This window comes from Candidatus Culexmicrobium sp. (assembly GCF_058356305.1).
Map to the genome: position 1 here is coordinate 57,672 of NZ_JBTVBB010000029.1, position 56,144 is coordinate 113,815.

Genomic DNA, 56,144 nt, shown 5'->3' on the forward strand with positions numbered 1-56,144 from the left:
TATTGAAGGTGATCCTAGATTTACTAGGGTTAAGCGTGATACTCGCTCAATTATATATGCTTGGGCTAGGAAGGAATTTAAGAATCTTCAGAGGGCTTTTAAGGCTGGTGTTAGAGTTCCCGAGCCATATGCTGTCAATAAGAATATTCTTGTTATGGAGTTTATTGGTGAGGATGGTGTTCCCGCTCCATTGTTGAAGGATTATCTTCCACCTAATCTTGAAGAATTCTTTTTAAGGGTTTTAACTTATATTAAGTTGCTTTATACTAGGGCTAACCTTGTTCATGCTGATTTAAGTGAGTATAACATCATGGTTTGGAATGATGAACCTGTTTTCATTGATATTGGTCAAGCTGTCCTTTTAAGTCATCCTATGGCTGAAGAATTTTTAGTTAGGGATTTAGGTAATATTTTGCGTTTCTTTTATAAGAATAATGTTGATGTTCCTGAATTGGAGGATGCTTTAAGATGGGTGAAGGAAGAGGGAAGCATATAGTTAGAGATTATGTGAATGTTTCTCCTGATAGGATTGGAGTTATAATTGGGAATAAAGGGAGAGTTAAGAGGGAGATTGAAGAGAGAACTGGTGTAAAACTTATTGTTGATTCTTCTTCTAGTTCTGTTATTCTTGAGTTGGATGCTTCTAGTTTTAGCTTCATAAACTTACTTAAGGCTAAGAATATTATCACAGCTATTTCTTATGGTTTTAGTCCTGAGAAGGCGTTTAGGCTTCTTGATGAAGATCAAATCTTAGATATTATTGACCTGACTCAGTATAGTGATTCGAAGAGTGATTTAGCTAGAATTAAGGGTAGAATTATTGGTGAGCGTGGTAAGACTAGGAGGATTATTGAGGAGTATACTGGTGTTTTTCTTTCAGTTTATGATCACTATGTTGCTATTATTGGTGATTATGAGCATGTAGTTGTTGCTAGGCATGCTGTTCAAATGTTAGCTAATGGGGCTCAACATAGGACTGTTTATAATTATCTTCAGAGGGAGAGAAGGCGATTGAAACGTATGGAGTTTGAATTGTGGAGGAAGCGTTGGTAAGCATTAAATTAAATAGGTTAATGTTCTTATATGATGATGGTGTTTAAAGGTGACTCAAGAGGTATATGAAGCAATTAGTCCAGCGGATTTTTTTATAGGAATCGGGACATAGCTGGATTTGATAATCCAGTTAGGGCTACATATACTATTGTTAGGGAATTAGTGGAGAATGCATTAGATGCATGTGAGACTCACGGTATTCTACCTGACATTTTCGTTAGGTTGACTCCTCAGGATAGAGTTAATGTTTATAGGATTAGAGTTGAGGATAATGGCTGTGGTGTTCCTAAGGAGTATATTGCCTCTGCTTTTGGTAGAGTTTTATTTGGCTCAAAGTATGTTTTAAGGCAGACTAGAGGTACTTTTGGCCTTGGAGGTAAGATGGCTATTCTTTATGGTCAAATTACTACTCATAGTCCAGTTAAAATTATTACTAGTACTGGTGGTCCAACTAAGTATTTCTGTGAGTTGATGATTGATATTCAGCATAATAAGCCTATTCTTCGAAGAGGTGGAATTAAATCTCTTCCTAATCCAACCTATTGGCATGGAACTATTATTGAATTTACCTTTGAAGGTGATTACTCTAGGGCTAAGCCTAGAATTTTAGAGTATTTTAGGCAGACTGCAATTATTCTTCCATATGCGAATATTAGCTTTATTGCACCTGACGGTATTTTCTATCGTTTCGAGAGGGCTACCACTGAAATGCCTAAACCTCCACAGGAAGTGCGCCCTCACCCTCATGGAGTGGACGTGGAGTTGTTTAAGAGGCTTATTAAGAGGACTAGAACAAAGAGGCTAGTTGATTTTATCGCTACAAGTTTCCATAGGGTTGGTAGGAGAACTGCTTATAAGTTTCTTAGATTTGCTAGGATTAATCCTAGGAAGGATCCTAAAAGTTTAAAGTCTGATGAAATTGTTAAGATTGTTAATGCTATGAGACGCTTCAACGATTTTCTTCCTCCTGATGCTTCATGTTTATCTCCAATTGGCCCTAACTTGCTTGAGAAGGGTATAATGAAGGAATTGAAGCCTGAATTTGTTGTTGCTGTTCAGCGTAAACCTTCAGCTTATTCTGGTCATCCATTTATTGTTGAGGCTGCTATTGCCTATGGTGGGAATGTCCCTTCTCCTAAGCCTGGTGAAATAAACTTGTATAGATATGCCAACAAGATTCCATTACTATATGACACTCATAGCGATGTTTCAATGAAGGTTATACGCTCTATTAAGTGGAATAGATATAAGATTGACATTAACTCTCAAGTTGCAATTTTTATTCATATTGTCTCAACTAAAGTTCCATATAAGACGGTTGGTAAAGAGTATATTGCTGATAGACCTGAAATTGCATATGAAATTGAATGGGCTTTAAAGATGTGTGCTAGAAAGCTCAGGTTATATTTGACGAAGAAGGAGAGGAGGGCTGCTATTAAGAAGAAAATTAACATCCTTGAGAGGTATCTCCCTAAGATCGCTGAATTTGCAACTCAGTTGGCTGGTAAGCCTTCCCCACCTGATGTATCGAGGTTGTTTAGGGGGTTTGCTAGAATTGAGAGAGAGGGCTAGGGAGCACATGGAGAATATACTGGCTAAGTTGAGGGAGTTTGGGTTAACTATTTATGATCAGTTGGCTCGTGGAGAGTTTCCTAGAATTAAAATTCCAAGTAGGACAACTAGTAATATTATTTATGACCCTGAGTTAAGGCAGTTTGTTTTAGGAGATCAATTTGTTACTCGTAGTGCAGCCAATATTAGGCAAGTTAGAGCTCTTACACAACTTGTTTGGGTGGCATTTTTCGCCTATAAGTCCATGTTAGCTAATCAGCCCACCACTCTTAGAGATCTATATTATAATGCAGAGGCCTTCGATATTAAGTTTAAGAGTCAACAGGAGTCTAATGATGTTGTTGCTGATTTAGAAACCATTCTCGGTGCTCCACGTGAAGATTTCATGATTTTCCCTGAAGAGAGAAGTGCTGTTTTCGGAGATTTAACCGTCGAATATACTTCACTTGACCCTGACTATTATGGTAAGCGTATTAACTTGGCTTCACATCCTGACGGATTAATGATTGGCCCCTCACTTTTAACTGCTGAGTTCGTTGAATGTAATGCTGACAAAGTTATTGCAATTGAGACTGGCGGTTTATTTACAAGGTTTATTGCTGAAAAGGTTCACAAAAAGTTTAATGCAATTCTAGTTCACACTGCTGGCCAGGCACCTAGAGCCACCAGACGCTTTTTAAGGAGGCTTAATGAAGAACTTGGACTACCAGTATACATTCTAACCGATGCCGACGTCTGGGGAATGCATATCGCCATGGTCATCATTTCTGGTTCAGCTAACGCAGCCCACTTAACCGAGCTAACCACCCCCGATGCAAAATGGCTTGGCGTCTGGGCCACCGATATTGTTCGATATAAATTACCTACAGATGCCATGACTGCAGAGGACTTAAATAGGCTACGTCTACTAATGAGGGACCCAAGATATCAAGATCCATTCTGGATGAGAGAGATAACTGAATTCTTAAAAATTAAACGTAAAGCAGAACAACAAAGCTTTAGCAGATACGGTTTATCATACATCGTCAAAAAATATCTACCAGACAAACTCAGAGAAGTTTCTGGTCGCTGATTATTAGACAGAGACGTTCCCATAAGCGCCCCCGGATAACATTAATGTGAATGCTTTCATATTGTTTTTATTGAATGGAATTTCTGAGCTAGACGAGGAGAGGAGGAACGAATAGGGAAGAGATGCAACGCCTAGTCAACGATTTCTTATTAAGATTAGGTAATAAAAGTGCCGCAGTGATTGTTAAAGTAATTAGTGATCCTCAAATAATTGCAGGTGCAAGAGGATTAAAATTGCCCATATTAAATGTTCCTGTAGGTGAAATATACATCAATGAGGGTCTAAACAATACACTGACAGATGAGGGGCTCAAATTTGTTTTAGCACATGAAGTTGTTCATATAGATCAGAACCATCTCCCACTTGCTGTGCTTCTTAAATTACCGAGAGAGCTCCTTAGAGAACTGGGAAAAGAAGATTTGGTTGCCTGCGGTCTTAGTTTTATGTGGGATCTTGTGAGACTATGGATATGTATGCAGGGGGAGCTTCTACTCGATGCGGCTATTACTAAACAACAAGAGTTGCAAGCTGATGTATGGGCAATATTCTTGACAGGCAATAAAAGTGCGGCGATAAGTTGTCTTAACAAATTGGTAGATTATGATTTGGATAAACCATCTCATCTTTGGGAAATACTGGATGTTAAATTACCCGTGATGACAATGCGTGAAAGAATGAATGAAATCCTTAGGATTATCTTACAATACGAGAAGCAGGGATATTAAGTTTAGATAGTGCTAAACTTGCTGGGTTATGAGCATGCCGCTTACAAGGAATTGGGTCGAAGAGCTGGTTCTAGAATGGTTGTTACTTAAAGGATATTTGGCTTTGTCGAATGTTAGACTGAACTCGGGGAAAGGAGGGGGAGTATAAGGAGGCGGATGTATTGGGGTTAAGGCTAGTAAAGGAGGCTAGGGAATTTAAGGGAGGTAAAAGAGCCATAGTGGAGGTGCTAGAGATAATTCATGTTGAGACGGGGAGCCTCACCGGGAATTTTGAAAATAATTTAGAGAATACTAGAAGGAAATCTACTTTAGAGCGCATTAGAACTATAAGGGAAATTTCCTTAGATGTTATTGAGCTTGAAAGCATAGTAGGCAAACTCAAGCTTGGTTATTCCAGACCCGGAATATCAGATGTCAAATACAAGCCTGTCTACGTGGCTAGTTATGTAGCTAAAAAACAGATTAAGGAGCTTAAGAGTGAACTTAAGAAAGATGGTATAAAATTCATGACCCTTGAGAGAAGTCTAAGGGAGAAGCTGAAAGACCTTGTAGGCATCCTAGGTAAGTCAAGTGAAGAGGAGCTGGAGAAATACCTAAAAGAGGCTTGGCAACCTTGACCTTGATCTGCTTGTATTCGTAGTTTCCATCTCGCCTGCTCATGTTCACTGGTACTATTTAGTACCGTTTAGTACTTGAAACTTTCTAGGGTACCAAACGGTACTAGATAGTACTAGTATTGAGCTTCAAGTACCAGGGCGAACCAATTAGTCCTAGTGCTTGTTTTAAAGCGGTTCATTCAGCGCGCCGATGCCCTGGAGATGCACTCGTATGTCTCGAGGGTACTGCTCCTGGTGCTCATCTATTCGTCCTAGATGTGATACTTCTCAGCCCTTATGCATTTCTACCCAAGAAACGAGGAGTTCGGCAAAGTGGTCACTCTCAGGATCGTAGCCAGCGGGTCGCCATAAGATTACTGAACCTATTGGGTATTTCCTTAAAAATCGAATTAAAGAAATTCCTGACATCATCTTCAACTCAGACAAAATCCCTTTGAAAGGTATTCATGTATAGCTTCTACTCACTACTTTTTATCTTCTCTATCTCTGTTATTCCATGAACGGTTTTCTTATCGGCTTTTATATCAATTCTCGAGCTTGTAAATAGAAAGTTCATGAAGCTACTCTGTGGGTAGAAATTATGATTTATAGTTTAGTTTTCTTCAATATAATGTAATATGTATGATGGTTAATAACATATTAAATTTAACAGTAAGTTGGTCTATTGTTGAAAAATACGCGGTATATGAGGCTGATACTCCTCAAATAGCCTAAGCTAGATATGTAGATGCGGAGAAATTATATACTGGAGATATAGGAGTGTATGAAATGGCGATTAAAGAGGGGATTAAAAGTATTTATCTTGGTTAGTTTTCAGAATCTTTGCTAAATAATAGCTGGATATTCAGTGTCAAATACTTAGAAATTTTTGAGTTAATGATTTGTAGGGGTGTTTTGCCCTTATCATTACTTTTTAGATAGTTGCTTTCTTATTTTGTTTTTGACTATTTCATTTACTTTTCTTCCATCTGCTTTTCCTCTTACTTTTCTCATTACTTCCCCCATTATTGGACCTATTGCCTTCATTCCTCTATTTTTGATTAGTTGGATGTTTTTGCTGATTATTTCATCTATTATTTTCTCCAATTTCTCATCTGAAATTAATTCTATACCTAGTGTCCTTATTGCATCGTCTACATTTTTCTCAGGGTTTTTAGCTAGCCATTTTAGTATTTCTGGTATTGCTTCCTTCACTATTTTGCCTTGCTCTATGTATTTGAAGATTGCCTTCAGATCTTTGTTGCTGATGTTATCTATTTCTACTCCTTCTCTCTTCAAGCTTTTCAGTGTGTATTCTAGGGTTGATGCTATTATTGTTGGTGGAATCTTTACTTCCCTTACTATTTCTTCGAATAATTCTACTTTTTCTGAGTTTGCTATTTCTCTTGCCAACTTTTCACTTAACCCATATTTCGTTATGTATCTTTCAATTTTCTTTTCATAGGTTTCTGGTAGTTTTTTCTTTAGTTTTTCAATGTATTCTTGTGTTATTGGTATTGGTCTTACATCTGTTTCTGGATACATTCTTGCTGCTCCTGGCATTGGTCTACTATATCTTGTTGTTCCATCATTGTTGGCTGCACGTGTTTCCTCTGGTACTCCCCTTAATGCTTCTATTGCTCTTTCTAGTACTGATTTTAATGCTTCAATACAGTTTTCTTTTTCCCCAGCAACCATTACTACTGCATCTTCCTCTCCAGCTTGTGTTGCTTTTTTAAGTTTTATTACTTCTTCAATTGTTATTCCATATTTTGGTAGCTCATCTGTATGAATAATTCCTCCAATTCCACTCCAGAATTTTGCTCTTTCAGCCATTTCTGTTGCTAGTCTGCGGTTTGGCTGTATTTCTCTTCCTAGTAGGTCTGCGAATTTGGGTAGTTTTAATGCTAATATTACTGCACCTTTTCTTATTAATCTTCTAATTAACTTTGAATTCGTATTCCTAAATATTTCTGTTACATCTTTGTAGTCTAGTTTTAATTCTTCTTCTTTTAATCCCCTTGATATTAGTTTATCCCTTATTTCTAGTAGGTTCACTTGTCTTTGTACTTCTAGTTCTATTATTTTTGGTATTAGGTTTAGTTCTTGAACGCCTTTTATTTCTATTCTTGCTCCTCCTTGGATTGAGATGTTTAGGTCTTGTCTTATGGTTCCTATTCCTCTTTTTACTTTTCCTGCTGCTCTCATTATCTGCCCTATTTTTAATGCTATTCTTCTTGCTTGTTCAGGGTTTTTGATTTCTGGTGCAGTTGCAATTTCTATTAATGGTATTCCTAGTCTGTCTAATCTATAGTATACTTTATTGTCTTCTTCCTTTATTTTTCTTGCAGCTTCTTCTTCTAGGCATATTGTTTTTATTCTTATTTTTCCTTCTTCATCTTCAATGTATCCTCCCATTGCTATTATTGCTGTTCTTTGGAAGCCAGTTGTGTTTGAGCCGTCTATTACTATTTTTCTCATTACATGTACTTCGTCTACTGGTTTTGCGTTTAGCATTAATGCTATTTGTAGTGCTATTTCTAGTGCCTCTGGGTTTAGGTCGTGTGGGGGTTCTTCATCATGCTCTACTAGGCATATGGTGTCGTCGTATGTTTCATACATGTATGTTCTGCCCTTCTTGAATTCGAAGAGGGCTGCAGGATCTATTTCTCCTAGTTCGCTTTGGGTTGGTCTAAGTTTTCTGATTATGATCCTATGAGGTGGATCATCTCTTAGTATGGTGGGGCAGTTGCAGAATAACTTATGTTTTGTGTCTAGTTGTTGGTGTATTTCTAATCCTACTTTTAAACCCACCTTGTTATAGTCTATTTCTCTCATTTTTTCACCCTTTATTGTTTGAAATAAAAGTACTTGTGTGATGATCTTGGATTTATTTCTCCAGCTATATTAGTTAACATTATTCTTCTTACTTCTTCTAGGTTTCTTGTTTGTGCTAGTGTCCACATTAATTTGACATATGCTGTTTCTGGTAGCATGTCATCTCCTGGTATTACCCCCATATTTAATAGTTCTACCCCTGTTCTATAGACGTTCATGTTTATTCTTCCCCATAGGCACTGTGACGTCATTATTATTGGTATTTCTTCTTCTATTGCTCTTTTTATTGCTGGGAATAGTCTTTCTGGTGTATGTCCTAGACCTGTGCCTTCTATTACTATTCCATGATATTTCTTGTCTATTAGAAAGTCTATTATTTCACTTGTCATTCCTGGATAAGTTTTTATTAATGCTACTTTAGGGTCGAATTTTGCTTTTAACTCAACTTTTCTATCTTTTCGTCTTTTATTGTACTCCTTTGTTAATATTTCTACTTCTCCTTTAATTGTTATTTTAGCTAGGGGTTCTGTATTTATTGATTGAAATGCATCTCTTCTACTTGTATGGCATTTTCTAACTTTGGTGCCTCTATGGGCTAGACAATATTCATCGCTTGAGCTTCCATGCATTACTACGACTACTTCTGCGAAGGGTGCTCTTCCTGCAACTATGGTGGCGCACATTAAGTTTATTGCAGCATCTGATGATGGTCTATCTGATGATCTTTGTGAACCAACTAGTACTATTGGTATCGGTGGTTTTTGAAGTGCGAAGCTTAATGCTGCAGCTGTATAGCCCATGGTGTCTGTTCCATGGGCTATAACTACTCCTTCAAATCCTTCTTCAATCTTCTCTGCTACTTTCTCCGCTATTTTTTCCCAGTGTTTTGGCGTCATGTTTTCACTAAATATGCTGAATAAGATTTCCGCATCTATTTCTGCTATTTTCTCTAGTTCTGGAACTGCATAGTATAGGTCTTCAGCTGTTAATGCTGGGTATACTGCTCCAGTTTTATAGTCCACTCTGCTTGCTATGGTTCCTCCAGTACTTATTATTGAGACTTTAGGTAAATTTCTATGCTTTTTAATAATTCCTTTCCTTTCTGTTTCTCTTATTTTTCTTCTTCTTATAACTTCAATTCTTAAGTCTGGCGTCACTTTTACTCCTATGTTGTAACCATTATCCAGTTTTATTACTATATGTTTATCGTCGCATACTCCTGCTCTTGGCATCAAAATACCTTCATAAGTGAAGTTTCTACCAGTAACTTTTATTCTATCTCCTATGGCCGCTTTGACTTCTAATAATTTTTTAAGCGATTTTCCTCTGTATCCTTCAAGTCTCTCCAATAATATCGCCTCGTTCACTATTAATCTTGTTTTTCGAAATAGATAAATTAATACTAGAATATAGCCTATTTGGGGTCTTTATGGCTAGTAAAGAAATTCCTTCTCCCAAAGAATTCTTCGGCTTTGAGATGGGTGAAGACAGGAAACTTGCAAGATGGGACAAAATTGTAGAGTATTTCTATCTGCTGGATAAATTGTCGGATAGAATTAAGGTTGTAGAGCTTGGTAAGACTACTGAGGGAAATCCATTTCTATTGGCTTATATTTCCTCACCGAAAAACTTGAGGAATCTTGAGAAGTATCGAAGAATTTCATATACTTTGGCTACTCCGATTGGATTAACTGAGGAGAGGGCTGAGAGGCTTATTAGGCAGGGTAGGGCTGTAGTGGCTATAACCAACAGTTTACATGCATCTGAGGTTGGCGGCACTCAAATGGCAGTTGAGTTGGCTTATGAGCTTGTTACTAGTGAAGATGCGAGGGTTAAGGAGATTTTAGATAATGTAATTGTACTGTTATTTCCATGTTTTAATCCAGATGGACAAGTAATGGTTACTGATTGGTATTATAAGTGGCTTGGAACTGAGTATGAGGGAACTCGTCTTCCATGGCTTTACCATAAGTATTGTGGTCATGATAATAATAGGGATGCATATATGTTAACTCAAAGGGAGTCTCAAATGTTTGCTGAAGTAGTATATAAGCAGTGGAAGCCTCAAGCATATATTGATAATCATCACATGGGTAGTTATGGCGCTAGATTCTACATTCCTCCATGGTATGATCCAATAAGCCCTGAAATTGATCCATTAGTTTGGCGTGAACATCAAATGTTTGGTGCATATATGGCGGTCAAATTGGAGGAGGCTGGTATAAGGGGAGTGGAGGGTGGACCGCCATTTACTGCTGAGTGGACTGCATCTTTCCTTAATCTAGCCAACTTTCTAAATATAGTTGGTATGCTCACTGAGTCAGCTACAGTTAAAATTGCAACTCCAATATATATCCATCATCATCAACTTACCGGTCATAGGGGTAGAGCTGCTGATAGACCTCAAATGAGCTTTCCAAATCCATGGCCTGGTGGTTGGTGGAGGCTAAGAGATATTGTAAAGCAACAGAAAATTTCTAATTTAGCTGCCCTTGAATTGGCTGCTAAGCTTAGAGAAACATTGCTTAGGAACATGTATATTAAAGCTAAGAGGAATATTGAGAGGGGATTGAAGGAGCCGCCCTATGCATTTGTGCTTCCATTGGATCAGCATGACCCATTAACTATGATGAAGTTAATTGAAATATTATTAAGACTTGACATAAGAGTTCATAGAGCTAAGAAGTCCTTTAGGGCTGGTGGAAAGACTTATCCTGCTGGAACCTATGTAATCTTTACTTCTCAGCCTGCGAGAGCTTTCATAAAGTATGTTTTAGAGAAGACTATTTATCCTGATAATGAGTGGACTAGGGCTAGGGATGGAACACCAATAAGACCGTATGATATTGCCACCTATACTATACCTGACTACATGGGTGTGAAGGTGGAGGCTATTGAAGAGAAGTTTGAAGGTGCTTTTCAATTGGTTAAAAAGTTGGAGTATCCAGTCTATAAGATTGAAGAATCCAAGATTGGCTATTTATTGGATACAAGGTATAATGATAGCTTTAAGGCTGTAAATCTTCTACTTTCAGAGGGATTCAAGGTTTATAGGATTGCTGGAGAGTTGATGGTTGATGGTATTACATTTCCATCAGGAACCTTTTATATTCCAAGTCAGGATGGAGTTTTAGAGAGGCTTCAAGAGGCTAGTGATCTATATCACTTAGACTTCTATCCGTTAACTAGTGAATTGAATGTTGAGTTAAGGGAAGTTAAGCGGCTGAGAGTAGGAATTTATCAGAGATACTATGGTGGGAATATGGATGAAGGCTGGACTAGATGGCTACTTGAACAGTATGGATTTCCATTTGAGGTTATTAAGGATAAAGACATTGTTGAGGGTAACCTAGCTGACAAGGTGGATTTACTAATTCTTCCTAGTGATTATCCATGTATGATTACTGGTGAGAATATTGAAGAGGAATTGTCTAAGAGACTTAAACGCCCAATTGTTTTGCCGCCTATTCCCCCTGAATATAGGAGTGGTTTGAAGAAGGAGGGTGTTGAAAAGCTTAAGGAGTTTGTAAAGAATGGCGGTGTACTAGTAACCTTTAATAGGGCTTGTGAATTTGCAATAACTTCCTTTAAATTACCGATAAAAGATTTATCACTGGAGGTTGAGCCTAAACAATTCTTCTGTCCTGGTTCAATGTTGAAGGTTAATGTTGATACGGAACATGTGCTTGGCTATGGTATGCCTAGGAGAGCATATGTACTGTTCCATAACAGCCCTATACTCCAAATATTACCTTCATACAATAATGAGTTGTATGAGGTTGTAGCTTCATATCCAGAGCGAGATATCATGCAGAGTGGATGGCTTATTGGTGAGGAGCGTTTAAGCCGTAAGCCAGCAATGATTTCAGCTAGGTATGATAAGGGTAAAATAGTGTTAATGGCATTTAGACCTCAGTTTAGAGCACAAATGCATGGTACGTTTAAATTATTCTTCAATACATTATTTACCTATGCTTAAATTTCTCTCTTCCAGTATTTTCCTTAATATTTTTCTGGTGCTTTTTGTTGTCTTTATTTTGTCTACTTCATTTAGATTAAACCATTTTACTTCTAGTGCATCTGATGATGCCTTTAATTTTCCTCCAATAATTTTTGCTTCATAATCTGCAATTACATAGTGATATTCTATTCTACCTTTTTCATCTTTTACTAAAACTTCCACTAGGTCAACTAGTCTTCCTACTTCTATTTCAAGTCCTGTTTCTTCTTTCACTTCCCTTTTCACTGCATCTACTAGTCTTTCACCCAGCCTTACTGTGCCTCCTGGCACTGCCCATAATCCTTTTCCTGGTGGGGCGGCTCTTCTTATAAGGAGTACTTTATCTTTTTCAATTATAATTGCTCCTACACTCATTATAGGGTGTTTGGGGTATCTTCTTCTCATTATTTTTCCAGCTTTTCTCTTCTTAAGTCGATTATATCATATACTTCTTCTCCAGTTCCAATTAGAGTTACAGGTATACCTAGCTTATTTTCAATTTCCTCTATAAACTTTCTAGCTTTAATGCTTAATTCATTGTAGCTTCTAGCTCCTTTACATTCAGGATATACTATGTCTAGTTTTGTTAATGCTATTTGTGTGGCACTGTTAATCATTACTGCCCTTTTTGCTAACTCGAAGTTGAATGGTGCTGCTCTCCTTCTTCTTCCAGTTACTGTTGCAATTTCTGTCCATCCCCTTCTATCTACCTCTTCCGGGCTTAATTCATTTGGTAGTGGTCCTGCTCCCACTCTTGTGACGTATGATTTAAAGACTATTAATATGTCATCTACTCTTTTTGGTCCCACTCCTGCTTCACTACATATGGCTGATGCTGTTGTATCTCTTCCTGTTACATATGGGTAGGTTCCATGATATAGTGATAAGAAGGTTCCCTGAGTTCCTTCTATTAACACCTTTTTACCTATGTTTAATGCTTTATTTACTTCTAGAGCTACATCTGTAAGGTATGGTTTTAATTCTTCTATTTCCCTTGCTAGTTTCGCTTTTCTTCTAACTCTTTCAGCTATTGCTGGTCCTACTCCTTGTCCTGTAGTGCCTATTTTCTTGGACAAATATTCATTTCCTCTATCTTCCTTGATATGTTTTTCTTCGATTATTGATGTCTGAAAGTCTATTCCAACTCTTTTTTCACTTTTTGTTTCTTTTACTTCTTTTAGGAATATGGAGATGTTTAGGTTTGCTCCTGCTCCTATTAATAGTCTACATTTTTCATATATGAAGGTGCTTGGAATGATTCTTAATTTATACCTCTTGTTTCCCAATACCACTGTGTGGCCTGCATTTACTGATCCCGTTCTAACTGTTATGTCTATTTTGTCTTTTACTGCTAGGTATGATGCTATTTTTCCTTTTCCTTCATCTCCAAAGAATCCACCTACAATAACGGTGCATGGCATATTTTCACCATCATAATTCTTCTGGTTTAGGTCTTCTAATTAATCTGTCAATTAGTTTTTCAAGTTCTTCTTCCTTCACTCTCTCAGGCAGCCACTCATATCTTGATGTAATCTTCCCCTTTTTGCCTAGTAGCTTGTTTAATGCTATTTCAAAAATTCTAAGCCTTTCTGTATCTATTCTTGCACATCTCTCCCAATAGGGGCAGTCGCTAATTGTACACTTGTTTGATGATATTATATGATATTTTCCTGGTTCTATCTCTCTAGCTATTATTCTTGGTGGACATACTGGGCTTTCATATGTGAATATTATCTTGTCATTTTCTCTTAATTCCATTACTGATATTCCAAGGGTGAGTTTTGCTGCTTCACGTATTATTTCTAGTGGTGCTTCGACAATTAATTCACCACGTTTCTTTAATTCTTCTATTCTACTAACTTCGGCCATAAAGTTTCCCTCTTTTAATTGTGTTTTAAGATTTTTAAATTGTTCTATAGCATGTTAATTCATTTTAGATTGATGTTATGGGTCGATATGATGATTGTAGTTTTTTCTCTAGTTTTAGGTTATGGAGAAATTATTAATGTTCTGATATTAGATTGAAAATGTTGACTAGAGGGGTATTGACTGAGTAGATAAGGAAAATGTCCATGTAGGATTGTTAATTTATTGAATTTCAGTCAATGTATGATATGGGATTGATTTTAGAGGAGTTTTGGAGGACTAAGGTTCATATGAGTTGGCGTCAGTTCGCCCGTCGGGGATCATCGCATTGCTCTCTACTTTTCATTCTTCATCCGCCACTTAATATATTAGGGTAAATGGTTAAATTTTTATCTAAGGTATAGTGTGGTTTGAGTAGATGTGTTGTATTGTGGGTGTAGAATATGCTTGAAAGAATATCTACCGGGATTCCAAAGTTGGATGAATTGATTGGTGGAGGCTTTATTAAGGGTAGGACTTATCTTATTGCGGGTGAAACTGGGGTTGGAAAAACTATTTTCTCACTTCAATACATTATGCATGGTTTAAAGAATGGGGAGAACTGTGTATATGTTTCTTTTGATGAGCGTATTCAAAATGTATTGACGGGTGCTACTAGTTTAGGTTGGAGTTTTAAGGAGTATATTAAGCAGGGAAATCTAATTCCCTTTGAAATTAGATTGAGAACTGAAGATTTAAGGCATGGTAAGGAGTCTAAGGCGTTTATCAATGTGATTTCAAGATATACTCGCCGTAAGCCTATTAGTAGACTTGTACTTGACCCAATTTCTGCTTTAGCTCAAGGTGCTGGAGATTTGATGTGGGTTAGGGAGTATGTTAGAGAGATTGTTGCATATTTAGAAGAGGAGCTTGGGTGTACTACATTAGTTACATGTGATATTCCAACTGGCTCTGATTCCCTTAGTAGATATGGTGTAGAGGAATTTTTAGCTTCGGGAATTATTGTTCTTGGATTGACCAGAATTAATGGTAAGCATGTAAGGACAATTTATGTTAGGAAGATGCGTTGGTCTCCTATTGATATGACCATATATACCTATGATATTGTCCCAGGTAAGGGTATTGTTTTTGGTCCTCCTTTAAGTGAATTATTAATGAGTGCTAGTGGAGGGCTATGATTACTCAGTCTTCTAGGTTGAGAATAGCTGCTGTAGCTGATGTCCATTCACCTAAATATTTTCCTCAGTTTGTTGATGCACTTTCATTTTTAACTAGTGATATTGACTTGTTTTTATTTGCTGGCGATATGATTTTGAGGGGGAGTGTTGAAGGGTTTAAGGATGTTTTGGAGGCTGTTAGGAGGGTTTATGATGGTTTAATTGTTGGCTGTTTTGGTAATGAGGAGTATGATGAAGTTATTCCTATTTTGGAGAGGGATTATGCTGATGAGGTAATTTGGCTTAATGACTCTTCAGTTGACTTAAGTATTTCTGGCTTTAAGCTATATGTTGTGGGTAGTCGTGGTAGTTTAGATAGACCCACTAAGTGGCAGTTGAGGAATATTAGTAACATCCAAGAGTTATATGCACGTAGAGTCTCTTTAATTGATCAATTACTTTCTAGAGCTGTAGATTATGATTTCTCAATTCTCCTTCTCCATTACTCTCCAACTTATAGGACTTTGAGTGGTGAGGCTAGATATATTTGGCCTGAAATGGGCTGTAGAAGGTTTGAAGATATCATATTTTCGAGGAAGCCAACAGTGGTTATTCATGGCCATGCACATAAATCTAAGGTGAATAGAGTTCAATTGAACTCTACTGTTATTTTTAATGTTTCTCTACCTGCATTTGGTAGGATTACTGTTTTTGATTTACCCTTGAAAATTGAAAGACAAATGGATTTAATGAGGTTTTTCAAGGGTAATTTTAATGTTGATTTTCACTAAAATTTTATCTCTCCTTTATCTACTTTATTTGGGGTTATTGGATTGTTGAGGATAAATGGGATGGTTGTAGCTAAGAGTATTGAGAATTTTATTAGGAGCTATGTTAATCCTCCTATTAGGGGTGTTGTTTTAGGTTTAAGTGGAGGTATTGATTCTACTGTGACTTTCTATTTGTGTGTTAGGGCTCTTAAGCCTGATAAAATTTTAGCTTTAATTATGCCTGACAGTGAGGTTACTCCAGCTGAGGATACTGATGATGCCATCGATATTGCTGAGAAATTTAATGTTAATTATTATTTGATTGATATAAATCCAATTGTTAGGGTTTTTTCGAAGGAGCTTCCCAACTTTAATTTTAATGCTAATGTTCCCTGTGGAAATTTGAGGGCTAGGGTAAGAATGTGTATTCTATATTATTATGCAAATTTGGAAGGTAGGATTGTTGTTGGAACTGGTGATAAGAGTGAGCTTTTAATTGGATATTTTACTAAGTATGGTGATGGTGGTGTAGACATTCTACCTCTAGGTGATTTGTATAAGACTCAAGTTAGAATGCTTGGTAGATTTTTAGGGGTTCCTGAGAATATTCTTAGAAAGCCTAGTAGCCCTAGATTGTGGAGAGATCATTTAGCAGAGGAGGAGTTGGGTATAAGTTATGATGTTCTTGACCCTATATTGCATTTATTAGTTGATAGAGGATTGAGTGTATCTGAAATTTCTGAGAAATTAAATGTTTCTTTAGATTTGGTTTTGAGGGTTAAATCCATGATGGAGTTTTCTAAGCATAAGCGAAGATTACCTCCAATTGCATATATGCCTCCTGAAGCTTTTGCTTATTGATAGTGAATTTTTTATGTTACTGTTTGTATAAACAAGATTTGTTAGTGAGGGGTGGTGTGTTGACTAAGTTCATTTTCATTACTGGTGGAGTTTTGTCGAGTGTGGGGAAAGGGAACTTAGGGGTTCCCCCCTAAAGGTGTTGTTGCAGCTTCAATTGGTAAGATGCTTCAAGTTAGAGGATATGAGGTAACTGCAGTTAAAATTGATCCATACTTGAATGTTGATGCTGGAACAATGAATCCATATATGCATGGTGAAGTCTTTATAACTGAGGATGGTGGGGAAATAGACTTAGATTTAGGTCACTATGAACGTTTTTTGGATATTAATTTGCCCAGGGATAACAATATTACTACTGGTCAAATTTACTTAACTGTTATTAAGAGGGAGCGTAGAGGAGATTATTTAGGTGCATGTGTACAAGTTGTTCCTCACATCACCAATGAGATTAAGAGACGTATTCGTTTAGCTGGTAAAATTAGCAATGTGGATATTGTTATTGTTGAAGTTGGCGGAACTGTCGGTGATATTGAGAGTCTTCCATTCCTTGAGGCTATTAGGCAAATGAGGCTTGAGGAAGGACCTTCCAATACGCTTTTTGTACATGTAGCTTTAGTTCCAATTTTAGATGTTACTGGTGAGCAGAAGACTAAACCCTGTCAACATAGTGTAAATGAGTTAAGGAGAATTGGTATTCAGCCTGACGTCATTGTTGCTAGATGTAGTGTTCCCTTAGAGTCTGCCGCTAAGCGTAAAATTGCATTATATGGCAGTGTCCCTGAAGAGGCTGTATTCACCTCTTATACTGTTGATTGTGTCTATAAGGTTCCCTTCATTCTTGACGAACAGGGTATGGGTGATTATATTTGTAAATGTTTAGCCTTAAAGGCTAATAAGCCTGATTGGAGTGAGTGGAGAAGAATTGTTGAATCCTTTATCAATACTAATTATGAAGTTAAAATCGCTATGTGTGGTAAGTATGCTAAGCTTGCAGACGCTTATATTAGTATAAATGAAGCTTTAAGACATGCTGGAGCTGCCATTAAAACTAAAGTTAATATTGATTGGATTGAAACTGAAATTTTTGAAGAGTCACCTGAAGAATTAGAGTTACTCCGTAACTACGATGGCATCCTTGTTCCTCCTGGTTTTGGTCCTAGGGGAACGGAGGGTAAGATTTTAGCTATAAAGTTTGCTAGAGAGAATAAAATACCCTTTTTGGGTGTTTGTTTTGGTTTTCAAATGGCAGTTATAGAGTTTGCTCGTCATGTGGTTGGTTTAAAGGATGCCAATAGCACTGAGAATGACCCTAATACTCCTAACCCTGTTATAGATCTACTCCCCGAGCAAAGAGGTATTATTGAGAAAGGTGGAACTATGAGACTTGGCGCTCATCCTATTGTCATTGAACCTGGAACACTAGTTTACAAGTTATATGGAAAAACAATAATTTATGAGAGACATCGTCACAGATATGAAGTTAACCCTACTTATTGGAGTATACTTCAACGTCATGGTCTAATATTTTCAGGTAGAAGCCCTGATGGTAGGAGAATAGAATTTATAGAGTTAAGTGATCATCCATTCTTTTTGGGTTCACAATCTCATCCTGAATTTAAATCTAGGCCTGGAAGACCTTCTCCGCCCTATCTTGGATTTGTTGAAGCAGCATTGAATTATAGGTTGTCACGTAAGAAATAACTTAAATTTCAATAAAAATAGAGTTTTTCTTCTCTTCTTATTTGCATTATGTTTGCTATTAAATGGTACTATTACTCTGTTAGTGTGTTTATTCCAAGATAAGTCTAACTTCTTTTATGTCTGTTGTACAAACTTTTTTTACTCCTCTTATGCCAGGCTTGTATGTTGTCTTTACTAGTCCATATTTTTCTAATATTCTCATTTGTGCACTTGCATTTGCTTTACTTTGGTTTATGAATTCTGCTACTTGTCCTATGTCTGCTTCTCTTCCTCTAAGGAATTCAAGGATTTTCAGTCTTGTATCTGATGATAGTGCTGATGCTACGTTTACAACTTCTTCGCCTTTGACGACTAAGATTCCATTTTCTTCATATACTTCGCCTTTTGGTGTAGACATGAAATCCACCTCCAAACTATTACTTCAATGTGTTTTTATGCATTAAAGTATTTAAATTTATTGTATGTTTCGATTTTTCAGAATTTAGTTTCATTAAAAAAAATCTAGTTTTAACTTTTTTTGATTTGGTAGCTTTTTGTTTTTAAGGTTTTAAATATTTTTCTAATAAAGATACTGTTTGAAGTTTTTAATTCAACTCTTTTTAGCTACAGTTTTATTAGATTATTCCTTATATTATCGCATTGATATTTATGCTTCCAATAACTGTATTTAAGTTACTTGGAGAGAATGATGTCAAGCTTTTACGGATTCTTGAGAGAGGAATGTCTCGATTTGAATTTATTCCAATCGATTTTATTGCCAGGAGAATTAAAATTGATGCTTCTCTTCTTTCCAGGAACTTGAGTAAGCTCTGTAGATTGGGTTTGGTTAGGAGGAGTTTTGGTGGTTATGAGGGTTATAGTTTGACTAGGTGGGGTTATGACTGTTTAGCTTTAAGTTATCTGGTTTCTAATAATATTCTTGAGGCCATTGGTAAGCCCCTGGGTATTGGTAAGGAGGCTGATGTTTATGATGCTATTACACCTTCAGGTGAGAGGGTTGCAGTTAAGTTTCATAGATTAGGCAGGACGAGTTTTAAGAAGACTAAACGTGTAAGGACTTATGTTGCTGATAAAGATAAGGTTTCATGGTTGCTTCAGTCTAAGATGGCTGCTAGAAATGAATTTGAGGCTTTAAAACTTCTTTTTCCTAGGGGGGTTAGTGTACCTAAGCCTATTGCTTGGAATAGGCATGTTGTTGTTATGAGTTTTATTGATGGTGATCCATTATATATTTGTGACTTCTTGCCTGATCCAATGGGATTTTTAAATGATATTCTGAGTAATATTAGGAAAAGTTATAGGGAGGTTGGTATTGTTCATGGTGATTTATCTGAATATAACATTATTGTTACTACTGAGATTAAGCCTTTAATTATTGATTGGCCTCAATTTGTATCTGCTGTTCATCCCAGTGCATTTTTTCTTTTGAGGCGCGACGTCTTTAATGTTACGCGTTTTTTTGAGCGTAGATTCAGAGTTAAGGTTGATTTTAATAGTGTGTTTGAATATATTATAGGGGAGTAATGGATCTTAAGTTTACACTAGTGTAGTGTGGGGATTAACCGTTATGGTTCATAGTGTAGTCTTTGGTGTTGATTTAATGCCTATGTTTTCTCCTCAAGCTTTAAGACAACCTAAATATGCTGTTGTTATTTTTAGGGATGGGAAGATTATTAATAGATTGGAGAGTGTTAGTAGGAGGAAGCTTATTAAGCTTGTTTGGAAGTTCAAACCTTCTATTTTAGCAATTGATAACATCTACGAACTTGCCTCTAATACACGTAAATTGATTAAATTTATTTCACTTTTACCTTCTTCTTTGAGGCTGGTTCAAGTTACTGGTTCTCCTTTTAGTGGATTTAAGTCTCTATCTGTCCTAGTAGAAGAGTATGGTTTAGGTGTTGTTGGTAAACTTTCCCCATTACAAGCAGCTGAGTTTTCAGCTAGGCTGGCTTTGATGAATGTAGGATATGTTGTGTATCCGTCTGGAGGTGAGTCTAGAATTATTGTTTGTCGTAGAAGGAGGCCGGGCGAGGGTGGTATGAGTGAGGATCGTTTTAAGCGTAAAATTAGGCTTTCTGTTATGAGGCTTTCCAGAGAGATTAAGGGTTTATTGGATGAACATAGTCTAGATTACGACATGTTTTATCGTAAGAGTGGAAGTGGATTTGATAGTTGTTTCTTTATAGTTTATGCTCCTTTAGATGTTATCAGAGGGTTAGTTAAGTCTGAGGATTATGGTGATGTCAAAGTTATAGTAAGAAAAGAGTATGGCTCTAAATTATATTTTCGTCCTTTAGGTAAAGATTTACCTACTTCTTTGACGGTTAGAGACTATTTGATTGTTGGTGTTGATCCTGGTGTAGTTACTGGAGTGGCTGTTTTAAACTTGTTTGGAAACTTACTATTGTTGACTAGTAGGCGGCATTTAAGTAGGAGTGCTCTAATTAATATGCTTATTGATTATGGTCAACCTGTTCTTATAGCTTCAGATGTTAATCCTCCGCCTGCATTTGTCCAGAAGCTAGCTTCTATGTTGAATGCTAATTTGTTTGCTCCTCCTCAAAGTTTAACCTCTACTGAGAAGCAGTCAATTATAAGAAATTACTTGGATGAGTTTAGGCCTCACTTACATGTTACAATGAATTCTCATATGAGGGATGCTCTTTCTGCAGCTGTTAAGGCTTATATGAAATTTAAGAATAAGTTTGAGCAAGCTGAGGCCCATGCACGTGAACTTAATGTAATCGTACCCATTAAGCATTTGAGAGCTCTTATAATTAAGGGTTGTAGCATTAAAGATGCTATTGAGAAATTAAAGTCGAAGGATAAGGTGAGGGAGGTTAAAGGCAGAATGATAGTAGAGAGAAAAGCTAAGCCTAAGCCTCCTAGTAGTGAAGAAGTAAGGTTGTTAAAGGAAAGATTGAAGGTTGAGAAGACTCGTGTTCAAGCCTTACTATCTCAAAGGAAACAGTTGTTAGATAAAATAGAAAAGCTTAATCGTAGAATTGTGGAATTAGAAGAAATTATTAAGTCTTTACAAAGTGATATTACCTTAAAGATTAAGTGTCAAAGAGAAATTGTAGAACTTGAATCCAGGGTTAATCAGTTGTCTAAACTTGTCACTTCTCTTAATACTGATCGAGAGAGGTTGTTGGATAAAATTGATAAGTGGAGAGAGTTTTTTGCTAAAATTTTGAGTGGATCGTTCATTGCCCTTAAACCAGTTAAAAATTTAACTAAGGATGATCTGTCTAGAAGTATTCGTTTATACAATATTGGACGAGATGATGTCCTATATGTTTATGATTTAAGTGTTGCTGATGATGAAGCTATAAAAGAATTGGCTAAACTTAGGATTAAGTGTGTTGTTGGGTCTTCTCCTCCCCCTGGACATATTTTAGAATTACTTGAGGAATATGTGATTCCCTTTTTACTTGCAAGTGACGTTGAGTTAAATTGGATTGATAATTTCCCGATTGCAAAGAGGAGTTTGATTGAAAATTTATCTGCAAAGGTTAAGGAGGAGTTGGCTAGAAAGTCTGAGGAGAGGGAGTTACGTAGATTGAAGGCTCTTCTCGATGAGTATCGTAGAGAACGTGTTGGAGATTTAAAAGATTTCAACCTTTCCATTTAGTATTAGCTCTGTTACTTTGGTTATATTGTTTAATTCTTCATTTACAATTCCTTCGATGTCTCCCTTAATTGCTGATATTTTGTATCCTGGTTCCAATATTGCTTGTACGTCTATGTGCATTGGATCGTTTATGGGCCATCCAATTCTACCTAGGATTTTCACGTATACTTCCTTTATCCCCTTTACTTCCTCATATATTCTGCTTGCAATTATCTTTGCTATTACATTGTATATTTTTCCTACATGACTAACTGGATTTTTACCTGCTGTTGCTTCCATTGACATGGGTCTACATGGTGTTATTAATCCATTTACCCTATTTCCTCTTCCAGTGTTTCCATCGTCACCACTTTCTGCTGATGTTCCTGTAACAGTAATATATACCAAGCCTTTCTCAATTTTGTCTGCGGAATTTACTTTAACTCTAACTGGATAGTCTGTTATTTTTGTTGCTAAATCTTCAATTCTTCTCTTTACTTCTTCCTTTACACTTATATAGTGGTCCATGTCTGGTATTAAATGGCTTATCATGGCGGCTGCTATTGTAAGCTCTATTTCTTTATTTCTCCTTAGTCCCATAACCTTAATATCTTCTCCTACTTCTGGTAATTCCTTTTTCACTTTTTTTGAGTTTAGATATTTTTCGGTTTCTAGGACTAGTCTTTCAGTTTGTGAGAGAGGAGCGAAACTTACTCCGAAGGATGTGTCATTTGCTAATGGTATTTTTTTCCCTAGTTCGAATACTTTTACTAGGTCTTCTGATCCTGGTCTTATTTTGTAGTCTACTATTACATGTTTATTTGGATCTAGGTATCTGAAATTTTCTTTTATGAATTGCTTTACTGCATTTACTGTTATGCACCCCACTGGTATCCTTATTATTTCTTTGTCTTTAATTACTTGACTTGTTGCTCTTCCTGCAATTATTATATATATAGGCTCCTCTACACATCCTCCCCCAAAGATTGGATTTGCTCTTCCACCCACTACTAATCCTTTGTCAACATTGTGGTGAAGAATTGTGCCAAATTTTTCCATATAATATTTGCATAAGGCTAGACTTACACTTTCTGCAGAAGCATCTGCAATGTAATCAGGGTGGCCGCGTCCTTTTCTTTCTACAATTTCTGTGTTTAATTCTTCGATGGTTCTCTGGTTAAGTTGCTCAATATTCATTTTTCTTTCTTCTTCCATTTCTCACACACCTATTATTTCTGAAGGTTTTACTTGATGTTAACCACATTTAAGATTTATTGTTACAATCACACAGTATACTTCATTTATATTACCTTTTTCTGAAAAAAATATTCCTAATGAGAATATTTTTCATATCGTCATTCTATATATTTATGCAAAGTATTTAAACTCTAAAACTTTATCTTATATTCGAGGTGAGAGGTGTGTTGATCGCGACAATTAATACTTGGGATGAATGTGAAAAAATTTTAGAGCAGTTGAAGCCGGAGGCAATATGGTATTTAATTGACTTTTATAATAGAATGGTCACAATTAGATTTACTGATGGTCTAGTTCTATATGAATTTTCATCAGTGACTGATGAATACCCGCCATGTGATATCTATGACTATCGACCAGCAATTTTTAGTGAAGATGATAGTTTAATTGAAGTGGAGGGTGTCTTGTTTGGTGAGAAAATAAAATATTTGGTTGGTTGCCAGAAACTTAAAGGTTTAGATTTATGGTGTGTCTATAGTGATTATGAGGAGGTTATTCGTTCAATAATCGTTGAGAAGTTAAAGCCCTACGCTATACCAATTGAAGGGTTGATAACTGAGTTTTCAGAAACTGTTTGGTAATATGGACTCTTGAAATGACCTTAAACTATGAATATTGTCTAAGATCTAAATTTCAGTTATATTATTGGAGTTTCAATTTTTATGTATAGTACATTGTTTCCTCTAATGAATATTTTACCGTATCTCGTAATTGGGTCTCCATCATTTGTTTCTTCTGCGTCAGATAATATTAGATTCATGCAATTGTCGCATTTTTCAAGTATTCCTACGTATTCATGACCGCTTTTTAGTTTTACTATAACCTTGCTGTTTACAGCTCGATTAAGAAGCTTTAAAGGTTCACTCCGCAAATTCGCCCCTCACAATCTTTGTTATCGTCCTTTAACTTTACTGGATGTTATATATAGTTTTTGTTTTCCTTATGGTTGAAGCTTTGTTTTTTAACGTGAAACTTATATACTTGTTTTTCCTTCTTCATTGGAGGTTGAGGTGAAAGAGTCCGCCTTTAATGGTTGGGAGAATTATGATTTCTTGACTAATTAGTAATAATAAGGGTAAGTTAGAGTTTTTAATAAGACCTGCATCTTCAGTGGAGATTACATCGCTTTTTGCTATTCATAAGAGTGCAATACCATATATTGATGAAGAAGATAAAGAATGGTATCAAAGCTTAGTAGATGTTTCATCTAAGATGAGTAATAGGAATGTAATGTTATTTGTTGCCGAACTAGCTGGTAAAGGTGAGATCATTGGTTATATTATTGCCTTTATTTGTTCCCCTTCGACTGGATATATCGATGAGATTGCTGTTCATCCATCTTATAGGGGTAATGGTATTGGAACTGCGCTCTTAAATTATGTAGAGCATATTATGGCTTCTAACAATATAAAACATGTAGAGTTGAGTGTTAAGTCTGGTGATATTGTAGCGTTAAACTTTTACTTGAAACGTGGATATCGGATTACCGGTTCAACTTTGAATTTAACCGCTAACTTAACTAGAGTCAAGGTTCACGGAAATGTTGATAGCATGGAGATTCAAAATTATGATGTTAGTGCTGTTTTCCATCGTCACTTAAAGCCTCTTGTTTGGTGGAATAGGCTAATGCGTCGTCTACTTAAATCTTTGAACTGTAAGCTTGAAAAGAAGTGCTATGCAGTATTTGAAAATGATGTTTTAGCTTGTTATATTGAGTGTTACGTTGAGGGTTACGAGTTATATGTTGACTATGCTGCAGTGGGAGATGTTAATAATCCAAGTGATATTAGGTGTTTAATTTCAGCTTTAAGAATATTGGCTGAGAAGTTTGGTTTGAAGGAGATTTGTATTTCGGTTGATTCTCAGTTTGATAGGGTGGTTCAGTTATTCTTGAATGAAGGTTTTAGGGTTTATGAGGTAGAGTTTAGAGTTAGGAAGAGCATAAGCATTTAAGACTTAGACGTGGCTATTTGACTTTCAATGCTTTTTTGGAGAAACACTATTATATCTGCAATGTTTTCTAGGTTAATTACCTTTTTTATTTTAAATTTCTTATTTGATTTAATTATCTTGTCTATTTTTTTGGGTTGATAGACTTTTCTTAGTGCTGTGACTACGGCTCTTCCCTTTTTCTTTAAGATTCTATTGATTTCTTCTAGGAATCTGGTTGGGTTTGGTAGGTTTTGTAGTATTGTTATGGCGAAGGCATAATCTATGCTATTGTTTTTTATTGGGATTGCTTCTACATCTGCTATTACTAGTGATTTTTTCCAGTTGTATTTTTTCGTTTTTCTTTCTGCTTCTATTAGCATGTTCTTGGATATGTCTATTCCTATTATGTAGTTTGCTTTGCTTATTATTTTGTTTATGAAGTTTCCTGTTCCGCATCCTAAGTCTATAATTTTTCCTATATTGTTTGCTTGGGGGAGGTGGTTGAGTATTATATTATATTTTCTGTCCTGTTCTTCTCCATATAATTCATCGTAGGATTTCCATGTTGTATTATATTTTATGATTATTTGTTTTTTGTTTTCCATGGGCCTCCAGCTTTAAATTGTAGATTTCTATTAATATTTATCGTGGTTGAATTGACTGGTAATCGCAATCCTGTGAAAATAATTTCAAATCGAAAATTAAGCGAGATGATTTCTGATTTAAGACATGCTATTGAGAGAAGAAAGATGATTCTTCTCGTTGGTTTATGTAGGGTTGATTATAGGGGTAGAGCTTCTTCTACTTTGAATTATGGTGAGCGCCTCGTAATTTTGAAGACTGATGGTTCAATTCAAATTCATAGGCCGTGGGATGTTAATCCTGTTAATTGGCAACCTCCGGATTGTATTTTTCATGTTGACTTGGTGGATGATTCTTATTTGAGGATTAGGGCTATTAGGAGGCATCCTAGGGAGATAGTTGACATAGTTTTTAGGGAGGTTTATTTTTCATCTATTTTGGATTTAGTTGATAAGGGTGTCTTTTCTCTTTATGCTTCTGAGCATGATATGCAGAAGGCTATTATAATTTGTCCTGAACTTGTTGAGGAGGGATTGAAAATTATAAGTTATGAGAAGCCAGTGGAACCAGGTTTCATTGATCTTTATGGTATTGATTCCAAGGGTAGATTTGTCGTTTTAGAGTTGAAGCGTAGAGTTGCTGATAGAGATGCTGTGATTCAGCTTTCAAAGTATGTTGATGTGATTAAACGTAAAAGTCCCTATAGAGAGGTGAGAGGGATTCTTATTGCTCCTGATATTAATAAAAATGCTCTTGCCCTATTGAAGACTTTACATCTTGAGTTTAAAAGGCTTGATCCAAGGAGGTGTGCTGAGATTTTAAAGAAGAAAGTTAGTGATGTAAAACTGACTGATTTCCTTGAGAGGGAGAATTAGATTACTTTTTCTATCTGCCTTATTTCTTCATGTAGGTTTCTGAGTATATCCATATAGTTTAGTTTTCCTTCTTCTACTTTTTCCATTAGTTTTTCAAGTTTTCTAGTTGTTTCTTCTGAGACATATTTTTTGAAGGCTTCTTTTAAGTAGGTGTAGACGTTTTGTCCGAGTTTTGTTGCTATAAGCTTTTTTCTTGGACTTAGTATGACATATCTTCTTTCTAGGAGTGTTGAGAGTATTTTGGCATAGGTGGATGGTCTTCCTATTCCTTTTTCCTTCATTAGTCTTATGATTTCTCCTTCTGTGAACATTGGAGTTATTGATGCCCTCCAATGCCTAATATTCTTTACCTTTAGTTTCTTTTCTGTCACTTTGGGTATTAGCTTTATTGGGTAGATTTTTAGGTATCCTTGTTCCTTTACTTCTATGTATCCTTCGGTTTGGAGAGTCCAGTCTAATATTTTTAATATAATTTTTTGTTTGATAACCTTTGCTGGTTGCATTTGGCTTGCTATGAATCTCTTGAATATTAAGTTGTATAGTGAGATGTGTCTTGATGTCAGTTTTTTCGCAAATCTCATTATTCCTAGTGCAATAAGGTTTCTTAAACGCTCTGCATCTATTGGTCTTGTTGGTCTTATACATTCATGTGCTCCCTCCTTGCTCCAGGGGCGTAGTTTTACATATTTTTGCCCCCATTTTTCAGTAATGTAGTCTTTGGCTATTTTCATGCCTACTCCTGAGACTCTTATGCTATCTGTTCTATGATATGTTATTAGTCCTACTTCGAATAGGTCTTGGGCTAGATTCATTGTCTCTTTTACTCCTAGCCTTAATATGGTTGATGCTTCTCTTAGTAGGGAGTCTGTTGAGAATGGTGGTGGGGGATTTATTTGGGTTTCTTGGGTCTCAATGCTTATAATTTCACATTGTGATTGTGCTATTTCTTCGATTATTTTGTTTATTTCTTTCTTTCTAAGTTTGGGTAGGCTATGTATTAGTTTCAGATTGTTTTCAAGTGTTATTTCTAGGAATTCTCTTACGTTTTTCCTGTTTTCCTGTGTTCTTTTAACTATCCATCCTAGTACTGGTGTTTGTACTCTACCTGCTGACAAGTCTCTTCTATTAAATTTTCTTTGTACTTTTTTACTTAGTTCAAAGCCTATCCATCTATCTTCTATTCTTCTTAGTATTTGGGATTCAACTAGTTTTAAGTTTACTTGTCTTGGGTTTTTCAGTGCTTTTGATAATGCTCTTTGGGTTACTTCGTGGAATTCTATTCTCTTTATTTCCTTTGTATAGGGTGCTAGTGCTTGTGCTATGTCCCATCCTATTTTTTCACCTTCTGCATCTGCATCTGTTCCTATTAATAATATGTCTACTTCACTTGCTACTTCCTTTAATGCATTGATTATAGTTGATTTGTCATATAAGTCTCCTCCACATAGTGGGCATTTTTCTATTGGATCTGAGAATTGTTCATTGCATCTTCTACATCTCTTTATGGTTGAGTAGACTGGTATGAAGGTGCCATTTATTGGTCTTACTCCATGGAAGCCTTCTGTGGTTACTAGGTCAAATACATGTCCCATACTTGCCGCTATGCTTAAGATATATTCTCCTGTGCTGACTTCTAGTATGGTTACCCCATTAATTTCACGTCTGAAGGGGTTTCCGAAGAATTTAGCGATTGTTCTAGCCTTACTTGGAGATTCTACTACGAGTAATGCTGTTTTTACAATGTCTTTGAATTCTGGTAGAATTTTTCCTTCTGCTAATTTTCTTATTGTTTGTCTGTCTCTGTCTACTTCCTTCATTATTTCATCTAGATTTGTTTCGTTTAGGTTTAGCCATTGTACATCTTCTACATACCATTTCATTCTTCTTACTAGGCCATTGAATGCTTTTTTATCATCAACTATGACTATGGCTACTCCTTTGGATACTCCTCCTGCATATAGTCTTGATGTTCTCCCTGATGCCTGTATATATCCTACTACATCTGGTACTATGATGTATGGTTTATCTTTTATTTCCATTGATACGTATGGGCTTTCCTTGATTTTCTTTTTTATTTCTTTTCGGCTTAATATTTCCTTTAAGAGGTTTGCTGATTCTATAAATAATTGTTGTACTCTTCCATAGAATCCTTCTAGTTTTTCACTATTTCTTATTGCTTCGATTATTTTCAACATTTCATCTCTTCTTATCATAGCTGAGAATCTTCTTAAGTCAGCAATGTACTTGTCTATTAAGTCTCTTTCTCTTTGATTTTCAATGAAGTCTCTTAGATTTGCTAGTAGTATTATAGCTTTAGATGGTCTATATTCTTCGATATCTAGACTTATTTTTATTTTTGGTACCCCTGCAAATATTGCGTATCTCACTCTTTCTGGGAGGTCTATTCCTCTTGATAGTGGACTTCTATATGAAGCTATTCCTACTAGTATGTCATATTCTCCTGATCGATATTTCTCTAATATTTTTCCTTTTGCTTTTTCGTAGGTTGTTGCCTTTACTCCGTTTTTTTCTAATAGTTGAGTTATTTCTTTTGCATAGGTTGCCCCCTTATCCATGGGTGTGAAGATTAGTCCTCCACTTCCAAGTTTTCTTACTAGTTCAATTACTTTCTTGGTTACATTTTTTGGTTTTACATAGATGTCAACGATATTTCTTATTCCCTCTGCTTTCCCCCCTATTTCAAATCCAAGTAATTCTCTGAATAATCTTATACGTTTAGTTCTTCTAGCTCTGATTGATGCTCCTGATACTATTAGGAGTCCGACTTTATTGTTTTGTTTGTATTTCCTTATTTCGTCTTCTATTTTGATTATTTCATTTCTAACTTCGTTTAATTCAGATGTGTTTATTCTTCTTTGTCTAAGTATTTTCCTAAGCCTAGTTCTTAATTGGATGAGTTTAAAGCCTAGATCAATTATTTTTTCATTTAATCCTAAATTGACTAGTACTTTCTCAACATTTTTTGATCTCCTCATAAATGAGTCTACGTCATCTACGAATATGAAATCGAATTTTTGATTTTCTATTAAATGAAAGTATCTTGGTAGAAAGTATGAGGTGGTTATTAGAATTTCGAATTTTCCTTTAGTTATTTCTTTAAGTGTTTCTTTAGCCTTTTTTCTCTTTAATATTGAATGGTATCCTAATACTCTAATATTCAAATCTAATTTTTCTATAAAATTTTTTACTTTTGTTTCGACTTGATAGGCTAGTAGTGATGTTGGCAATATTATATATGATCTCATGCCTTTAGATGCAAAGTATATGGATAGTATTATTCCGAATACTGTTTTTCCCATTCCTGTTGGTGCAATTATTGCAAAGTTTTTGTTTGTTAATGCTCTTCTACACCATGTTCTCTGGGCACTCCATAATTTACATCCTGTTGCTTTGTAGAATAACTGGTTTACCTCTTCAACTATACTTTCTAATGCTGCCAGCTTCTTATACTCCATTAATTTTCCATTTTCTTTAAGTATTTTTACTACTAGTCTTCTGATTTCTATTTCATTTAGCTTTTTAACTTTATTTAGAAGTTTTTTGTCTGGTACTGGTATGCATTTTCTGCATGGAAGCTTGTATTGTAGCCTAATGTCAGAGATTTCACCTCCACAATTTGGACATCCTTCTTTGAATACTGCATGTAGCTGAGGCTTCAAATTCATGTTACTCATCAGCTTTTCCTAATTTTCTTCCTTATAAACATCCCGCCGACAAACTAATTGGTTTATTTTTAAATAGATTTACTTGGAGTTGAGTTATGATTTTCTATAAATGTATAGTTGACTATTCAAAGTGTAGAAATTGTGGTTTTTGCAGTTGGTATATTGCTTGTCCCGGTAGAGATGTATGTGTTGATTGTAGAGCTTGCTTCTTAGGCTGCCCTAATGAGGCTGTTAAGAGAATTGTTGATGATAGTAAGAGAAAAATTGTTAGAGTTAAGATTAATGGGGAGATTTTCCATTTTCCTGAGAGAATAACGTTGAAAAGAGCTTTAGAGATTGCTGGTTTCTCCTTCACTAAACTTCCGTTTGGGGATGGTATCTTTACTCCATGTGAGACTGGTGGTTGTTTTGCATGTGGTGTACTTGTTGATGGAAGAGTTTCACAGTTGTGCATTACACCTATTCGTGATGGAATGAATGTGGATTTAAAGGCTGATTTTAATCCAGTTAGAATTGTCTCTGGTTTTATGCCTCATTCTGTTGGCGGCGTTGGGACTCCCTGGCATTTGAAAAGAAAGGGTGCATATATTGAGGTGGCTTGTTTTGCTCATGGATGCAATTTTCGATGTCCCCAATGTCAAAATTGGACGGTGACTTATGGAAATAATATGGATCCCATCACACCTGAATTTGCAGCTGGAAAGCTAAGTCTATTTAGAAGAAATTATGGTGTTAATAGAATGGCCATTTCTGGAGGTGAGCCTACACTCAATCGAAAATGGTTGATTGCTTTCTTTAGGGAATTGAAGCGTTTAAATCCAGATAAGAATGCTAGGCTTCATCTTGACACTAACACTTCACTCTTAACTAGAGATTATATTGATGAGCTTGTTGAAGCTGGGGTTACTGATATCGGCGTTGATATTAAGGCTTTAAATTTAGATACATTTATTGAGGTTACTGGAGTTTGTGATGAGGATCTAGCTAAATTTTACTTGAATACTGCTTGGGATGCTGTGAAGTATATCGTAGATGAGTATTCTGATAGAGTTTTTCTTGGAGTTGGTATTCCATATAATGGAGCTTGGATGAGTGGTGAAGAATTGTTTAATATTGGATGTAAGTTAGTTGGAATTAACCCTGACATTCAAGTTTGTCTTTTAGATTATCGACCTGAATTTAGGAGGAGAGATTTGAAGTGGCCTAGTTTTCTTGAGATGAGGCGGGCAAAGAAAATATTGGAGGAGGCTGGGTTGAGGATTGTGATCGCTCAAACACGATATGGTCATATTGGGCCTTAATTATTGTTTAAGTGTTTTTACAATCACTTTTGAAGCTTCTAATTTTAATGGTTTATAACATTTCGGGCATCTTCCACCATATCTTCTTATGATGTCTTGCGGGTTTGCTAGTTCATCGCCTCGATAGAACACAAATTTACATCTTTCACAGTAAATTCTGATGGTCAAGGCTCTCAGTTTTGTAGATATTTTGATTACTAATAAATTTTACTCGCTTATGCTTATTTAAGATGAAATTTTTGAATTTTAATGTTATTTTATTTTTGTAGTGTGTTTGCTTCACTGTATTGGTGACATCATGTTTTTCTTTAGTCTGTATCTTTCTTGTTTAGTTGATGGATTTTATGTTGGCTGTTTTAGTTTCTCATTAAAGTATTCTAGTATTATCTTGTATCTCTTTCTTCTATGTCTCGGGTTTGCAAGTATACTGTGTCCATGGCTTCCTTTCTTGAATATTATTAGTCTAGATTCCTTATTGTAGAATTTCAAGGCTATGTGGAAGGCTAGTGATTGATCTATGAAGCATCTGTAATCTTCCATGCTGTGTATGAGTAGGATTGGTGTATTAACATTTTTGATATGGTATACTGGGCTTTGCTTAAGGTAGTTTTCTATTTTATCTATTGGTGTACCGCCAATTTGATCAGGATCGAAATAGTATCCTATATCGCTTGACCAGAAGTCTGCTATCCAGTCTGCTATGCTGTTTTCTGACACTGCTGCTTTAAAGATGTTTGTTTGTGTTACTATCCAGTTTGTCATGAATCCACCATAACTTATTCCTGTTACTCCTAGTCTTTCTCGGTCGATATTTGGTATAATTTCTAATAGTTGGTTTAAAGTTTCCATTATGTCTTTGTAGTCTCTTTCTCCGTAACGGCCTCTAATATCTGCAAATTTTTCTGAATATCCGTCACTACCCCGAGGGTTTATTAGTAGTACGTAGTAGTTGTTGGCTGCCATTAATTGATGCATGAAGTTTAGTATTGGTCCAAAGGATGATTTTGGTCCTCCATGGATGAATAATATGGCTGGATATTTGTTTTGTTGTTGCTTGTTTACTGGTTCAATATACCATGCCTCTACTTCCTCTCCATCGCTTACTCTAACTTTTACATTGTGTATTTTTGAGATTTTAATTTCTTTTTTGAACCAATTGTTGAAATGTGTTAATTTTGTTAACTTGTTTCTTGTTGTTTCATAGAGGTATATTTCGGTTGGGGTTTCACTGTCCACCTTCATTAATGCGATTCTCTCTCCATTCTTAGAAATGCTGAAGTTGAAGATTGCAAATTCTCCAATTAAAACTTGTTTTATCTTCTTGTTTTGATTTACTTTATATAGGTGTCCTCTTCCTCCATTATTTACTATGAAGTAGATGTTTTCTTTTCTCCATTGGGGTGGTGAGTAGATTCTTTGGGGCCCTAATATATCGCATGAGATGGCTGGATTAGTGTTTTTGTCTAGTTTTTCTGTTAAGTTTATTGGTGTTGCTTTTTCTTGGCTTGATGTAACCCATATGTGATTATGGCTTGATAATCCTCTTTTCATATTGTTCCCATGGAGTACTAGTTTCTTATCGTCGGGGCTCCATTCAACACTTACAAAGTTATATTTTGGCTCTACTACCTGGTAGTCTTCACCATTTTTTATATTTATAATTCTTACTTCAGTTTTTAGTGGATTTCTCCAGTCTACTTCCCTTATATATGCAATTTTGTTACCTGAGTTTGATGGTGAAATATAGGTTATGTTGCTTCTACTTTTCGTTACTTGTTTTGATTGCCCAGATTTCACGTCTATCAGGAATATTTGGTTTCGATATTCATCTATAAATCCTGTCTTGTCAAACCATGGAGGTAGATCTCTTATTTCTACATAGTCTTCATCTTTGTCAATTTCTCTTATTGGTACTGGTGATAATGCTACGATTTCATCTTCATTTAGAAATCTAATTTGACTGAATCCCTCTTTTCTTTTTGCTACTAGTCTTGGTTCTCCTGCTAGTACTGATAAGTATATTGCGCTTCCTTTTTCCTTTTTCTTGAATCCTCTTCTCGATATGAATATGAATTTTCTACCTGAGGGACTCCATCTCGGGGTATGCTCTTTTTTGCGGGATGATACTATATAAACAGTTTCTTGTTTTTCTAAATCTACAACCCATATTTCATATCTATACTTATTTTCTTTCAGTACTGGTCTTATAACTGTAAATGCAATTTTTCTTCCATCTCTAGTAATTTGGGGATCGGTGACATGAACTATTTTTGAGAAATCTTCGATTTTTAACTCCCTCATTTTTCCTCTCCTTTGCTTATCCTTAAATACTGTCTAGTTATCACTTTATAATTGTGAGCTTTATGGTTAAGCGAGTTGGCTTTTTAACTATTGGTCAATCCCCTAGGGTTGATGTGGTTCCTGAGATTACTGATATTCTAGGCAGAGATTTTGAGGTTATTGAGGCTGGTGCTTTAGATGATCTTTCCTATGAGGAGATTTTAGAGCTATCTCCAAGGTGTGGTGAAACCGTATATGTGAGTAGGCTTAGGAATGGCTTAGAAGTTAAGGTTTCTAAGGAGAAATTAATTCCATTACTACAACGTAAAATTAGTTTTCTTGAGGGTATGGGTGTTGAGATTATTGGATTATTGTGTTCAGGAACTTTTCCATCTTTCAAGGTTAATGTTCCTTTAGTTAAACCTGAACCCGTTCTTAGGGGTATGGTTGAAGCTTCAATTTCCAGTAGCCAAGTTTTAGGTGTAGTTATGCCCTCATCTCTGCAGGTTGATTTTGGATTTAAGAAATGGTCTGGGGTGAGTTGTGGAGAGATTGTTGTTGAATATGTTTCACCTTACATTTCTTTTGATGAGAGAAGTAGAATACTTGAGGAAATTGCCCTAAGTTTTAAGGTGAGACGAGTGGGCTTGGTTGTTCTAGACTGTATCGGTTTTTCTACTAGGGATTTAATGGTGTTTAAGTCTATCTATAATGTTCCAGTTTTGTTGCCGAGAATTGTTTTAGCTTATACGTTGAAGTCTCTCTTATATGAGCGATAAGGTTATTGGATACTTCTATTATTTTTCTATGGGTGTGAGTTATGGATGAAGAGGACATTGAACTTGAGCTTATTAAGATGAGGAAGCTAGCTCAACTTCAAAGGATGATGAAGCATAAGCGGGGTAAAGAGAGGGTTAAAAAGTCACCTGAAGAAATTTTGAGTGAATGTCTTACAGCTAAGGCCAAGGAAGTTTTAAGGTATGCTAAGGAACAGTTTCCGTTAGTTACTGATTATATTGTAAGGGTTTTAGTTAAATTAATTGAGGAGGGTAAGGTTAAAGAGCCTATTAGCGGGCATGCTCTCTATAGGCTTTTCTATGATTTGGGTTATCATATTCGTTTGCCTCTAAGGATTTATTATGAGAAGAAGGGTGAGAGAAAGCCTTTAAGTGAGCTTTTTAAGGGTAAGTAGTGAGTGGAAAAGCATATTTTAGTGTAGTTGGCTATTGCTTTCTAGCTATGAATAAGTGTTGGAGTGTTTTCTGGTTTAAGGGTATTCTCCTCCTCCTGGAGAATTTTTCATTTTCCATTGATCCTTTATCTAGGGTTGCGGAGGGTGATTTTATATTAATTAGTCATGCTCATGGTGATCATATTTCTGGCTTTAAGTCTAGTAAGCCTAAATTGGCTTCACATGTTACTATTAAGCTGTATGAAGCTCAGACTGGTAGGAGGCTTAATGATGTTTTTCCCGTGTTTTTTCCTTCTCAGAGATTTAATGTGGGTGGGTTAGATATTGAGGTTTATGATTCAGGTCATATTCTAGGTTCTTCTCAGTTCTTGTTTTCAAAGCATTCTTCTTCACTTGTTTATACTGGTGATTTAAATTTAGAGGAGACTCTTATAACTAAGCCAGCTAAGCCTATTGAGTGTGATGAGCTTATAATTGATTCAACTTATGGTTATTGGAGCTTAGTTTTTCCAAGTCGAGATAGCGTTTATGCCGATATAACTAATTGGGTTGAATCCTTATTGAATTCTGATTGTGCACCTGTTTTCATAGCTTACTCCATCGGTAAGGCTCAAGAGCTTATTGCTTTATTTAATGAATGGCTTGGAATTGAGGTTTTAATTGATGATAAAATCAGTAGGGTTAATAGGGTATATGAGGATTGCGGCTTTAATTTTGAATGTGTAAATTTGTCTAGTAGGGAGGGGCGAGAAGTTTTAAAGAGCAGATCTCTTCCAGCTGTTTTTTCCAGTAGGGATGCCTTTAAGTTGGCTGAGAGATTTGGTTTTCTTAAGGCTATTGCAACTGGCTGGACTCTAATTTATCCTTATAGGAATTTTGACGCCTGTTTTCCTTTGAGTAGTCATGCTGATTTTCCTCAACTTGTCAGCTATATTGAGGAGGCTAAACCTAAGGTTATATATACTTTTGGTTATTATGCTCAGAGATTTGCCAGGTGGATTAAGAGGAATTTAGGGATCGAATCTATTGTATTGATGGATTAGGTCCTCAGCTGGGTAAGTTTTAATCATTTCTTCATTGCCGGGAGTTTTCTTCATCGGTCAAATTAATTTTTTGTAGTAGTCTAATTTTAATTTCACGTTTTCATTAACACTTATTTATTCGTATTGCGAGCATTTAATTTGTGAGGGTTGATTTTGAGGGATAGTGTAGATAATTTGGCTGATTTATTTAGATTTCTTGATGAGGGTTATTTTTTAGCTTTTAATGTGGATGATGGCAGTGTTTTCATTGCTAAGCGAATTGGTGATAGTTTAAGGAAGCTTCTGGTTTTAAGGAGTGCGAGGGAGTATATGCTTAAGAATTATAAGGGTAGGTTTATGCTTTTGATGGATATTGATCGTGAGGACTGGATGAAGGTTAAGGGTGTTAAGAGGGTTAAGTTGAGTTGTGATGGTATTATTTCTGTTATCGGTGAAGATCGAAATGAAGATTTACCTGAGACTGCAGTTTCTGCCTTGGATATGATACAGAGGCAGAGTAAACGTGTCCTTGATGTTTTTTGTGATATGGCTTTGAGGATTATAAGTGTTTTGAGAAGTAATCCTGATTTTGATGTAAATGATCTAGTTGATTCAACTGGTTATCCTATGACTATTGTTATTTTTCTTTTAGGTGTACTTTCCACATTTGAGGGTGAAGGTTAAGTTTCAAGTAGTTTTAACCCTGTTTTTTCATCTAATTTTCTTTTTAGAATTAGGTTTTCTCCTTCAATTATTATTAGTTCTGCTGTTGGCTCAATTATACATCCTGGTAATAGGTGTCCTCCATATGCTTCACCCTTTTTGTTTGAGACTGTTATGTGGGCATGGATTATTTTTTCTTCTTCTGTCTCTGAGATATTTCCTATGCATGAGAGTATTTCTAATGGGCCGTCTATCTCTATTTTTTTGTATTCACCTTCCTCATAGAATCCGAAGACTGCTTTTGATAGTGCTCCTATTACTGTTAAGAATCCTCCTTTAACTTTTGATTTTTTCGCAACTTCCGTTATTTCTTCTAGTAGATCTCCATCTTTATTTAATCTTTCAACAATTATTCTTCCGATTTTTGCTTCTCTAACCATTTTTCCACCTCTATTTCTCATTGATTTTAACTGGATTTAATTGTTGCTAGTTATGATTTCTCTATCAATGGGAATATTTCTTCTTCTACGAATCTAAAGAATGTGTATTCATCTATTCTGCTGAACACAGTTACTACACAATTTCTAGTTACTCCTACTATGTATCCATATTTTTTTGATGTTGCTACAATATACCATATGTTCCCGTGAGTTAAATATTCGCTATAGAGCATTGTGTTTCTTAAGTCTGGTCCATATAGGCTTAGTTTATCTATGTTTGGTATGTCTACATTGTCGAAGAATATTACCTTTGTACCTTCAGGGTTTGCTTCATGATATAGGCGTAGAGTTTCTGGAGCTATTTTCGCTTCAACTATTCCTCCTATCGCTATGAATATTATTTTGCTCAGTTCATTTGCAACATAGTTTGCCCAATTTTTCTTTCCAACTATAGTTAATAGAACTTCATCATTCCTCACGGTGAATGTGAATGGTGCTTCTAGGGTCTTTATTACTGGAACCTTTTCTCCTCTTCTGGTTACTTTTATTAGTATGTCCTTTGAGTATAGGCCTCTCAATCTATTTCCCGCTAAGTCTAAATCTGTTATTTCTGTGAGTAATGTGAACTTATTTGAATTTTCTTCTATGCTTTCCTCTGTTTGGTAGTCTAGTAGCTTTGTAGCTATGGTTCTTAGAGGTATTTTTTCTCTTAGCTTAAAGATTTTTCCAGCTATAACCATTGTTTTCACCCTGCTATTATATTATTGTTGCTGGTTTGACTCAAATTTTTATGTGTGTATTTATTAGTTATTGTTGAGGGGTCTAGTTAGTGCTGATACGTGAAGTTATACTAGAGAATTTCATGTCTTATGAGTATGGTCGAGTTTACCTTAAGCCTGGATTAAATTTGATTTGTGGGCCTAATGGTGCTGGTAAATCTTCCATTCTGTTAGGAATATCTGTTGCATTGGGTCAAGCTTATACTGAGCGGGGGAGAAGGCTTAGCGATTTAATTAGGTGGGGGGAGAAATTAGCTAGAGTTACAATTATTATAGATAATTCTCCTAGGGGCAGGAGTAGGCCTTATCCTAAAATTCATTCTAATACTATTAGAATTTCAAGGTATTTGCGTTTAGATGGTTCATATTGGTTTGAAGTTAATGGTAAAGTTAAGACTAAGAGTGAAGTTCAGGAGATTTTGGTTTCCCTCGGCTTTAATCCTGATAATATGTTGACTATAATGCATCAAAATATGGTTGAGGAGTTTGCTGTAGTTTCTCCCAAGGAGAAGTTAAGGATTTTTGAGGATGCTATTGGATTGTCTGGTTATAGACGTAGGGTTGGGGAGATTAAGGATAGATTAAAGAAGATTTTGAAGGAGGAGGAAAATGTTCAGAGATTACTTGAAAGGGCTAAGAGTACTCTAGATTTCTGGAAGGGTGAGTATGAGAAGTTAGAGTTGAAGAGAAAGCTTGAAGGTAATTTGAAGAGTCTTAAATTAGAGTTGGCTTGGGCTAAAGTGTATAGGAAGGAGACTTCAGTGAGAAGTATTGAGGAGAAGATTAGAAGGCTGGATGATAAAATATCGTCTATGCGAGAGAGACTTGAGAAAATTGATTTTGAAACTTTGGATTTAAAGGATAAGCTGTCTAGTCTTTTTAGGAGCCGTAAGTCTATTTTAAATAATCTAATTGAGGTTAGTCGTGATGTTGGTAGAGTTGAGTTAATCAGTAAGTTGGCTAAAAGCATTGGTAAGGATGAGGTTGAGAGGTTATTTGGTGTTTTTTCCTCTGACAAATTGGATGAAGTTTTGGATCGATTGGCTAGGATTCAATTGGAGTTGGATGAGATTGATAATAGTATTAGTCGATTGACTGAAAAGTATATTGAGAATAGAGTTCAAGGTGCTTTGTTGCAGTTCAAATTAGATATGTCTAAATCTGAGTTAAAGAGTTTAAAGCGAAGTTTAGCTAGGGAGCTTGAAGAGTTAGGTGAATTGAAACGTGAAGCTGAAGCTTTAGGTTTTCCTCCCAAGCTTGTTAGAGATCCCTCCCAATTATTAGATGAGATTAGGGCTATTGAGCTTCGATTGGAGTATATTGGGGATGTTTCAGATGATATTGAGAAGATGTATTTGAATTACTCTAGAACCTTTGAGGAGTTGGCTGAGAAGATTAATGTTCTTGAGAGGAATAGGAGACTTTTACTCCAGGAGCTTGATGATAGAGTTAAAGCTTGGAGGAGAGCAATTACTAGTGTTTTAAATGAAGTAAACAAGATTTACAGTCGAATTTTAAGTCAGATTGGAGCTTCAGGATATGTTAGGTTAGTCAACTTGAATGATGTTGAGGAGGCTGGATTAGAGATTTTAATCGGCTTTAGGGGTGTTTCTCCAGTTGTTTTGGATGGTTATTCTCAGAGTGGTGGTGAAAGAACTACTGCTGTTATGGCTTTTCTTCTGGCTACTCAGAATTTTATAAAGTCTCCTTTTAGGGCTGTTGATGAGTTTGATATTCATATGGATCCTAGAAATAGAGAGGTTATTTCCAGGCTGCTTATTTCGTCTTTCTCTGGGGATAGTAATGTTCAGTGTATTGCTATTACTCCTAGTCCAATTATTCCAAATGTGAGGGATGTTAATGTAATTGTGGTTCAAAATGTTGGTGGTAAATCTATTGTCAGGGGAGTTGCGTGATGGATAAGCGTAGAAGAGTGAAGGTTGCTGAGCGTATAATTAAGGCTTGTGACTATGTTATCAAGAGGGGTTCAAATCCATTTGAAGTTGATGTTCCAAGGTTTTTGTCGTTATTAGATGAATATTTAGTGAGTTCAACTTCTATTAGTGATTTGATTTTAGATTTAAGTGCTGTGGAAAAGATTTCTCAAATTGTGGAGTTGCAGGGTGATTGGATTAGAAGTAGGTCTTCTAGGCTTTATTTTGACCCGATGATTATTGAATGGAAGATTAAGTCTCTTGACTTGAAGAAATTAGCTTCTATACTTATTCGCTCTTGGCATCCAATAGCGTCACTTAGAATTTTGTCTCCTCGTGCTTTAGAAGTTGCAATTAATTATTGGGTTAATCTTCCTCCATTAAAGGATAGGTGGGGTAGTTTTCCATCTCCAGTTTACGGGGTTGAGCTTACTTCTATTGAGGATTTAATTAAGGATAAATTGGCTCTTGAAGGCTCCTTTAGTGATATGCTGGAAGAGTTTTGGAGTAGAGTTTTGGAGTATTCCAAGGGTGATCCTATTCCTTATTGGGAGTTTATTGGAGATGATAATTATGAGACTTCTCTTTTAAAGGCTTTTATGATTAGTTTTCTGGCTTCTTATGGTTATGTTACTTTGGAGTTTGATCCGAAAATTAAGGATTACCTTATAATTCCATTGAGTAAACCTGAGCAGGTTAAAGGTGGATCATCTATTGCTATCTCCTTTTCTTATGATGATTGGGTAGAAAGGGTGAGTGTAAATGAGTCGGAGAAGAGTTGATTATCTAGCTAAAGTTAGACGGGCTGCACAGCTTCTTTTGATGCAGAGACATTTAAAGCCTGGTGTTAGGGGTTGGGAGCTTAAGCGAGCTTTAGGGAGGAAATACTTGGATATTATTAAACTTTTAGATGAGGAATTGGCCAAGTTTGGTTTGAAGGTTAAAATTGTTTTTAGGGATGATGTTGATTTGGATAATGTTTCAGGGGAGGACTATGATAGGGCTCTATTTGTTTTGACTTTGAGGGAGCCTGCCAAGACGACTGATATTTTGACTATTGGTTGGAGAATTGATGATGTTGGAGCTCTTGCAGCTGTATTGGCATATGTTAATTCTAGGGGTGGATTTGCTAGGAGAAAGGAGATTGAAAATCTTTTGGCTGAGAAGCTTCCCCGTTGGAGAGTTGACTCATTGATTGATAAATTTATTCGTTATGGTTATTTGCGAGAGGATGGTGGGATGATAAAAATTGGGTGGAGGGCTAAAGCTGAGATTGACTTTAATTTGCTTTCAATGTTGTTGTTGACTTCTCCTGTAGAGGCTTCTGCTGAGAAGTAATGTTAATTGTATTCTTCTTTACTTTCCTCTCTGTCGACTAGTTTTTCTATGTCTTCTGCTATTTTTTTGAGTATTGGTGCTTCTTCTTGTTGCCATGCATATTGGGAGATTAATTCTTTTATTTTGACTGGATTTTTTACTCCGAATAATATGTATGTACTTCTCCCTCTAGGTACAATTACTGTTTTTCCACTTGCTATTCCTCCTCTTACTTCTACTCCTTTTATTTTCGTTGTTGTTCCTATCCCTGCTGCTGTGATGTCTTCTCCTAACCCTAGACCTGTTGCTGTTATTGGTATTATTGTACCTATATTGAATATTCTTCCAATAATCCCCTGTTTAACTATTATTTCATTCAATTTGCTGTAACTGAATTCTCTTTGCTTTCGTGTTATGAATTTTAGTTCTGTTATTATTCTTTGATTTGTAATATAGTATGTATGGCCTTTACGATACATTTCTACTAGTGATAGTCCTATTAGTCCAATTATTATGGCTGGTGCTTGTTCTGGAATTTGTAGTTTAAATTTAAATATTACTCCCAGTATTACTGCTATTAAGCTTAGAATGAACCATTTCCATGTGGCTTTTAAAAGTGCTATTACGAGGAAGGGTAAAACTATACTTATGGCCCAAATTATGATTGTTAAGTAGTCTTGGAGTTGGGGTATCCATCCTATTATCGGTAGTTCTAAAAGCCACTCTGCGATATCATAATAGTATATATAGAATAATACGTTGATGACTATTATATATAGGAAAATAATGTATAGGTCTGTGAATGCGAGGGGATGAGGTTTTATCTGTTCAATCATTTTCTCGTTTTGTCTTAATTCTATTGGCATTTCTCTTCTCTCCATAATCTATTTGACATAATATAAACACAAATTTTTATATTCATCTGTATCGTCAATTTTTTAGTTTAGTCTTGCTCAAAGTGGGGGTCGACTGTGTCGATTAAAAAACCCTGGCATACAATGACTATTAATGAAGTTTTCAAGGAGCTTAACTCATCTGTTGATGGTTTAAGTGGTGAAGAGGCTAAAGCTAGACTTGAAAGGTATGGTTTTAATGAGCTGGTTGAGAGGAAGAGAATTTCTCCCTTCCAAATTCTTATTGGTCAGTTTAAGAATTTTCTTGTAGGGTTGCTAATTGTTTCTGCAATTGTTTCTGCTGTTATTGGTGAACATGTTGATTCAATTGCAATTTTAGCAATCATAGTTTTGAATGCAATATTAGGCTTTATTCAAGAGTATAGGGCTGAGAAGGCTTTAGAGGCTTTAAAGAAGCTTGCAGCACCTAGGGCTAGGATTAGGCGTGATGGTCATGAACTTTTCATTCCAGCTAAGGAGGTGGTTCCAGGCGACATTCTTATTCTCGAGCTGGGTGATAGAGTTCCAGCTGATGCTAGGCTTATTAAGTGTACAAATTTTGAAGTTGATGAAGCGATGCTTACTGGGGAGTCTACTCCAGTTAGGAAGAATGCTGATATCGTTTTGCCAGAGGATACTCCTGTGGCTGATAGGAAGAACATGGTGTTTATGGGTACACTTGTAACTATGGGTTATGGGGAAGCAGTTGTTGTTTCTACTGGGATGAATACTGAGATGGGTAAGATAGCTGAGATGGTTCAAGAAGTTGAGAAAGAAGAAACCCCTTTAATGAGACGTTTAAATAAGTTTGGTAAGAGAATTGGAATGTTAATTATTGTTTTATGTATTATTACCTTCGTTCTTGGAGAGCTTAGGAATGTTGATCCAGTTTTAATGTTTATGACTGCTGTTGGTTTGGCTGTTTCAGCTGTACCTGAGGGTCTTCCAGCTGTTGTCACTATTACGCTTGCCTTAGGAGTTAAAGATATGGCGAAGCGAAATGCAATTGTACGTAAGCTTGCATCAGTCGAAACTCTAGGTTGCACCACTGTTATATGTGCTGATAAGACTGGCACTATGACCAAGAATGAAATGACCGTTAGAAAAATTTACGTTAATAATAGGATTATTGAAGTGACTGGCGCTGGATACGATGTTAAAGGTGAATTTCTATTTAATGGACAGAAAATTAATCCTCTTGAGGACAGCCATCTCGAAATGTTGATTAAAGTTGGTGTTCTCTGTAGTCATGCTGAGTTAATTCAAGAGGATGGTCAATGGAAGATTCTTGGTGATCCAACTGAGGGTGCACTTGTTGTTCTAGGTGCTAAGGCTGGTATATGGAAGCATGAAGCACTAAAAATGTATCCGAAGAAGCATGAAATCCCCTTTGAGTCTGGCAGAAAGAGAATGACCACTATTCATGTGGTTGATGGAAAATTGATGGCTTATGTGAAGGGGGCTCCCGAAGTTTTACTTGAGCGTTCTTCTCATATCTATGAGAATGGTGTTATTAGACCAATAACTGAAGCTGATAAGGAAAGGGTCTTGGATGTATTTAGGCATATGGCAGAGAATGCATTGAGAGTTTTAGGCATGGCTTTTAAGGAATTACCTGCTGATTTTCATTTAATGGATCCAGATCAAGTTGAAACTGATTTAGTTTTTGTTGGTATTGCCGGTATGATTGATCCCCCGAGAGATGAAGTTAAGGATGCAATTAAACAGTGTAGGCGAGCTGGAATTAAGGTTAAAATGATTACTGGTGATCATAAACTTACTGCCATTGCTATAGCTAAGGAAATTGGTTTGGTTAGCGGTAGCGATTTCATGGTCTTAACTGGAGTTGAATTAGATAAGATGAGTGATGATGAATTAGTTAAGGTTGTTGACGATGTTCCCATTTTTGCTAGGGTTTCACCTGAGCATAAAGTTAGGATTGTTAAGGCTCTGAAGAAGCTTGGCCATATTGTTGCTATGACTGGCGATGGAGTTAACGATGCGCCTGCACTTAAGCTTGCTGATATTGGTATTGCTATGGGGATAAAGGGAACTGATGTAACTAAAGAAGCTTCAGATATGATCTTGGCTGATGATAATTTTGCAACAATAGTCAGAGCTGTTAGGGATGGAAGGGCTATATATGATAATATTAGGAAGTTTGTAAGATTTTTATTGGCATGTAATTTCGATGAGATTGCAGTTATAACTACTTGTGTTCTAGCTGGATTAGAGCCCGCCTTACTGCCTCTACAGATTTTATGGCTGAACTTAGTTACTGATGGTGGACCAGCAGTAGCTTTAGGTTTTGATCCTCCAGACGAGGACATTATGGATAGGCCGCCTAGAGATCCAAATGAAGGCATATTAAGTAATATGGAGTTCTTCATACTTGTTTCAGCAACTTTCCAGTATATTGGGACCATGGGAGCATATTTGCTTGGCCTTTACTTGTTAAAGGATAGTGTTGCGGAGGCTAGAACTCTAGCCTTTATACAAGCAGTCTTATTTGAATTGTTTGTAGTGTTTAATTGTAGGTCGGAGAAACATTCCATTTATAAATTAGGCTTTTTGACTAATAAGCCTCTATTAATTGCAGATTTGGTTGGCATTGTTTTAACTCTTGCATTGGTATATGTGCCGCCTCTTCAAATGATCTTTGAGACTGTTGAGTTAACTGTTTATGATTGGATTGTATGTATAGTGGCTGCTAGTGGCGGATGGCTTGTATTACCTGAGATATTTATGAGGCCATTCCCATTCTTTAGTAAGAGGAGTGAGAAGAAGAGACTTGTAGAGAGTTAATTTTACATCATAATAGTATTTTATTTGTTGGGTTGCTTTACTAGCTTAAATATTATGGAGTCGGCCCAGTAGTAGACTTCGGAGGCATGGTCTAATGCTATTCTTGCTTCAGTTTCTTTTAAGATATTTTTTGGTTCTAGGTTTAGTGTTCCAGTTTCTATTATGGTTGTTAAGTATGGGTTAAGCCATAATTTTTCAATTAATATTGCTCTTGCAATTCTTCTTTTCTCAAGTTTAGTTATTCCGCCCATTCTCTCTATTATTTTTTCTGATGTTTTGATAATGTTTTCATCATTGAATAGTTTTTTGGATATTTTTCTCACTGTTTCCATTGATGATTTTATGCATTTTATTGCTTTTCTTATGGCTTCGTCATTTTGATGTTTTCTCAGGGCTTCCCAAGCTTCAAATAATGCTTCATATGCTTCTCTAATTTTTGCTTCTATTTCGATTTTCAATTTTATCCTCTCTCAGCTAAAGTTATTTAACTTGGAATTACAATATATTAGTGCCGATGATGATGAAGAGACAAACGGATTGAATGAAGATTCGACGGTCTCCTGAGGTTAACTATATTACGAATTTTTCTCGTTCAATTCTTCTATTTTCTATTCCTAGATCACTTACCTTGAACCATTTTTCTCCGAATAGTTCTGCTTCTTCCTCTCCATAATATAATGCGGCTGCTATTCTTCCTATGGCGTCTGCCTTCATTATTCCACTTCCACTTGCAGCTCCAATTACTATTAAATTATTTACTTCGAATATTACTGGCTGTTGATCTAATGTGTTTATTGCATATTGTCCAGCCCATGCGTTAATTGGTTTTTCATCGGTAAATTGAGGTAGATATACTGATAGAATTGGATAGATTCCATATCTATAGTAGTTTTCTTCTGGTTGTGGATCATCTTCAAGTTTGAATGCTCTATTAAAGTCATCTGCATATCCAATCCAGAAGGATTGTTCTTCTAAATCTGGCTTGATAAAGATTCTTGGCTTTGGCAGTATGGTGAATGGCATGATATCATACTTGTTAAATCCAGGTGTTTTTAGTAGTTTTAACAGTTTTTCTTTATTTGCTTTGACTACAAATATTTGTCGTTTCTTTGGTTTAGAATGTGAATCTACTCCTATTGGATCTAGAAGTTTACTTGACCATACACCTGCAGCAACCACTATTTTATCGGCCTCAATTACCCCTCTATTTGTTTCTACTCCAGTTATAGTGGCTTCCTGCCAAAAATATGGTTCTCCCGGTATTTCAAGAGGTTTTCTTGGCTTTATTATTAGCCTTTTCGCTTCAACCCCATATATTACTTCTCCTTTGATTCGCCTATACTCTCTTTCATAGTATTCTACTAGTTTTTCTACGTCAATTTTGCCTGCTTTTGGCACGAATAGTCCTATATCTATATTGCTTAGTTTCATTATCTTTCCTTCAGTGGTTTCAGCTGCATTGACATTTATTTCTAATTTTTCTTTTAGTTCATTTCTATTATAGATGGTGAATTTTCCACCGTGTTTTTCAATTTCTTTGAGTATTTTCTCTGTTTTTCTGAAGCTTTCTTCATTGAAGAGCCATAGGTATCCAATCCACTTCATTCCTAGATTGAATCCACTTTCTTCAATGTATTTGTAATATTCTATTGATGAGTCAGCTAGATAGAAGTTTGTTTTGGAGTAGAAGAAGCTTCGAAACATTCCTCCACTTTTAGCTGTGTTTCCTTGACCTGGACCATTTAACTTATCTATTACAAGAACTTTTTTCTTAGGATTCTTCCTTTTAATGTGATATGCTGTTGTTAATCCTAGAATTCCAGCCCCAATAATGAGGACGTCATAGTGTGGCGAATTAAATCCCCTCCCATCCCTTCTACTTCAAGTTGAATATGATATTTGGAGTTATTTCAATTTTATTGATGCTGGGATTCGACTTGTTTCTCAAGTTTTTCTACGTTTTCTTCTCCATGTTTTTCTTCTTTTAAGTTTGGGTTGAGTTAGATTTATGCTTTCCTTTATGACTGGTGATATTTCTTCAGCTATTTTCTCTTCAAATTTTTTCAATAAATCATATTTCTCTATGAAGTATTTCTTGGCTTTTTCAACTACTTCATCCATTCTTGCTTTTCCATGCGCTATTTCTAGAAACATTTTTTCCATAAATCCTCTTACTTCTGGTTTAACTAGGTCCTCCACTGTTTTGTAAAGGGATTCTATAAGCTTTTTTCCTAGTGGTGTTGGTATGCATCTCTTCTTTTCCACATACATATATCCTCGCTTTATATTCGTGAATATGTGGTCTTGCTTTGTTGCATCTGTTCCAATACCATATTTATCCATTAGTTTTAGTAGTTCTGATTCTGATAGGAATGGTGGAGGTTTTGTTTCTCCTTCTTTTAGCATTATTTCTATCACTTTTACTTTGTCACCCTTCTCTAGTTCGGGTAAATATTCTTCCTGCGGCTTTTCATATGGATATATTTCTAGGTAGTTTTCTTCCCTTATTAGTTGTTTTCTTATTATGAATCTCTCACCTTTAATGTCTAAATCTAGCTTTCTAGTTTCAATTATTGCTGGTTTACTGAATGTGGCTAGGAAGTGTCTCACAATTAAGTCATAGAGTTTCCATGCTCTTCGCCCAAGTTTGCCTATTATTTCTCCTGGACTTGCTGATTTGGTTGGATGTATTGGTGGATGTGCCTTGTCATCTCTCTTTCCTTTTGTTGGATGAAGTGATCCTTTTCTCAGGAGTTTTTGGACATAGCTTCTATATTGGGGATTTTCTATTAGCATTTTCACTCGGCTTGATATGTTTAATGTGGGGCTGTAGATTTCAGTTTCAGTTCTTGGATAGCTTATATATCCTCTTCTATAGAGTTCCTCAGCTATGTCAAGTGCGTTTTTAGGCCGTATGTTTAGGAATTTACTTGCCCTACTCTCCATTTCTAATGTTGTGAGTGGTATTGGTGGATTCTTCTTTCTAGCTGTTATCTTAAAGTTTCTTACTATTGCCTCGCTCGCGTCTTTAATTTTCAGATATGTTTCTCTTGCTTCTTTTTCATTTTTTATCTGACCCTTAATGTATTCTGCTTCATAGATGCCGCCGTGAATTTCAACCTTTGCTTTTATAGTATAGAATTTCTCTGGCTTAAATTTCTCTCGCTCCCATGCCCTCTGAACAACTAGGAATAGTGTAGGGCTTTGACATGGACCATAACTTAGGAATCTTCCGAAGGGTAATGCTTTTGGTTTTCTTCTTTCAACTGCCAAGGTTATTAATCTAGTGAAGGCTGCTCCAATAGTTAAGTCGACAATCATTCTTGCAAAGCATTTTTCAGCCAGTAGCCTATTGGGTTGAACTGGATTTCTAATGGCATTTAGTAATTCCTCCTTTACAGTTGAGTTGAACCAAAGCCTCCTAAATTCAACGTAGGGGTTAACTGATCTAATTATATCCATAACTTCGAAGGCTATGCTTTCTCCTTCCGCATCAGCGTCTAAGGCTAAGTAAACTAGCTCTACATTTCTAGCCACTTTTCTTAAGGCTTCATAATATGGTTTAGAAGTTTTTTCGATGACTCTAATTGGCTTTGTGAAGAATAGGATTCTTGGATCTGTTCTTTTCCAAGAATTGTATTCAGCTTTAAAATCAAAATTAAATACATGTCCTTTAAGGCCAATTGATAGGAAATCTTTTCCCTGATATGTGAACTTAAACACATTTACTCTACCAATTCTCAATCGAGTAAATGTTTTATCTGCTAGAGCTCGAGCGAAGGCTTCAGCTACTGAGTTTTTCTCAGTAACTATCAAGACATCTGCCTCAAATTCATTTTTATGCACTGTTCCACCCATTTCCCCTGGTATAATGTTAGCTGTCCATACTCTCTACTTTTTCTACAATAATAGTCTTGTTATTTAATAGGGAAGCTACAATAAAATGTTCTGAAATTAGGATACTCATCCTTCCATTTTTCCGGTTATTTCAACTTGACAATTTTGATTTAGAAGATCGTTTACATCTCCTTTCAGGAATTACTTTTACATTTTCGAAGATATCCTTGTATCCTAATTTTATTAGGCTCATCTGCTTAGCTGATGCATTTTCATCCTCCTCATATTCATATCCTCTAATTATGGCAACTGGTATTTTTTCAGTGGTTTGTCCAATAACTAGCTCCGCAGCTGAAGCTAGTTCATCTGCCACGGCCTGCATCTTAAACTTAAGCCTATATCCATATGCATCAAATTTGCGTTTATAGTCCTTGACTGGCTTCATACCTGAAACACCGATAGCCATATCTATTTGAGCATATCTATGAGGTCTACTGTAAGTATCGCTGATAATAACTGCAATACGCTTTCCAGTTAACTCCATAATTTTCTTCCTAATCTTCTCAGCCTCTAAGTCTGGATCTCTAGGTAGAAGTGCACATATATCTTCTCTACCTGCAACATTTGATCGATCAATACCTACATTAAGACAAATATGTCCAAAGGGTGTTTCAGTAATAATGTATGGTGGATTAATCTTCAAAATTCTTTTAGCCTCCCTCAATATTAACTCAACAAATCTAGGATCCTTACGTGTCCTATTTCCAATATCAACAGCCTTCTCAGAAGGTTTGATTTCATTTAAATTGACAATTAATCCTAATGCCTTACTAACAATTTTATGAGTGATAACAATAATATCTCCATCACAGATATCTACACCTTCACGTCTAGCTGCTTCAACAATTAACTCTGCAACATCATCACCCTCTCTAACTTCAGGAATACTTTCAAGCCCATAAATCCTTACAATTTTAACCATTCTATCAACCCACTTGCAACATCTAGCAATATCTTGACAACCTTCTATCTTAACCTACAAACTAGAATATTTAATATTATTGTAGTCTAAATGAACGTAGTCGAAGATTATTTTATTTCTCCAGTTAATTCACGATAATTCCGTTCTTCCTGTCTCTTCAATACCTATAATTTTTATTACTATATAACTTATGTAGATTTCTCAATTGTAACTATTGTTCCCCGTTCATCCAAAATGTTATAAGAAATCGTTCAAATATTCCAAAATAACTTTTCTTCATGTAAGCCCTTAGATTTTTTAAAGTTCATTATGTAAAATTAATTTGGGGAGAAATAAAAGTGATTAATTCACTAAGAAAAGAATTCCTTAAACTGTTAGAGAAAGACGTTGAATTTAGGTATGCTGTAGCAGGTTATCTCGGCCTTTCAGAAATTTTGAAAAAACTCGACAACATGAGTGAAGAGCTTATTAAACTCAGAGAGGAGCAAACAAATTTAAGAAAGGAGCAAACCAAGATTTGGAAAGAAATTAAAGCTTTCAGAGAAGAACAAGTTAAAATTTGGAGAGAAATTGAGAAGATTAGAGAAGAACAAGCTATGATTTGGAAGGAGATTGAAAGACTAAGAGAAGATTTCAACAAAATGTTTAAAACAATTGATCTTAGACTTACTAGAGTTGAGAGAACCTTAGAGAAACTTACAGTAGATATTGAAGATGAAGCCAGATCAATTATAAAGCACAGACTCAAGACAGACTTCGGCTTAGATTTAACAATAAGCTCTTTAACACTACCCGACTTGAAATTAAACATTTACGGGGCCTCAGAGGACCTATGCGTAGTCGGTGAAGCTACAGTTAGAGGTGGAATAAGCATCCTAGACGATCTCCTGAAAAAAATCGAGTTACTTAAAGCTAAATATCCAAACTTACTGAGAAAAAAGGTAATACCCATAATTTACGTTAGTCTACCTTTACCCGAATTAATTGAAGAAGCAAAAAAGAGAAACATCTGGTTACTAAAAGCAACCAAAGATTATCACAAACCACCAATATAACTATGAACCAAAAATCATATAATTCCATAACATCGACAATGTATTCTGAAAAATTTTAAGTAAACTTTCATTCATCTACTCTCGTATGTTTACAGATTATATCAATGACGTGATGTAAAGATGAGATTCTATATCGTTTTCGAGTGTTTACGTAGAAACTTCTTTACTTCAGCTTCAAGGGTAGGCAACATCTCAACAATTCTACCTGTTTCCCTCATCAAAACCCTATAGTCTAAACCTCTATATCTATGAACTAATTGATGTCTCAAAGGTATGAGTCTAAGTAGAGTATCTGCAGTTTCCCTAGATATTATTCCGTTATTAAAGGCTATTTCAACATAATCCTTATAATACTCTGCTAAACCTAAACTCAAACCTGAAATTATATGTCTCAGCAAGTCAATCATCCCTTCAATTATAGTGTGTAGCGTTCTTTCAAATGCCCTCTTCATTATTGGGTTCTTAATTATCTCCTCTAACCTCTCCTTCATCACATATTCTTTCAAGAAGTTTAAGTCACCTTTAATCTGAGTTATAATACTTTTAATTATTCTTTCATCTAGTGGATTACCCTTAAGCCAAACATAATACTCCACCTTCTCATTTTCAGCAATCTCTTGAGCCTCTATTGGCACTCTTCTTATTATTTGAGCCAAATAACCTCTATCAACAAGTTTTACTCCCTCTCTAACCACCTTGACTATTAAGGATGGAGGAGCACTCTCCAAGTTCAAAAATGAAATTTTATCTTCTGGCAAATTTAACATTCTAGCAATTTTCACTCTCAAATCTTCCATTACACCCTCATCTTCAACAAGCAACGCCAAATCTAAATCACTCAATGGTCCCTCTTTCCTCTTAGCACAACTTCCATAAAGAAAAGCCAACTTCACCACATCATAATTAGCTAACAGTTCTCTCAGACCTTGAATTAGACTCAATCTTCCTCATACCTCCACACATAACCTACCATAACACTCTAAATCAATTTCAATACAATTATACATAAAATTATAACCTTAAAAGTAGAATCTAATTAAACTCTTCCTCAACTCAGTTAAATCTAATTTAACGCCATAATTCTGGTTCTTCACTTAGTCTCGTCTTTTGTCCAAGCTCTTCAATTAAACACCATTCACCTTTATGAGGATTCAAGATAACGATACCTAGCTTTGAAGCTAAGTAATCACTTATAATTACTTCTTCTTCACCTGGAATTATAGTGACTACCGCTTTTACCTTAATTGGTGCTTTATCATCCAGTAAAAGTTCAACATCAATTAATTCCTCAACACGTAAACCCATTACACCTGAACTACCAGCCAATTGATATTGAGCAATACTTGAACCTACAATTCCAATTCTTTCAGCCAACGATTCTGGAACTACTAACTCCGGCTCCTCAGCTTCAAATCCACTGTTAACTAAAGCTGATGTAACAACACTAGCCCTTACTCCTCTCACTCTCAGCTTTACTCTTACCCCCAACCCTATACACCCTAACCAACTTCATTTTTCCAATCCTACGAATTCTACGAATAATCATACTGTCATTTCACCATGTAATCTACGTAGTCACTCAAATATATAAATATGCTAAACCATCAAACCATGACTAACACGCTCTATCTATAATGACAAATTAACTCTTTTTTACTAAACTCTAATTTATTTAAATTTTCGAATAAATGTTCTAGTAACCTAGAACCTCATAATATTTAAAAATTCCCACTACTATAAAAGTAAACAACTCACTGAATATAATATAAGTTGAATAGGAGGAAATGAGTTGAGAAAAGCATCGAAAATAACCGCCGTCTTCGTTTTGACCGCACTATTCTTAGCACTACTTTCAACTCCAACTGTTTATGCATCACCAGCAACATACTCTGCAGAGGAAACCGTGGCTAAGTATACGGGTGATCTAAAGTTTGACTTTTCACAACACACTTCAGCCGTTATATGGTCCACTTATGCACCGACAGGTTATGAATGGGATCTCACCGGATGGCCTGTAATAATATTCAAAAACACAACAGCTGTTTCAGGTCAAACAGCTGGCTGGTTTGCCTTCAACTTCACACCAGCCGTTGACATGGATATGAACTTTGTTCAAGTAACTATAAGTGAAGTTAATGGAACCTTTGATGAACTTAACGTGACTTTGTATGATTCAAGTGGGACAAATCTCGCTAGTGACGTTGAAACAGTAACTGGTACTAAAACATTTACGCTAACTGCATCCTTAACGGCTGGTGAGAGTTACCTCTTGAACTTTACACTAACTGGGACACCGGAAACTGTTGTAACTCCACCTGGTTTAGAAATCGAGTTATCAAACGTATTGGTCTTTCTCCATAAGGATTACGGTGATGCTTCAAGCCATGAAGTTGATTTTGACTTAGATGACTATGTAATCACCCATACTGTCACATACATTGCTCCAGATTTAAGCTACTACAACAGTACTGATGATCTAAACACAGAAAAATTGCTCTTTACAGAGATTGGAGATACCTTCTACGTGTATCTGCCATTATCTGATGGGGTTGCCTTCCCAGTATATGTTGACACTGCTGAATATGTCGACTATGACGCTATAGAAACCATAGGTGCATATGATTACTATAGAATTGACCATATTCTAGAAGTTGATACAACTACAGTTGTGGTAACCTTTAACTCAACTGTTAAAAGTGCTGTTAACGGATTAACTCCAACTTCATTGGTGCACAACAACTTCACTTTGGCAGAGGAGGCTGTAGTTCAAGACGAGCAAAAGCTCACAGTCACAGTCGACCAGGTTACCCTAGCTGATCGGGATGTCTTGATGATTGGAGGTTATCCAAGACCAGAAACGCTCAAGGTTGGAACTTACACATTAACTGAGAATGACACTATTGATGGTATGATGGATAGTGAATATGGCTTCTATTATGATGAGGATACAAGAAACCTACTGGTTAAATTCCCATTCGAAAGCCCAGTAACAATCACCGTGAGCTTTGCAAGTGGATTTGAGACGACATGGTATCTACGCTTCGTAGACCAGGCTGGTGACCCATTAAAGGATGCCTACGTGGAAGTTTGGAATGAAACTGCCAATGAACTCCTATTTACTGGAAGAACAAATGATGAGGGCTGGTTAAACGCTACAATACTTGCCCCACACTTCGACACTAAATATAACATGACTGTTAAGTGGGATCCGGATGGAACCGACGCCTTTAAGGTGTATGAGGCTGGACTTATAACTGGACTAGAAATAGCTACAATCTTCAACTGTACTGGACCAACAAAGGCAATTGCAACTTCAGTGGTTGCCGTTGAGTTTACAGCATATGATGCATCTGGTTTGAATGTGTTAGATTACTATACAACCACATTTGAATATAATTACACTGATAAGAAGTACTCAGTCTCTGACATGCCAGCAGAGGATGTTCTAGCCAAAATACCCTACGACTGGACTTGGGGTGATTTTCAGAAATGGACAATTAGAATATATTGGGATCAAGAATACTTAAAAATGATTAATCCCACAGAGTGGACTTGGGATAATACGGTTGTCACAGGCGCGGATCCATTCATAGACCTGACATATGCAAACTTCACGTTACAGAAGCCAACCATATATGGAATGCTAGGTCCAGTCCCTACATTACCAAACTATATTGGTTCACTTGAGATTCTGACGGATGTACATCCATTAGGATTCCAGCTGCTAGACTGGTTTGGTGGAAAAGTAACAAGTACAACTTCAGGTTACAGCATAGTTAAGGTTTCATTGCATGATGCTAACGACCCAAGTAAACTCTTAGCTACTGCTATTGCAGGCTCGTCTGGATATGTTTACATTCCACAGTATCCAAATGTACCCTCTATACTGACAGTTTACTGGTTAAGCCACGAAATACCAGTAAACACGACTTTAATAGAAGAGCCAGCCACTTTTGTTGGCCCAGTTTATTGTAGACTAGTACCAGCCGCAATCACCTTACTAGATAAGAGGCCTTCCCCCTCTCTGCTACTAAACGCTAGAGTCAAGGTGGTATGGCCAAACCTAATTGAGTTTAGTACAAGGTCTGACGAGCAATATGGACTTGTACAGTTCCCACCATTAGTCTCAGAAGACCCGCCCTATAGTTGGCTTATGCCTGAAGCAGGTGGCTATCTACCCTTCGGTGACACGGAATTTGAGGTCTATTGGTCAATTACACCTGAGATCGAAGAGTCATGGGTTAAGGTTGGGACTGCAACCATTACTATAGAGCCCAATGGCCTCTTTAGTGTGAGCTTAACTGTTAACGGTGAATTTATAGGATACTATGATGAAGTAGTTGAATATAACTTAATATGCGACGTTTATGATGCACATTTAACGTTAGTTGACATTAATGACAATCCACTTGTAAGCCCAATAGTAGTGCTTGAGCATCCAACTGGTGCAGTTTCACTTATGCCTGCATCTCCAACTGGAGCTTTGACACTTGTTCAGGTTCCTGGTGGAGCTTGGCGTATTTCAGCTGTTTACAAGAATCTATGGGTTAAGCCATATGGCAACGATGTATTGAACATAACCGATAACATTTACACTGCAGTTGAGTTCACCTTCGCCTTTGTAGATGCTAAGCTACATATAACTAAGTGGTGTAGTGAGACCGAAGGTATTGCTGGCATAAACGTTACACTAAGCTGGGAAGGGAACGCAACCATAACCGGTGACACTGGAGTTTACTCCACTGCTGAGGAAGAAGATTGGGTCACAACTAATGGATATGGATGGGCTAACTTTACACAGATACCTGCTGGAATATCCATTGACGTTGAAGCCTATACAATTCATGACACAGCCGACTATCCACACTTTGCAGGTAAAGGAAATGTATTCGTTGGACCATATGAAGATGAATTGAACTTAGCTCCAACAAACTATGAAGGAGTCCACCACGTCTACATTTACGACTTTACAGTTAAGCTACTTGATGCCACAGGCAATTTGATGCCTTCACCATTACCATACACCAATGCTTCAATAGCAATGGATATGTATCCATACTTCTACTATGGCAATACAACTCATACCAATGAACTCGTCTACTACAGCTTGAATGGAAGCCAAGTATTCATCGGAGATGAAACCTACAAACTTGAAGTTTACTGGGCTGGAGTTAGAGTATTCAATGGAACAGTTACAGTCCCATTAACTACAGATCCAGAGGTATGTACACCTGAGGTCCCTGTTGAGCTCCGTGTCTACCCAGTAACCTTCACATTATATGACTGGAAGCATGAAGACGAAATGACTGATCTACTACTAAATGTTTCATGGCTTGGAATGAATATGACAACTATGGGAGATAATTACTATAAGATAACCAATTCAAGTGACATCTTCTCTACAATATTTGGAACCGGTGCTGTTGACCCCTATGTAGCCTATAACTACATTATCAGTGTAATCGTTCCAGGAGAATTGCCAATA

Annotated in this window: 47 protein-coding genes and 2 pseudogenes (1 of these 49 only partly in view); 27 read left to right on the plus strand and 22 right to left on the minus strand. The window is 36.2% G+C overall.

Annotated elements, in window-relative coordinates:
- From ACW8TM_RS08325 to ACW8TM_RS08350, 6 genes and pseudogenes are all read left to right on the plus strand, one after another.
- Positions 1-496, plus strand: the 3' portion of a protein-coding gene (locus ACW8TM_RS08325) for a serine protein kinase RIO (RefSeq protein WP_491532828.1). The gene continues 302 nt to the left of window position 1, outside the view; the window shows 496 of its 798 coding nt (coding positions 303-798); its start codon lies off the left edge, out of view; its stop codon occupies positions 494-496.
- Positions 469-1,053, plus strand: a complete 585-nt coding sequence (locus tag ACW8TM_RS08330; protein WP_491532829.1) for a KH domain-containing protein — start codon at positions 469-471, stop codon at positions 1,051-1,053. The genes ACW8TM_RS08325 and ACW8TM_RS08330 overlap by 28 nt, the downstream gene beginning before the upstream one ends.
- A gap of 93 nt (positions 1,054-1,146) precedes the next feature.
- Positions 1,147-2,625: pseudogene (locus ACW8TM_RS08335) on the plus strand (DNA topoisomerase VI subunit B); the annotation flags it as partial.
- 7 nt (positions 2,626-2,632) lie between these two features.
- Entirely contained in the window at positions 2,633-3,697 is a 1,065-nt protein-coding gene (locus ACW8TM_RS08340; RefSeq protein ID WP_491532876.1) for a DNA topoisomerase IV subunit A, read from the plus strand.
- A 122-nt stretch (positions 3,698-3,819) separates the two neighbouring features.
- On the plus strand, positions 3,820-4,422 hold the full coding sequence (locus ACW8TM_RS08345; RefSeq protein WP_491532830.1) for a M48 family metalloprotease: 603 nt from the start codon (positions 3,820-3,822) through the stop codon (positions 4,420-4,422).
- Between the two features lie 161 nt (positions 4,423-4,583).
- Positions 4,584-5,039: a hypothetical protein gene (locus ACW8TM_RS08350; protein WP_491532831.1), complete on the plus strand. Its 456-nt coding sequence runs from the start codon at positions 4,584-4,586 to the stop codon at positions 5,037-5,039.
- 267 nt (positions 5,040-5,306) lie between these two features.
- Here the strand turns inward: ACW8TM_RS08350 and ACW8TM_RS08355 are convergent, their stop codons facing one another.
- The 3 genes from ACW8TM_RS08355 to gatD form a co-directional block, all read right to left on the minus strand.
- Positions 5,307-5,465, minus strand: a complete 159-nt coding sequence (locus tag ACW8TM_RS08355; protein ID WP_491532832.1) for a hypothetical protein — start codon at positions 5,463-5,465, stop codon at positions 5,307-5,309.
- Between the two features lie 480 nt (positions 5,466-5,945).
- Positions 5,946-7,856, minus strand: a complete 1,911-nt coding sequence (gene gatE, locus ACW8TM_RS08360; RefSeq protein ID WP_491532833.1) for a Glu-tRNA(Gln) amidotransferase subunit GatE — start codon at positions 7,854-7,856, stop codon at positions 5,946-5,948.
- Positions 7,857-7,867: 11 nt separating this feature from the next.
- Complete coding sequence (gatD, locus tag ACW8TM_RS08365) at positions 7,868-9,142, minus strand: Glu-tRNA(Gln) amidotransferase subunit GatD (protein WP_491532877.1); 1,275 nt, start codon at positions 9,140-9,142, stop codon at positions 7,868-7,870.
- A 143-nt stretch (positions 9,143-9,285) separates the two neighbouring features.
- On the opposite strand from gatD, the gene ACW8TM_RS08370 reads away from it, so the two are divergent.
- Entirely contained in the window at positions 9,286-11,835 is a 2,550-nt protein-coding gene (locus ACW8TM_RS08370; RefSeq protein ID WP_491532834.1) for a M14 family metallopeptidase, read from the plus strand.
- On the opposite strand, the gene ACW8TM_RS08375 is transcribed toward ACW8TM_RS08370, so the two are convergent.
- The 3 genes from ACW8TM_RS08375 to ACW8TM_RS08385 are packed head-to-tail and all read right to left on the minus strand — an operon-like array spanning position 11,818 to position 13,725.
- Positions 11,818-12,261, minus strand: a complete 444-nt coding sequence (locus tag ACW8TM_RS08375; protein ID WP_491532835.1) for an NUDIX hydrolase — start codon at positions 12,259-12,261, stop codon at positions 11,818-11,820. The genes ACW8TM_RS08370 and ACW8TM_RS08375 overlap by 18 nt on opposite strands.
- The gene (locus ACW8TM_RS08380) at positions 12,261-13,277 is read right to left on the minus strand and encodes an adenylosuccinate synthetase (protein WP_491532836.1); all 1,017 of its coding nucleotides are present in this window, start codon (positions 13,275-13,277) and stop codon (positions 12,261-12,263) included. Before ACW8TM_RS08380 ends, ACW8TM_RS08375 begins: the two co-directional genes overlap by 1 nt.
- A gap of 10 nt (positions 13,278-13,287) precedes the next feature.
- Complete coding sequence (locus tag ACW8TM_RS08385; RefSeq protein WP_491532837.1) at positions 13,288-13,725, minus strand: hypothetical protein; 438 nt, start codon at positions 13,723-13,725, stop codon at positions 13,288-13,290.
- 440 nt (positions 13,726-14,165) lie between these two features.
- Here ACW8TM_RS08385 and ACW8TM_RS08390 point away from each other — a divergent pair, with 440 nt between their 5' ends.
- The 4 genes and pseudogenes from ACW8TM_RS08390 (at position 14,166) to pyrG (ending at position 18,211) form a co-directional block, all read left to right on the plus strand.
- Positions 14,166-14,900, plus strand: coding sequence for an RAD55 family ATPase (locus tag ACW8TM_RS08390; protein ID WP_491532838.1), 735 nt, complete (start codon positions 14,166-14,168; stop codon positions 14,898-14,900).
- A complete protein-coding gene (locus ACW8TM_RS08395; protein ID WP_491532839.1) occupies positions 14,897-15,670 on the plus strand; it encodes a metallophosphoesterase family protein in 774 nt (257 codons plus the stop codon). The genes ACW8TM_RS08390 and ACW8TM_RS08395 overlap by 4 nt, the downstream gene beginning before the upstream one ends.
- A 42-nt stretch (positions 15,671-15,712) precedes the next feature.
- A complete protein-coding gene (locus ACW8TM_RS08400; protein ID WP_491532840.1) occupies positions 15,713-16,510 on the plus strand; it encodes an NAD+ synthase in 798 nt (265 codons plus the stop codon).
- Between the two features lie 59 nt (positions 16,511-16,569).
- A pseudogene (gene pyrG, locus ACW8TM_RS08405) lies at positions 16,570-18,211 on the plus strand (CTP synthase).
- 88 nt (positions 18,212-18,299) lie between these two features.
- On the opposite strand, the gene ACW8TM_RS08410 reads toward pyrG, so the two are convergent.
- Positions 18,300-18,608 (minus strand): ArsR/SmtB family transcription factor, encoded by a 309-nt coding sequence (locus ACW8TM_RS08410; protein WP_491532841.1) that lies wholly within the window; start codon positions 18,606-18,608, stop codon positions 18,300-18,302.
- A gap of 251 nt (positions 18,609-18,859) precedes the next feature.
- Between ACW8TM_RS08410 and ACW8TM_RS08415 the strand changes: the two genes are divergently transcribed.
- Entirely contained in the window at positions 18,860-19,735 is an 876-nt protein-coding gene (locus tag ACW8TM_RS08415) for an RIO1 family regulatory kinase/ATPase domain-containing protein (RefSeq protein ID WP_491532842.1), read from the plus strand.
- A 43-nt stretch (positions 19,736-19,778) separates the two neighbouring features.
- Positions 19,779-21,848 carry a DUF460 domain-containing protein gene (locus ACW8TM_RS08420; RefSeq protein ID WP_491532843.1) on the plus strand — a complete coding sequence of 690 codons (2,070 nt, stop codon included), beginning with the start codon at positions 19,779-19,781 and terminating at the stop codon, positions 21,846-21,848.
- Here the strand turns inward: ACW8TM_RS08420 and ACW8TM_RS08425 are convergent.
- Positions 21,822-23,042: a methionine adenosyltransferase gene (locus tag ACW8TM_RS08425; protein WP_491532844.1), complete on the minus strand. Its 1,221-nt coding sequence runs from the start codon at positions 23,040-23,042 to the stop codon at positions 21,822-21,824. The genes ACW8TM_RS08420 and ACW8TM_RS08425 overlap by 27 nt on opposite strands.
- A gap of 206 nt (positions 23,043-23,248) precedes the next feature.
- Here ACW8TM_RS08425 and ACW8TM_RS08430 point away from each other — a divergent pair, with 206 nt between their 5' ends.
- On the plus strand, positions 23,249-23,665 hold the full coding sequence (locus tag ACW8TM_RS08430; protein WP_491532845.1) for a hypothetical protein: 417 nt from the start codon (positions 23,249-23,251) through the stop codon (positions 23,663-23,665).
- A gap of 56 nt (positions 23,666-23,721) precedes the next feature.
- Here the strand turns inward: ACW8TM_RS08430 and ACW8TM_RS08435 are convergent, their stop codons facing one another.
- Positions 23,722-23,955 carry a U6 snRNA-associated Sm-like protein LSm6 gene (locus ACW8TM_RS08435; RefSeq protein WP_491532846.1) on the minus strand — a complete coding sequence of 78 codons (234 nt, stop codon included), beginning with the start codon at positions 23,953-23,955 and terminating at the stop codon, positions 23,722-23,724.
- A 239-nt stretch (positions 23,956-24,194) separates the two neighbouring features.
- On the opposite strand from ACW8TM_RS08435, the gene ACW8TM_RS08440 reads away from it, so the two are divergent.
- Positions 24,195-25,037 (plus strand): GNAT family N-acetyltransferase, encoded by an 843-nt coding sequence (locus tag ACW8TM_RS08440; protein WP_491532847.1) that lies wholly within the window; start codon positions 24,195-24,197, stop codon positions 25,035-25,037.
- Here the strand turns inward: ACW8TM_RS08440 and ACW8TM_RS08445 are convergent.
- Complete coding sequence (locus ACW8TM_RS08445; RefSeq protein WP_491532848.1) at positions 25,034-25,621, minus strand: class I SAM-dependent methyltransferase; 588 nt, start codon at positions 25,619-25,621, stop codon at positions 25,034-25,036. The two genes, ACW8TM_RS08440 and ACW8TM_RS08445, sit on opposite strands and share 4 nt — an antisense overlap.
- Positions 25,622-25,672: 51 nt before the next feature.
- Between ACW8TM_RS08445 and nucS the strand changes: the two genes are divergently transcribed.
- Positions 25,673-26,473 (plus strand): endonuclease NucS, encoded by an 801-nt coding sequence (nucS, locus tag ACW8TM_RS08450; RefSeq protein WP_491532849.1) that lies wholly within the window; start codon positions 25,673-25,675, stop codon positions 26,471-26,473.
- Here the strand turns inward: nucS and rgy are convergent.
- Positions 26,470-30,159: a reverse gyrase gene (gene rgy / locus ACW8TM_RS08455; protein ID WP_491532850.1), complete on the minus strand. Its 3,690-nt coding sequence runs from the start codon at positions 30,157-30,159 to the stop codon at positions 26,470-26,472. The genes nucS and rgy overlap by 4 nt on opposite strands.
- A 95-nt stretch (positions 30,160-30,254) precedes the next feature.
- On the opposite strand from rgy, the gene ACW8TM_RS08460 reads away from it, so the two are divergent.
- Positions 30,255-31,460, plus strand: coding sequence for a radical SAM protein (locus ACW8TM_RS08460; protein ID WP_491532851.1), 1,206 nt, complete (start codon positions 30,255-30,257; stop codon positions 31,458-31,460).
- On the opposite strand, the gene ACW8TM_RS08465 is transcribed toward ACW8TM_RS08460, so the two are convergent.
- Together ACW8TM_RS08465 and ACW8TM_RS08470 are read right to left on the minus strand one after the other, a co-directional pair.
- A complete protein-coding gene (locus tag ACW8TM_RS08465) occupies positions 31,461-31,592 on the minus strand; it encodes a hypothetical protein (protein WP_491532852.1) in 132 nt (43 codons plus the stop codon).
- 210 nt (positions 31,593-31,802) lie between these two features.
- Positions 31,803-33,761 carry an alpha/beta hydrolase family protein gene (locus ACW8TM_RS08470; RefSeq protein WP_491532853.1) on the minus strand — a complete coding sequence of 653 codons (1,959 nt, stop codon included), beginning with the start codon at positions 33,759-33,761 and terminating at the stop codon, positions 31,803-31,805.
- Positions 33,762-33,823: 62 nt separating this feature from the next.
- Between ACW8TM_RS08470 and ACW8TM_RS08475 the strand changes: the two genes are divergently transcribed.
- From ACW8TM_RS08475 to ACW8TM_RS08490, 4 genes are all read left to right on the plus strand, one after another.
- On the plus strand, positions 33,824-34,519 hold the full coding sequence (locus ACW8TM_RS08475) for an AroM family protein (protein WP_491532854.1): 696 nt from the start codon (positions 33,824-33,826) through the stop codon (positions 34,517-34,519).
- Positions 34,520-34,560: 41 nt separating this feature from the next.
- Positions 34,561-34,932 carry a DNA-binding protein gene (locus ACW8TM_RS08480; protein ID WP_491532855.1) on the plus strand — a complete coding sequence of 124 codons (372 nt, stop codon included), beginning with the start codon at positions 34,561-34,563 and terminating at the stop codon, positions 34,930-34,932.
- Complete coding sequence (locus tag ACW8TM_RS08485; protein ID WP_491532856.1) at positions 34,932-35,975, plus strand: hypothetical protein; 1,044 nt, start codon at positions 34,932-34,934, stop codon at positions 35,973-35,975. Before ACW8TM_RS08480 ends, ACW8TM_RS08485 begins: the two co-directional genes overlap by 1 nt.
- Before the next feature lie 153 nt (positions 35,976-36,128).
- Positions 36,129-36,638, plus strand: a complete 510-nt coding sequence (locus ACW8TM_RS08490; protein WP_491532857.1) for a hypothetical protein — start codon at positions 36,129-36,131, stop codon at positions 36,636-36,638.
- On the opposite strand, the gene ACW8TM_RS08495 is transcribed toward ACW8TM_RS08490, so the two are convergent.
- On the minus strand, positions 36,635-37,057 hold the full coding sequence (locus ACW8TM_RS08495; protein WP_491532858.1) for a PPC domain-containing DNA-binding protein: 423 nt from the start codon (positions 37,055-37,057) through the stop codon (positions 36,635-36,637). The genes ACW8TM_RS08490 and ACW8TM_RS08495 overlap by 4 nt on opposite strands.
- A gap of 50 nt (positions 37,058-37,107) precedes the next feature.
- Positions 37,108-37,797 (minus strand): hypothetical protein, encoded by a 690-nt coding sequence (locus tag ACW8TM_RS08500; protein WP_491532859.1) that lies wholly within the window; start codon positions 37,795-37,797, stop codon positions 37,108-37,110.
- Between the two features lie 89 nt (positions 37,798-37,886).
- Here ACW8TM_RS08500 and ACW8TM_RS08505 point away from each other — a divergent pair, with 89 nt between their 5' ends.
- The 3 genes from ACW8TM_RS08505 to ACW8TM_RS08515 are packed head-to-tail and all read left to right on the plus strand — an operon-like array spanning position 37,887 to position 41,108.
- Complete coding sequence (locus ACW8TM_RS08505; protein ID WP_491532860.1) at positions 37,887-39,752, plus strand: AAA family ATPase; 1,866 nt, start codon at positions 37,887-37,889, stop codon at positions 39,750-39,752.
- Positions 39,749-40,552 (plus strand): hypothetical protein, encoded by an 804-nt coding sequence (locus ACW8TM_RS08510; protein ID WP_491532861.1) that lies wholly within the window; start codon positions 39,749-39,751, stop codon positions 40,550-40,552. Before ACW8TM_RS08505 ends, ACW8TM_RS08510 begins: the two co-directional genes overlap by 4 nt.
- Positions 40,533-41,108 (plus strand): hypothetical protein, encoded by a 576-nt coding sequence (locus ACW8TM_RS08515; RefSeq protein WP_491532862.1) that lies wholly within the window; start codon positions 40,533-40,535, stop codon positions 41,106-41,108. Before ACW8TM_RS08510 ends, ACW8TM_RS08515 begins: the two co-directional genes overlap by 20 nt.
- A gap of 2 nt (positions 41,109-41,110) precedes the next feature.
- On the opposite strand, the gene ACW8TM_RS08520 is transcribed toward ACW8TM_RS08515, so the two are convergent.
- Entirely contained in the window at positions 41,111-41,953 is an 843-nt protein-coding gene (locus ACW8TM_RS08520; RefSeq protein WP_491532863.1) for a hypothetical protein, read from the minus strand.
- Positions 41,954-42,058: 105 nt separating this feature from the next.
- On the opposite strand from ACW8TM_RS08520, the gene ACW8TM_RS08525 reads away from it, so the two are divergent.
- A complete protein-coding gene (locus tag ACW8TM_RS08525) occupies positions 42,059-44,785 on the plus strand; it encodes a calcium-translocating P-type ATPase, SERCA-type (RefSeq protein ID WP_491532864.1) in 2,727 nt (908 codons plus the stop codon).
- 20 nt (positions 44,786-44,805) lie between these two features.
- Here the strand turns inward: ACW8TM_RS08525 and ACW8TM_RS08530 are convergent, their stop codons facing one another.
- The 4 genes from ACW8TM_RS08530 to cofE all read right to left on the minus strand — a co-directional run bounded on the left by ACW8TM_RS08530 (position 44,806) and on the right by cofE (position 49,604).
- On the minus strand, positions 44,806-45,243 hold the full coding sequence (locus ACW8TM_RS08530) for a hypothetical protein (RefSeq protein ID WP_491532865.1): 438 nt from the start codon (positions 45,241-45,243) through the stop codon (positions 44,806-44,808).
- 112 nt (positions 45,244-45,355) lie between these two features.
- Complete coding sequence (locus ACW8TM_RS08535; RefSeq protein ID WP_491532878.1) at positions 45,356-46,618, minus strand: NAD(P)/FAD-dependent oxidoreductase; 1,263 nt, start codon at positions 46,616-46,618, stop codon at positions 45,356-45,358.
- 111 nt (positions 46,619-46,729) lie between these two features.
- Positions 46,730-48,631 carry a DNA topoisomerase gene (locus tag ACW8TM_RS08540; protein WP_491532866.1) on the minus strand — a complete coding sequence of 634 codons (1,902 nt, stop codon included), beginning with the start codon at positions 48,629-48,631 and terminating at the stop codon, positions 46,730-46,732.
- Between the two features lie 142 nt (positions 48,632-48,773).
- On the minus strand, positions 48,774-49,604 hold the full coding sequence (cofE, locus tag ACW8TM_RS08545) for a coenzyme F420-0:L-glutamate ligase (RefSeq protein ID WP_491532867.1): 831 nt from the start codon (positions 49,602-49,604) through the stop codon (positions 48,774-48,776).
- A gap of 338 nt (positions 49,605-49,942) precedes the next feature.
- Here cofE and ACW8TM_RS08550 point away from each other — a divergent pair, with 338 nt between their 5' ends.
- A complete protein-coding gene (locus tag ACW8TM_RS08550; RefSeq protein ID WP_491532868.1) occupies positions 49,943-50,659 on the plus strand; it encodes a DUF8196 domain-containing protein in 717 nt (238 codons plus the stop codon).
- A 128-nt stretch (positions 50,660-50,787) separates the two neighbouring features.
- Here ACW8TM_RS08550 and hepT read toward each other — a convergent pair whose 3' ends face one another.
- Together hepT and ACW8TM_RS08560 are read right to left on the minus strand one after the other, a co-directional pair.
- The gene (gene hepT / locus ACW8TM_RS08555) at positions 50,788-51,600 is read right to left on the minus strand and encodes a type VII toxin-antitoxin system HepT family RNase toxin (RefSeq protein ID WP_491532869.1); all 813 of its coding nucleotides are present in this window, start codon (positions 51,598-51,600) and stop codon (positions 50,788-50,790) included.
- A gap of 127 nt (positions 51,601-51,727) precedes the next feature.
- On the minus strand, positions 51,728-52,147 hold the full coding sequence (locus ACW8TM_RS08560) for a pepsin/retropepsin-like aspartic protease family protein (RefSeq protein WP_491532870.1): 420 nt from the start codon (positions 52,145-52,147) through the stop codon (positions 51,728-51,730).
- 301 nt (positions 52,148-52,448) lie between these two features.
- Between ACW8TM_RS08560 and ACW8TM_RS08565 the strand changes: the two genes are divergently transcribed.
- A partial coding sequence (locus ACW8TM_RS08565; RefSeq protein WP_491532871.1) for a hypothetical protein occupies positions 52,449-56,144 on the plus strand: 3,696 nt, incomplete at its 3' end.

Bases quoted from the DNA above. Each gene is read 5' to 3' on its own strand.
- ACW8TM_RS08330 (WP_491532829.1), top strand. From the start codon at position 469: ATGGGTGAAGGAAGAGGGAAGCATATAGTTAGAGATTATGTGAATGTT.
- ACW8TM_RS08340 (WP_491532876.1), top strand. From the start codon at position 2,633: ATGGAGAATATACTGGCTAAGTTGAGGGAGTTTGGGTTAACTATTTAT.
- ACW8TM_RS08345 (WP_491532830.1), top strand. From the start codon at position 3,820: ATGCAACGCCTAGTCAACGATTTCTTATTAAGATTAGGTAATAAAAGT.
- gatE (WP_491532833.1), bottom strand. From the start codon at position 7,856: ATGAGAGAAATAGACTATAACAAGGTGGGTTTAAAAGTAGGATTAGAA.
- ACW8TM_RS08370 (WP_491532834.1), top strand. From the start codon at position 9,286: ATGGCTAGTAAAGAAATTCCTTCTCCCAAAGAATTCTTCGGCTTTGAG.
- ACW8TM_RS08375 (WP_491532835.1), bottom strand. From the start codon at position 12,261: ATGAGAAGAAGATACCCCAAACACCCTATAATGAGTGTAGGAGCAATT.
- ACW8TM_RS08380 (WP_491532836.1), bottom strand. From the start codon at position 13,277: ATGCCATGCACCGTTATTGTAGGTGGATTCTTTGGAGATGAAGGAAAA.
- ACW8TM_RS08385 (WP_491532837.1), bottom strand. From the start codon at position 13,725: ATGGCCGAAGTTAGTAGAATAGAAGAATTAAAGAAACGTGGTGAATTA.
- ACW8TM_RS08390 (WP_491532838.1), top strand. From the start codon at position 14,166: ATGCTTGAAAGAATATCTACCGGGATTCCAAAGTTGGATGAATTGATT.
- ACW8TM_RS08395 (WP_491532839.1), top strand. From the start codon at position 14,897: ATGATTACTCAGTCTTCTAGGTTGAGAATAGCTGCTGTAGCTGATGTC.
- ACW8TM_RS08410 (WP_491532841.1), bottom strand. From the start codon at position 18,608: ATGTCTACACCAAAAGGCGAAGTATATGAAGAAAATGGAATCTTAGTC.
- ACW8TM_RS08415 (WP_491532842.1), top strand. From the start codon at position 18,860: ATGCTTCCAATAACTGTATTTAAGTTACTTGGAGAGAATGATGTCAAG.
- ACW8TM_RS08420 (WP_491532843.1), top strand. From the start codon at position 19,779: ATGGTTCATAGTGTAGTCTTTGGTGTTGATTTAATGCCTATGTTTTCT.
- ACW8TM_RS08425 (WP_491532844.1), bottom strand. From the start codon at position 23,042: ATGGAAGAAGAAAGAAAAATGAATATTGAGCAACTTAACCAGAGAACC.
- ACW8TM_RS08445 (WP_491532848.1), bottom strand. From the start codon at position 25,621: ATGGAAAACAAAAAACAAATAATCATAAAATATAATACAACATGGAAA.
- rgy (WP_491532850.1), bottom strand. From the start codon at position 30,159: ATGAATTTGAAGCCTCAGCTACATGCAGTATTCAAAGAAGGATGTCCA.
- ACW8TM_RS08460 (WP_491532851.1), top strand. From the start codon at position 30,255: ATGATTTTCTATAAATGTATAGTTGACTATTCAAAGTGTAGAAATTGT.
- ACW8TM_RS08470 (WP_491532853.1), bottom strand. From the start codon at position 33,761: ATGAGGGAGTTAAAAATCGAAGATTTCTCAAAAATAGTTCATGTCACC.
- ACW8TM_RS08475 (WP_491532854.1), top strand. From the start codon at position 33,824: ATGGTTAAGCGAGTTGGCTTTTTAACTATTGGTCAATCCCCTAGGGTT.
- ACW8TM_RS08480 (WP_491532855.1), top strand. From the start codon at position 34,561: ATGGATGAAGAGGACATTGAACTTGAGCTTATTAAGATGAGGAAGCTA.
- ACW8TM_RS08495 (WP_491532858.1), bottom strand. From the start codon at position 37,057: ATGGTTAGAGAAGCAAAAATCGGAAGAATAATTGTTGAAAGATTAAAT.
- ACW8TM_RS08500 (WP_491532859.1), bottom strand. From the start codon at position 37,797: ATGGTTATAGCTGGAAAAATCTTTAAGCTAAGAGAAAAAATACCTCTA.
- ACW8TM_RS08515 (WP_491532862.1), top strand. From the start codon at position 40,533: ATGAGTCGGAGAAGAGTTGATTATCTAGCTAAAGTTAGACGGGCTGCA.
- ACW8TM_RS08520 (WP_491532863.1), bottom strand. From the start codon at position 41,953: ATGCCAATAGAATTAAGACAAAACGAGAAAATGATTGAACAGATAAAA.
- cofE (WP_491532867.1), bottom strand. From the start codon at position 49,604: ATGGTTAAAATTGTAAGGATTTATGGGCTTGAAAGTATTCCTGAAGTT.